This is a genomic window from Mitsuokella sp. AF33-22 (assembly GCF_003475755.1).
Lineage (GTDB): Bacteria > Bacillota > Negativicutes > Selenomonadales > Selenomonadaceae > Mitsuokella.
Genome location: NZ_QRQA01000016.1, coordinates 369 through 58,039, shown reverse-complemented (window position 1 = coordinate 58,039; position 57,671 = coordinate 369). Strand labels below are relative to the sequence as shown.

General features: G+C 57.9%; 53 protein-coding genes and 1 pseudogene (1 of these 54 only partly in view). 29 read left to right on the top strand and 25 right to left on the bottom strand.

The genetic code is table 11. The features are described 5' to 3' along the window. The 7 genes from DWZ54_RS10390 to DWZ54_RS10360 all read left to right on the top strand — a co-directional run. Positions 1 to 36: the 3' portion of an L-lactate permease gene (locus tag DWZ54_RS10390; RefSeq protein WP_118476132.1), read on the top strand. Its footprint begins 1,497 nt before the window's first position; the window shows 36 of its 1,533 coding nt (coding positions 1,498–1,533); the start codon falls outside the window, past its left edge; the stop codon is at positions 34 to 36. A gap of 113 nt (positions 37 to 149) precedes the next feature. Further along, positions 150 to 1,091, top strand: coding sequence for an N-acetylmuramic acid 6-phosphate etherase (murQ, locus tag DWZ54_RS10385; protein WP_118476130.1), 942 nt, complete (start codon positions 150 to 152; stop codon positions 1,089 to 1,091). A 3-nt stretch (positions 1,092 to 1,094) separates the two neighbouring features. Next, positions 1,095 to 2,525 (top strand): PTS transporter subunit EIIC, encoded by a 1,431-nt coding sequence (locus DWZ54_RS10380; protein ID WP_118476128.1) that lies wholly within the window; start codon positions 1,095 to 1,097, stop codon positions 2,523 to 2,525. A gap of 13 nt (positions 2,526 to 2,538) precedes the next feature. Further along, positions 2,539 to 3,639 (top strand): DUF871 domain-containing protein, encoded by a 1,101-nt coding sequence (locus DWZ54_RS10375; RefSeq protein ID WP_118476126.1) that lies wholly within the window; start codon positions 2,539 to 2,541, stop codon positions 3,637 to 3,639. Positions 3,640 to 3,669: 30 nt separating this feature from the next. After that, on the top strand, positions 3,670 to 4,032 hold the full coding sequence (locus DWZ54_RS10370) for a metalloregulator ArsR/SmtB family transcription factor (RefSeq protein ID WP_118015372.1): 363 nt from the start codon (positions 3,670 to 3,672) through the stop codon (positions 4,030 to 4,032). 47 nt (positions 4,033 to 4,079) lie between these two features. Continuing rightward, positions 4,080 to 4,847, top strand: a complete 768-nt coding sequence (locus DWZ54_RS10365; protein WP_199663350.1) for an NlpC/P60 family protein — start codon at positions 4,080 to 4,082, stop codon at positions 4,845 to 4,847. 74 nt (positions 4,848 to 4,921) lie between these two features. Then, positions 4,922 to 5,800 (top strand): aldose 1-epimerase family protein, encoded by an 879-nt coding sequence (locus tag DWZ54_RS10360; protein WP_118476124.1) that lies wholly within the window; start codon positions 4,922 to 4,924, stop codon positions 5,798 to 5,800. Positions 5,801 to 5,894: 94 nt separating this feature from the next. On the opposite strand, the gene nagA is transcribed toward DWZ54_RS10360, so the two are convergent. Then, positions 5,895 to 7,040: an N-acetylglucosamine-6-phosphate deacetylase gene (nagA, locus tag DWZ54_RS10355; RefSeq protein WP_118476122.1), complete on the bottom strand. Its 1,146-nt coding sequence runs from the start codon at positions 7,038 to 7,040 to the stop codon at positions 5,895 to 5,897. Between the two features lie 239 nt (positions 7,041 to 7,279). Between nagA and DWZ54_RS10350 the strand changes: the two genes are divergently transcribed. The 7 genes from DWZ54_RS10350 to nagB all read left to right on the top strand — a co-directional run bounded on the left by DWZ54_RS10350 (position 7,280) and on the right by nagB (position 13,509). Beyond that, positions 7,280 to 7,945, top strand: coding sequence for an N-acetylmannosamine-6-phosphate 2-epimerase (locus tag DWZ54_RS10350; protein WP_118476120.1), 666 nt, complete (start codon positions 7,280 to 7,282; stop codon positions 7,943 to 7,945). Between the two features lie 16 nt (positions 7,946 to 7,961). Further along, the gene (locus DWZ54_RS10345; protein ID WP_118476118.1) at positions 7,962 to 8,843 is read left to right on the top strand and encodes an N-acetylneuraminate lyase; all 882 of its coding nucleotides are present in this window, start codon (positions 7,962 to 7,964) and stop codon (positions 8,841 to 8,843) included. A gap of 97 nt (positions 8,844 to 8,940) precedes the next feature. Beyond that, positions 8,941 to 10,425 carry a sodium:solute symporter gene (locus DWZ54_RS10340; RefSeq protein WP_118476116.1) on the top strand — a complete coding sequence of 495 codons (1,485 nt, stop codon included), beginning with the start codon at positions 8,941 to 8,943 and terminating at the stop codon, positions 10,423 to 10,425. 37 nt (positions 10,426 to 10,462) lie between these two features. After that, positions 10,463 to 10,912, top strand: a complete 450-nt coding sequence (locus DWZ54_RS10335; protein ID WP_118476114.1) for a YhcH/YjgK/YiaL family protein — start codon at positions 10,463 to 10,465, stop codon at positions 10,910 to 10,912. Between the two features lie 25 nt (positions 10,913 to 10,937). Then, positions 10,938 to 11,873 carry an ROK family protein gene (locus DWZ54_RS10330; RefSeq protein WP_233541686.1) on the top strand — a complete coding sequence of 312 codons (936 nt, stop codon included), beginning with the start codon at positions 10,938 to 10,940 and terminating at the stop codon, positions 11,871 to 11,873. A gap of 17 nt (positions 11,874 to 11,890) precedes the next feature. Next, positions 11,891 to 12,745: a MurR/RpiR family transcriptional regulator gene (locus DWZ54_RS10325; RefSeq protein WP_118476110.1), complete on the top strand. Its 855-nt coding sequence runs from the start codon at positions 11,891 to 11,893 to the stop codon at positions 12,743 to 12,745. Between the two features lie 20 nt (positions 12,746 to 12,765). After that, positions 12,766 to 13,509, top strand: a complete 744-nt coding sequence (nagB, locus tag DWZ54_RS10320; protein WP_118476108.1) for a glucosamine-6-phosphate deaminase — start codon at positions 12,766 to 12,768, stop codon at positions 13,507 to 13,509. Between the two features lie 92 nt (positions 13,510 to 13,601). Here nagB and hemL read toward each other — a convergent pair whose 3' ends face one another. From hemL to DWZ54_RS10290, 6 genes are all read right to left on the bottom strand, one after another. Beyond that, the gene (gene hemL, locus DWZ54_RS10315) at positions 13,602 to 14,921 is read right to left on the bottom strand and encodes a glutamate-1-semialdehyde 2,1-aminomutase (RefSeq protein WP_118476106.1); all 1,320 of its coding nucleotides are present in this window, start codon (positions 14,919 to 14,921) and stop codon (positions 13,602 to 13,604) included. A gap of 3 nt (positions 14,922 to 14,924) precedes the next feature. Then, entirely contained in the window at positions 14,925 to 15,905 is a 981-nt protein-coding gene (gene hemB / locus DWZ54_RS10310) for a porphobilinogen synthase (RefSeq protein WP_118476104.1), read from the bottom strand. A 95-nt stretch (positions 15,906 to 16,000) separates the two neighbouring features. Beyond that, complete coding sequence (gene cobA, locus DWZ54_RS10305; RefSeq protein ID WP_118476102.1) at positions 16,001 to 17,524, bottom strand: uroporphyrinogen-III C-methyltransferase; 1,524 nt, start codon at positions 17,522 to 17,524, stop codon at positions 16,001 to 16,003. A 79-nt stretch (positions 17,525 to 17,603) separates the two neighbouring features. Then, positions 17,604 to 18,548, bottom strand: coding sequence for a hydroxymethylbilane synthase (hemC, locus tag DWZ54_RS10300; protein WP_118476100.1), 945 nt, complete (start codon positions 18,546 to 18,548; stop codon positions 17,604 to 17,606). Then, a complete protein-coding gene (hemA, locus tag DWZ54_RS10295) occupies positions 18,508 to 19,827 on the bottom strand; it encodes a glutamyl-tRNA reductase (RefSeq protein WP_118015356.1) in 1,320 nt (439 codons plus the stop codon). Before hemA ends, hemC begins: the two co-directional genes overlap by 41 nt. Continuing rightward, positions 19,796 to 20,425: a bifunctional precorrin-2 dehydrogenase/sirohydrochlorin ferrochelatase gene (locus tag DWZ54_RS10290; RefSeq protein ID WP_255418148.1), complete on the bottom strand. Its 630-nt coding sequence runs from the start codon at positions 20,423 to 20,425 to the stop codon at positions 19,796 to 19,798. Before DWZ54_RS10290 ends, hemA begins: the two co-directional genes overlap by 32 nt. 302 nt (positions 20,426 to 20,727) lie before the next feature. On the opposite strand from DWZ54_RS10290, the gene DWZ54_RS10285 reads away from it, so the two are divergent. Continuing rightward, the gene (locus DWZ54_RS10285) at positions 20,728 to 21,453 is read left to right on the top strand and encodes a LytTR family DNA-binding domain-containing protein (protein ID WP_118476096.1); all 726 of its coding nucleotides are present in this window, start codon (positions 20,728 to 20,730) and stop codon (positions 21,451 to 21,453) included. 46 nt (positions 21,454 to 21,499) lie between these two features. Here DWZ54_RS10285 and DWZ54_RS10280 read toward each other — a convergent pair whose 3' ends face one another. From DWZ54_RS10280 to DWZ54_RS10240, 9 genes are all read right to left on the bottom strand, one after another. Further along, positions 21,500 to 22,849 carry a sensor histidine kinase gene (locus DWZ54_RS10280; RefSeq protein WP_118476094.1) on the bottom strand — a complete coding sequence of 450 codons (1,350 nt, stop codon included), beginning with the start codon at positions 22,847 to 22,849 and terminating at the stop codon, positions 21,500 to 21,502. Further along, complete coding sequence (locus DWZ54_RS10275; protein WP_158573652.1) at positions 22,846 to 23,784, bottom strand: hypothetical protein; 939 nt, start codon at positions 23,782 to 23,784, stop codon at positions 22,846 to 22,848. The genes DWZ54_RS10280 and DWZ54_RS10275 overlap by 4 nt, the downstream gene beginning before the upstream one ends. A 99-nt stretch (positions 23,785 to 23,883) precedes the next feature. Beyond that, positions 23,884 to 25,218: a type II secretion system protein GspD gene (locus tag DWZ54_RS10270; RefSeq protein ID WP_118476091.1), complete on the bottom strand. Its 1,335-nt coding sequence runs from the start codon at positions 25,216 to 25,218 to the stop codon at positions 23,884 to 23,886. 31 nt (positions 25,219 to 25,249) lie between these two features. Then, positions 25,250 to 25,852 (bottom strand): hypothetical protein, encoded by a 603-nt coding sequence (locus DWZ54_RS10265; RefSeq protein WP_118476089.1) that lies wholly within the window; start codon positions 25,850 to 25,852, stop codon positions 25,250 to 25,252. Between the two features lie 102 nt (positions 25,853 to 25,954). Further along, on the bottom strand, positions 25,955 to 27,415 hold the full coding sequence (locus tag DWZ54_RS10260) for a glucose-6-phosphate isomerase (protein WP_118476087.1): 1,461 nt from the start codon (positions 27,413 to 27,415) through the stop codon (positions 25,955 to 25,957). A gap of 105 nt (positions 27,416 to 27,520) precedes the next feature. Continuing rightward, a complete protein-coding gene (locus DWZ54_RS10255) occupies positions 27,521 to 28,390 on the bottom strand; it encodes a hypothetical protein (RefSeq protein WP_118476085.1) in 870 nt (289 codons plus the stop codon). 30 nt (positions 28,391 to 28,420) lie between these two features. Further along, the gene (locus tag DWZ54_RS10250) at positions 28,421 to 30,103 is read right to left on the bottom strand and encodes a phospho-sugar mutase (RefSeq protein WP_118476083.1); all 1,683 of its coding nucleotides are present in this window, start codon (positions 30,101 to 30,103) and stop codon (positions 28,421 to 28,423) included. A 137-nt stretch (positions 30,104 to 30,240) separates the two neighbouring features. Next, the gene (locus DWZ54_RS10245; RefSeq protein WP_118476081.1) at positions 30,241 to 31,593 is read right to left on the bottom strand and encodes an MATE family efflux transporter; all 1,353 of its coding nucleotides are present in this window, start codon (positions 31,591 to 31,593) and stop codon (positions 30,241 to 30,243) included. Beyond that, positions 31,590 to 32,348 (bottom strand): YdcF family protein, encoded by a 759-nt coding sequence (locus DWZ54_RS10240; protein WP_118476079.1) that lies wholly within the window; start codon positions 32,346 to 32,348, stop codon positions 31,590 to 31,592. Before DWZ54_RS10240 ends, DWZ54_RS10245 begins: the two co-directional genes overlap by 4 nt. A gap of 144 nt (positions 32,349 to 32,492) precedes the next feature. On the opposite strand from DWZ54_RS10240, the gene DWZ54_RS10235 reads away from it, so the two are divergent. Further along, complete coding sequence (locus DWZ54_RS10235) at positions 32,493 to 32,828, top strand: cupin domain-containing protein (RefSeq protein ID WP_118476077.1); 336 nt, start codon at positions 32,493 to 32,495, stop codon at positions 32,826 to 32,828. Between the two features lie 254 nt (positions 32,829 to 33,082). On the opposite strand, the gene sstT is transcribed toward DWZ54_RS10235, so the two are convergent. From sstT to dcuC, 8 genes are all read right to left on the bottom strand, one after another. After that, the gene (gene sstT, locus DWZ54_RS10230; protein ID WP_118476075.1) at positions 33,083 to 34,333 is read right to left on the bottom strand and encodes a serine/threonine transporter SstT; all 1,251 of its coding nucleotides are present in this window, start codon (positions 34,331 to 34,333) and stop codon (positions 33,083 to 33,085) included. A 186-nt stretch (positions 34,334 to 34,519) separates the two neighbouring features. Next, positions 34,520 to 35,377, bottom strand: coding sequence for a dTDP-4-dehydrorhamnose reductase (gene rfbD, locus DWZ54_RS10225; RefSeq protein ID WP_118476073.1), 858 nt, complete (start codon positions 35,375 to 35,377; stop codon positions 34,520 to 34,522). A gap of 99 nt (positions 35,378 to 35,476) precedes the next feature. Next, on the bottom strand, positions 35,477 to 36,841 hold the full coding sequence (gene purB / locus DWZ54_RS10220) for an adenylosuccinate lyase (protein WP_158573651.1): 1,365 nt from the start codon (positions 36,839 to 36,841) through the stop codon (positions 35,477 to 35,479). A gap of 5 nt (positions 36,842 to 36,846) precedes the next feature. Beyond that, on the bottom strand, positions 36,847 to 38,151 hold the full coding sequence (locus DWZ54_RS10215) for an amidohydrolase (protein WP_199663348.1): 1,305 nt from the start codon (positions 38,149 to 38,151) through the stop codon (positions 36,847 to 36,849). Between the two features lie 24 nt (positions 38,152 to 38,175). Then, on the bottom strand, positions 38,176 to 39,396 hold the full coding sequence (locus DWZ54_RS10210; protein ID WP_158573650.1) for a M20/M25/M40 family metallo-hydrolase: 1,221 nt from the start codon (positions 39,394 to 39,396) through the stop codon (positions 38,176 to 38,178). 58 nt (positions 39,397 to 39,454) lie between these two features. Beyond that, entirely contained in the window at positions 39,455 to 40,900 is a 1,446-nt protein-coding gene (locus DWZ54_RS10205) for a M20 family metallopeptidase (RefSeq protein ID WP_118476065.1), read from the bottom strand. A gap of 39 nt (positions 40,901 to 40,939) precedes the next feature. Continuing rightward, positions 40,940 to 42,121 (bottom strand): MFS transporter, encoded by a 1,182-nt coding sequence (locus tag DWZ54_RS10200; RefSeq protein WP_158573649.1) that lies wholly within the window; start codon positions 42,119 to 42,121, stop codon positions 40,940 to 40,942. 19 nt (positions 42,122 to 42,140) lie between these two features. Beyond that, entirely contained in the window at positions 42,141 to 43,406 is a 1,266-nt protein-coding gene (dcuC, locus tag DWZ54_RS10195) for a C4-dicarboxylate transporter DcuC (protein ID WP_118476061.1), read from the bottom strand. Positions 43,407 to 43,736: 330 nt separating this feature from the next. Here dcuC and DWZ54_RS10190 point away from each other — a divergent pair, with 330 nt between their 5' ends. From DWZ54_RS10190 to DWZ54_RS10130, 13 genes and pseudogenes are all read left to right on the top strand, one after another. After that, positions 43,737 to 45,074: a hypothetical protein gene (locus tag DWZ54_RS10190; RefSeq protein WP_118476060.1), complete on the top strand. Its 1,338-nt coding sequence runs from the start codon at positions 43,737 to 43,739 to the stop codon at positions 45,072 to 45,074. A gap of 161 nt (positions 45,075 to 45,235) precedes the next feature. Further along, positions 45,236 to 46,489 (top strand): S-layer homology domain-containing protein, encoded by a 1,254-nt coding sequence (locus DWZ54_RS10185; RefSeq protein WP_233541684.1) that lies wholly within the window; start codon positions 45,236 to 45,238, stop codon positions 46,487 to 46,489. A 405-nt stretch (positions 46,490 to 46,894) separates the two neighbouring features. Then, positions 46,895 to 47,248, top strand: coding sequence for an NADH-quinone oxidoreductase subunit A (locus tag DWZ54_RS10180; RefSeq protein WP_118476150.1), 354 nt, complete (start codon positions 46,895 to 46,897; stop codon positions 47,246 to 47,248). Beyond that, entirely contained in the window at positions 47,239 to 47,766 is a 528-nt protein-coding gene (locus DWZ54_RS10175; RefSeq protein ID WP_118476056.1) for an NADH-quinone oxidoreductase subunit B, read from the top strand. Before DWZ54_RS10180 ends, DWZ54_RS10175 begins: the two co-directional genes overlap by 10 nt. Positions 47,767 to 47,771: 5 nt before the next feature. Beyond that, entirely contained in the window at positions 47,772 to 48,272 is a 501-nt protein-coding gene (locus DWZ54_RS10170) for an NADH-quinone oxidoreductase subunit C (RefSeq protein WP_118476054.1), read from the top strand. Beyond that, on the top strand, positions 48,269 to 49,366 hold the full coding sequence (locus DWZ54_RS10165) for an NADH-quinone oxidoreductase subunit D (protein ID WP_118476052.1): 1,098 nt from the start codon (positions 48,269 to 48,271) through the stop codon (positions 49,364 to 49,366). Before DWZ54_RS10170 ends, DWZ54_RS10165 begins: the two co-directional genes overlap by 4 nt. Positions 49,367 to 49,376: 10 nt before the next feature. Continuing rightward, the gene (gene nuoH, locus DWZ54_RS10160) at positions 49,377 to 50,420 is read left to right on the top strand and encodes an NADH-quinone oxidoreductase subunit NuoH (RefSeq protein ID WP_118476050.1); all 1,044 of its coding nucleotides are present in this window, start codon (positions 49,377 to 49,379) and stop codon (positions 50,418 to 50,420) included. 13 nt (positions 50,421 to 50,433) lie between these two features. Beyond that, positions 50,434 to 50,931: pseudogene (locus DWZ54_RS10155) on the top strand (4Fe-4S binding protein); the annotation flags it as partial. 2 nt (positions 50,932 to 50,933) lie between these two features. Next, complete coding sequence (locus tag DWZ54_RS10150; RefSeq protein ID WP_118476046.1) at positions 50,934 to 51,431, top strand: NADH-quinone oxidoreductase subunit J; 498 nt, start codon at positions 50,934 to 50,936, stop codon at positions 51,429 to 51,431. Beyond that, the gene (gene nuoK / locus DWZ54_RS10145) at positions 51,428 to 51,769 is read left to right on the top strand and encodes an NADH-quinone oxidoreductase subunit NuoK (protein WP_118476044.1); all 342 of its coding nucleotides are present in this window, start codon (positions 51,428 to 51,430) and stop codon (positions 51,767 to 51,769) included. The genes DWZ54_RS10150 and nuoK overlap by 4 nt, the downstream gene beginning before the upstream one ends. Positions 51,770 to 51,784: 15 nt before the next feature. Continuing rightward, positions 51,785 to 53,686 carry an NADH-quinone oxidoreductase subunit L gene (gene nuoL, locus DWZ54_RS10140; protein ID WP_118476042.1) on the top strand — a complete coding sequence of 634 codons (1,902 nt, stop codon included), beginning with the start codon at positions 51,785 to 51,787 and terminating at the stop codon, positions 53,684 to 53,686. Then, positions 53,686 to 55,242 (top strand): NuoM family protein, encoded by a 1,557-nt coding sequence (locus DWZ54_RS10135; RefSeq protein ID WP_118476040.1) that lies wholly within the window; start codon positions 53,686 to 53,688, stop codon positions 55,240 to 55,242. Before nuoL ends, DWZ54_RS10135 begins: the two co-directional genes overlap by 1 nt. Further along, positions 55,239 to 56,687, top strand: coding sequence for an NADH-quinone oxidoreductase subunit N (locus tag DWZ54_RS10130; protein ID WP_118476038.1), 1,449 nt, complete (start codon positions 55,239 to 55,241; stop codon positions 56,685 to 56,687). The genes DWZ54_RS10135 and DWZ54_RS10130 overlap by 4 nt, the downstream gene beginning before the upstream one ends. A gap of 178 nt (positions 56,688 to 56,865) precedes the next feature. On the opposite strand, the gene DWZ54_RS10125 is transcribed toward DWZ54_RS10130, so the two are convergent. Continuing rightward, a partial coding sequence (locus DWZ54_RS10125) for a transposase (RefSeq protein ID WP_199663346.1) occupies positions 56,866 to 57,671 on the bottom strand: 806 nt, incomplete at its 5' end.

Sequence of the window (57,671 nt, the reverse complement as noted above, 5' to 3'; positions counted from 1 at the left end):
TGCATCGTCTATTTCGGCCAGCACATCGTCGGCTGACCATCCCAACGCTCTCCTCACGCCTTTCTGCCCCACCGGCAGGAAGGCTTTTTTTATCCCGTTTTTTATTATGTGTTATACTAAAATAAATAGGAAAATAAGGAGTTCAAAATATGATCGATTTAGGAAAACTGACGACCGAACAGCGCAATCCTGCGACGACGCGGATTGACTGCTGCCCGACAGAAGAAATGGTCACCATCATGCAGGCGGAGGATGCCAAAGTTTCTGCAGCCATCCGGAAAATCCTGCCGGAGATTGCCCGGGCGATTGACGCCACGGCCGCGCGCCTGGCAGATGGCGGCCGCCTGTTCTACATCGGTGCCGGTACCTCAGGGCGGCTCGGCGTCCTCGATGCGTCCGAATGCCCACCGACTTATGGCACGGACCCGGAACTCGTACAGGGCATCATCGCCGGCGGCGAAGCCGCCATGTTCCGCGCGCAGGAAGGCGCCGAAGACGACCTGACACTTGCTGAGAAAGACCTTGCCGCGCGCCATTTCACGAAGGATGATGTGCTCGTCGGCATCGCCGCCTCGGGCCGCACCCCCTACGTCATCGGCGGGCTCCGCTATGCAAAGGAGCTTGGCGCTCTGACCATCGCGCTTTCCTGCAGCGAGGGCTCTGAGATCGCGAAGCTTGCCGACATCGCCCTGACGCCCGTCACCGGCCCCGAGATCGTCACGGGCTCCACGCGCATGAAGGCCGGCACGGCGCAGAAGCTCGTGCTCAACATGCTCTCGACGGGCACGATGATCCGTCTCGGCAAGGTCTACGGCAACCTCATGGTCGATGTCAAAGCCAGCAACCACAAGCTCGAGGAGCGCGCCCGCCGCATCGTCATGCAGGGCAGCGGCTGTTCGCGCGAAGAAGCCGAAGCCGCCCTGAGGAAAGCCGACGGCCGGGCAAAACTCGCCATCCTGCTCGTCGTGACGGGCTGCACGGCAGAAGAAGGCCGCAAGGCCCTGCAGGAAAGCCGCGGTCACCTGCGCAAGGCCATCCACTCGTTCACAACAGACTGCCCCAAAAGTGCAGACTGCCAGAAGGAGGGTTGAATCATGGACCACGAAGCACTCGCCTGGCAGATCTTCCTGCTGACGGGGCCGGCGGAAAACATCGTTTCCGTCACACATTGCATGACGCGCCTGCGCCTTGTTCTCCGGCAGAAGGATGCCGCGATGGTTGCCTCGCTCGGCAAACTGCCGGGCGTACTCGGCGTCCACGATGCCGGAGAGGAGCTCCAGATCATCCTGGGCCCCGGCCGCGTCGATAAGGTAACCGCCGCCTACGAAGCCCTCACCATGGGGGATAAGGCAGCTGTTCCCCCTCAGGCACAGGCCGCCAAGCCGCAAAGGGAGGATGCCTCATCATCGCCCGAGGCGGCTGCCATCGGCGACGGAAAGGCCCTGCACGCCAGGATACGGGCACGCAACGCCACGCCCCTCAAGCTGCTGTTCAAGCGCATCGCGAGCATCTTCATCCCGCTGATCCCGGCCTTCATTGCCTGCGGACTCATCAGCGGCCTCCTTAACGTAGCGGGCAAGGCCGATCCGGCCTTCACTCAGACCACGCTCTACCAGCTGCTCGCCATTGCCGGCAGCACCGTATTCTGGGGCATGAACCTTTTCGTCGGCTACAATGCCGCGAAGGAATTCGGCGGTACCCCGATCATCGGCGGCATTCTCGGCGCACTCATAAGCCATCCGTCGCTCGCCTCGGTCGAGCTCGGCGGCGAAGCCCTCGTGCCGGGACGCGGCGGCGTCATTGCCGTGCTGCTCGTCGCAGCTCTGCAGGCCCTCATCGAGCGCGGCCTGCGGCGTGTCATCCCCGATATGTTCAGCCTGTTCCTGACGCCGCTCTTCACCTTCCTGCTGGCCGGCACAGCCGCCATCTGCGTCCTGCAGCCTCTGGGCGGGCTGATTTCCGATACCATCGGCAGTGCCGCCACGAGCGCCATCGGTTCGGGCGGCGCCATCACTGGCTTCCTGCTTGGCGGCGCCTGGCTACCGATGGTCATGCTCGGCGTGCATCAGACATTCACGCCCATCCACGCCGAACTCCTCTCCCGCTACGGCGTCACCATCCTGCTGCCCGTGCTCGCCATGGCTGGCGGCGGACAGGTCGGCGCGAGCATTGCCGTCTACTGCAGAACGCGTAACCACTTCCTCAAGAAAACCATCGCTTCCGCCCTGCCCGTCGGCATCATGGGCGTCGGGGAGCCTCTGATCTACGGCGTCACGCTGCCGCTTGGCAAGCCCTTCCTCGGCGCCTGCATTGGCGGTGCCTTCGGCGGAGCCGTGCAGGCCTCGTTCATGGTCGGCGCGGCGACGCTCGGCATCTCGGGCCTGCCGCTGGCCGCCGCCACCGACCAGATCCCCATTTATCTCCTGGGACTCCTGACCGCCTACGTCAGCGGCTTTGCCGCAACCTGGCTGCTCGGCTTCGACGATCCCCCGGAGGATGGTACACCAGACACAACGAACCAGTAAAAGGAGGATTTTCATGGAAAATGGTATCTCGATCTACCCGGGACTCGACAATACACTGGAAGAAAACCTCCAGCTGATTGAAATAGCGGCAGGCTACGGGATTCACCGGATCTTTACCTCCCTTCATATCCCGGAAACCGATACGACGGCTCTCAAGCGCGAATTCGGCCTGCTCCTGCAGGCGGCACACCGCCATGATATGGAAATCATTTCCGATGTTTCTCCCGCCATGCTGCCGCTGCTCGGTCTCAAGGAATTCAATCCCTCGGCCCTGCGCATGCTCGGCATCACGACCCTGCGGCTCGACGACGGCTTTTCCTGGCAGGAAATCGCCGGCCTGACGCGGCGCTATCCGGAGCTGCGCATCCAGCTCAACGCCTCGACCACCACGAGTTCCGTGCTGCAGCATCTGCGCGATGCCAATGCCGATTTCTCGCGCATCGAGGCCCTGCACAATTTCTACCCGCGCCGCGGCACGGGCATCAGCGAAGAAGCGCTCGTCCATGCCAATATCCGGCTGCACCGCTTCGGCGTGCGCGTCAGCGCCTTTGTCCCAAGCCGTGACGGCCGACGTCGTTCGCCGCTCGGCGACGGGCTGCCCACACTTGAGGACCATCGCGACGTCTCGACAAGCTTCGCGGCCCGTCACCTCGTCGCACTGGGCTGCGACGCCGTCTTCCTCGCCGACGCCCTGCCCACGGAAGACGAGATTGCTGCCCTCGCCGCCCTCAAGAACGACCGCGTGACCCTCAAGGCCCGTCTGCTCACCTCCGACGCGGCCGAGCGCCAATTGCTCACCCATCCCTTCACGGCACGCCTCGACGAAGCGCGCGATGCCATCCGTGCCCAGGAGAGCCGCCCGCTGCTGAAACAGGCGGGATCTGCCATCCATCCGGACCATACCGGCGAACGCCCGATCGGTGCCGTCACCATCGACAATGAGAAATACGGACGCTATATGGGAGAGCTCCAGATCATCCGCCACGCGCAGCCTGCCGATCCGCGCACCAACGTGGCTGCGCAGCTCCTGCCCGAAGACCTGCAGCTCATGCCCTACATCACGCCCGGAAGAAAATTTTCATTCCAGTTCCTGGAACAAACTGATATAATATAAATAATAAACAAGGAAGGAATTTGGTAAGACATGAACCAGAACGAAGATCTCTGCGAAATCCATCACCCCCATCCCGATAAAGTCCAGGATGCGCTCCTGCACCGCCTCGACGATGAGACGAGCCTGAGGCTCGCGGAGCTTTTTAAGATTCTCGGCGACCGGACGCGCATCAAGCTCCTGTCGCTGCTCGCAGCCGAAGAGGAGATGTGCGTCTGCGACATCGCCCAATCCCTGCAGATGGGTCAGTCTGCCATCTCTCACCAGCTCCGCGTCCTGCGTGCGGCCCGCCTCGTCAAGTTCCGCAAGGAGGGCAAAGAGGCCTGGTATTCGCTCGACGACGACCACGTCGTCAAGCTCATCAATCAGGGACTCGAGCATGTTCGGGAATCCTGAGGTTTGTTCCGTTTTGTTTTGTGCGTCTCACAAAGGAAGGACTCATTATGCACAAACTGCGTTTCTTGCGGGCCGGCGTCTGCGCCGTGCTCTTCCCATTCTTACTGAATACGACCGCCCTGGCCGCCCCTGTCCTCAAGCTCAATTCGTCGGGCCGCGACGTCATGCTGCTGCAGCAGAAACTCCAGAACGTCGGCTACACGATCAAGGACATTGACGGCATTTTTGGCGAGGAAACGCGGCGCGTCGTCACCCAGTTCCAGAAGGACAACAACCTCCGGGCCACGGGCATCGTCAACAATGCGACCTGGCGCGCCCTCAAGGACACGAAGTCCATCCACCACGGCTCCATCAAGGACAAGGAAGCCCTGCTCGAGCGCCTCAAGAAAACGGCGCCGGATTACGGCCCGACCGTCCCCAACAATAAGCCGATCCTCGAGCGCAGCAAAGTCAGCAGCATCATCTCAACGGCCAAATCGTACATCGGCGTCCCCTACAGCTTCGGCGGCGCGACGCCCAAGGCCTTTGACTGCTCCGGCTACCTGCAGTACGTCTTCGGCAAGAACGGCATCAGCATCCCGCGCCTCGCCGACGACCAGTACCGCCTCGGCCTGCGCACGACGAGCAAGAGCCAGCTCGAGCCCGGCGACCTCGTCTTCTTCACGACTTACGAGCCAGGCCCGTCACACTGCGGCATCTACCTCGGCGACGACCAGTTCATCCACGCCTCATCCAGCAAGGGCGTCCGCATCGACAGCCTCTCCAACAGCTACTGGCAGCCCCGCTACATCGGCGGCAAGCATATCGTCAAATGAAATCCTAAAAATATCAGACAAACCGCATCATTGATCCCGCCAGCACAGGGAGCAACGAAGGAGGAAAAACAAACATGCTTTACACGATTCAAAATGACGAACTCTGCGTACAGGTCCGCGACCATGGCGCAGAACTGCGTTCCATCAAGGAACGCGCCGATGAAACAGAATACCTCTGGAATGGCGACCCCTCCTGGTGGAAATACAGCTCGCCGGTACTCTTCCCGATTGTCGGCAAGCTCAAGGACAACAAATACCGCGTAAGCGGACAGGAATACGAGCTGCCGAGCCACGGCCTCGGACGTATCTCGGACTTCCGGCTCGTCGAGGAAAAGAGGGACCGCATCGCCTTCTCGCTGCTCTGGACCGAAGAATCCCTCAAGAAATACCCCTGGAAATTCGAGCTCGTCGTGGCCTATGAACTGCACGGCAGGCAGGTAAAAGTCATCTGGACCGTCCGCAATCACGATGACCACGAGATGATCTATTCCATCGGCGCACACGGCGCTTACCGCTGCCCGATCGTCCATGGCGAAACGTTCGCCGACTGCTATCTGGAATTCAACCAGGATGAAGATGCGCCGAACATGCCGCTTAATGCCCAGGGCCAGTTCCTGCGCACAGCGGGTGACAAGCCGCTCAAGGGCACGAAGCTGCCGCTCAATTTCGAGGAATTCAAGGACGATGTACTCGCCTACCACAACCTCCGCTCCGATAAAGTCACGATCCGTTCGACCCAGAGCGAAAAATCCCTCTCCGTCATCGCGAAGGATTTCCCGTTCTGGGGCTTCTGGACACCATCGCAGGGCGGTGCACCGTTCCTCTGCCTTGAGCCGTGGCACGGCCACGCCGACTACGAGGATTTCGACGGCGATTTCGCCGAGCGCGAGGGCAGCGAACGCCTCGCAGCCGGTGGAGAGCAGAGCTTCACCTATACGATTGAGATTGGCTGAACAGGCAAAGAAAACAAACAAAAAGACCGGCAAATGATGCCGGCACAAAAAAATCCCGGAAATCCAGCAAACCTGGACTTCCGGGATTTCTTTTTTATGCCGTATAGACGACTTCGCCGCCAATCAGGGTCTTTTTTACGCGGAAATCATCGGGCGAGATGATCACGATATCGGCCAGCTTGCCTTTTGCGAGCGAACCGAGGCGGTCGTAGACGCCGAGATCCCGGGCCGGATTGACCGTAGCCATGGCCACCACTTCATGCAGCGGGGCCTTGCTGTTCACGAGGAAGTGATGGACGACCTCATGCATCGGCGCGATGCTGCCCGCCAGCGTGCCGTCTGCCAGACGCGCCTCTCCGTTACGGACGAATACCTTCTGTCCGCCGAGTTCCGACTCGCCGTCGGCGAGCAGGCAGGCCCGGAGCGAATCGGTGATCAGGATGATGCCGTCCTGCCCCTTCATATGGTAAACGAGTTCCTGCGCGGCCGGATGTACATGGAGATTGTCGCAGATGAGCTCGCAATGCGCATGCGGGTCCAGGAGCGCCGCGCCCACGATGCCCGGCTTCCGGTGATGAAGCGGCGTCATCGCATTGAAGAGATGCGTGATGTGGTAAAACGGGCAGTCCGCCATGATTGACCGCACTTCCTCATACGTGGCTGCGCTGTGGCCGACCGAGACGATGATATCGTGCTTGGCACACGCTTCAAGGAAAGCCTTTCCCTGTAATGTTTCCGGCGCCAGCGTGATGATCTTGACGACATCGTCATACGGCTCCAGCCAGGAAAAGTCTGCTACTGAGATATTTGATTCTTTCTGTGCGCCCTTATACGTCTTGCTGATGAACGGGCCTTCCATATGTGCGCCGAGGATGCGTGCACCCGGATTTCCCTTGGCCTGCCGGATCCTCTGGAGCGCCGCTTCGATGCGCGGCCGGTCGTACGTCATCGTCGTCGGCAAAAACGACGTGACGCCCGTCGCCGGCAGCACCTGCTGCATCTTCGGCAGGGCCTCCGCATCTTCATCCATTGTATCCACGCCGGCACAGCCATGGATGTGTTCGTTGATGAAGCCCGGCATGACGAAGGCACCCTCTGCCTCGATGACCATTTCGCAGGTGTCCAGGTTCACCGCATCCTGCGAGACGATGTCCGCAATGGCATCTCCTTCATATAAGAGAACGTGATGATCCAGGGTCGTATCCGGCAGGACAATTCTGCCATTTATGATTGCTTTCATATGTTCCTCCTGTATGCTGCAGCTGCTGTATAGCAGCATCATTCTTTGTCCCCATTATACCACATACCTTCAATTTAGAAAATAAATTTCACACATAAGATATTTTTTATTTTTATTATGAAATTTTATTGCATTTTCGAGAAGTCAGTGCTATACTTGTCTATGTAATCCGATAGGCCAGCGATTCAGCCGGCCGGCAGATGGCAGTATCTGCTGTATGAGCACGCAAGGAGGCAAATATGCTGGAACAATTCAAAGGCAAACTGATTATTTCCTGTCAGGCCCTGCCGGATGAACCCCTGCACAGTTCATTCATCATGGGACGCATGGCCCTGGCAGCCAAGCAGGCCGGTGCCGTCGGCATCCGCGCACAGAGCACCGGCGATATCCTCGAGATCAAGAAGGTGACCGGTCTTCCAATCATCGGACTCATCAAGCATCCCTACGAGGACTCGGAAATCTACATTACGCCGACTCATGAAGAAGTCGAGGCCCTGATTGAGACGGGCTGCGAGATCATCGCACTCGATGCCACTCTGCGCCGGCGTCCCGGTGATGAAAAGCTGAAGGATCTCCTGGATATGATCCACGCAGCCGACCGCCTGGCCCTGGCGGATATCTCCAACGATGACGAGGGACGCAATGCCGAAGCGATCGGCTTTGACTGCGTATCGACGACGATGTCCGGTTACACGCCGTACACGCCGCAGTTCGAGGGTCCGGACTTCGGCCTCATCGCCCGCATGGCCGGCGAGCTCTCCATCCCCGTATTCGCAGAAGGACGCATCAATACGCCTGAAGACCTGAAGCTTGCCTATCAGTGCGGCGCCTACGGTGCCATCGTCGGTTCGGCGATCACCCGCCCGCAGTTAATTGCCAAAAAATTTGTCGATATCTTAAAATAATTGGGAGGATTTCATCATGTCACAGAGAGATTTAAAGGGATTGTTTTCTGCACTGCTCGTTTCCTTTGACGAAGACGGCAATGTCAACGAGAAAGGCCTGCGCCAGATCATCCGCTACAATATCGATGTCAATCACATGGACGGCCTTTACGTCGGCGGCAGCACGGGTGAGAACTTCATGCTTTCCACGGACGAGAAGAAACGCATCTTCGAGATTGCCAAGGATGAAGCCAAGGATGACCTCACGCTCATCGCACAGGTCGGCTCGGTCAATCTGAAGGAATCCGTCGAACTCGCGCATTTCGTCACGGATCTCGGCTACGATGCCATCAGCGCCGTCACGCCGTTCTACTACAAATTCACGTTTGATGAAATCAAGCATTACTACGATACGATCATCAACGGCGTGGACAACCGCATGATCATTTATTCGATCCCGTTCCTCACGGGCGTCGACATGAGCCTGAGCCAGTTCGGCGAACTCTTCAAGAATCCGAAGATCGTCGGCGTCAAGTTCACGCAGGCGGACTTCTACCTCCTCGAGCGCATCCGCAAGACTTTCCCGGACAAGCTGATCTATGCCGGCTTTGACGAGATGCTCCTGCCGGCCACGGTCCTCGGCGTCGACGGTGCCATCGGCTCGACGTACAACATCAACGGAAAACGCGCCCGCCAGATCTTTGAGCTGGCCAAGGCCGAGAAGATCACGGAAGCACTTGAGATCCAGCATGTCACGAACGACCTGATCACGGATATCCTCGACAACGGCCTCTACGGCACCATCAAGCTGCTGCTCCAGGAAGCCGGCGTCGATGCGGGCTTCTGCCGTGAGCCGATGAAGAAGTACACGCCGGAAATGAAAGCACGCGCCAAGGAAATCTACAAAAAGTATTTCTGAGGCATCCCCTGATTCCCCTTCCCTGAAATGAGAGAGCGCCCTGATTTCCTGGCGCTCTTTCTCTTGGCAAAAAATGCTCGTAATGGAGGATACGACTATGCATGAAGGTTTCACTTGGCTTGATACGACCGTCCTGGTCCTTTATCTCTTGGGTGTCCTGCTGGCCGGACTTTACTTTTCCAAAAAGGAAATGAAAGGCAAAGAATTCTTCAAAGGCGACGGCACCATCCCCTGGTGGGTTACCTGTGTTTCGATTTTCGCCACGCTCCTGAGCCCGATTTCCTTCCTTTCACTGCCGGGCAATTCTTATCACGGTTCGTGGATTCTCTGGTGGGCTCAACTCGGCATGCTGATTGCCATCCCCCTGACCATCAAGTACTTCCTGCCCATCTACAGCCGCCTGGAAATCGATACGGCCTACCATTATCTGGAGAAGCGCTTTCAGAGCAAGAATCTCCGCATTCTCGGCGCCACGATGTTCATCATCTACCAGCTCGGCCGCATGTCCATCATCATGTACCTGCCGTCGATTGCCCTGGCGGAACTGACCGGCATTGACGTGAATATCCTGATCATTGTCATGGGCGTCATCGCCATCATCTATTCGTACTCCGGCGGCCTCAAGGCCGTACTCTACACGGATTTCATCCAGGGCACGGTGCTCATCATCGGCATCGCCATGACCCTCGTGATCATGATTGGCGACATCCACGGCGGCTTCGGCACGATCATGGACACGCTGACGACCGGCCACAAATTCATGCTGCAGAACGAAGTCTGGCTGAGCCCGGACATCCTCTCGACCAGCGTCTTCATCGTCTTCATCGGCGGCGGCCTCGCCACCTTTGCTTCCTACGTCTCGAGCCAGGATATCGTCCAGCGCTTCACGACGACGACCGATATCAAGCAGCTCAAGAAGATGACACTCGGCAACGGCGTACTTTCCATCTTCGCCGCCACGGTCTTCTACCTCGTCGGCACGAGCCTTTACGTCTTCTACCAGCAGAACCCGGATCTCCTCATGACAACCCGCCAGGACCTCGTCTTCGCCTCCTACATCACGTATGAGCTGCCAGCCGGCGTCACCGGCATCCTGCTCGCCGCCATCTACGCGGCTTCGCAGTCCACGCTTTCCACCGGCATCAATTCCGTTGCGACCAGCTGGGTTCTCGACATCCAGTCGGTGCTGCATCCCGATATGGACAGCAAAAAGCAGACCCGCATCGCCAAGCTCGTTTCACTCGGCATCGGCATCCTCTCGATCCTCGTCGCAATGGTCATGGCCGTCAGCGATATCCACTCGGCCTATGAATGGTTCAACAGCTTCATCGGCCTCGCACTCGGCGCACTGGCCGGCATGTTCGTGCTCGGCGCCTTCTGCAGGCACGCAACGGCAAAAGGCGCGCTGGCCGGCTTCATCTGCTCCACGGCTGTCGTCATGTACCTCAAGTACTTCGTGCCCTCCGTTTCGTTCTGGTCCTACACAGCCATCACGATCCTCATCTCCCTCGTTGTCGGCAACGTCGTGAGCCGCCTGACGGACAAGGCCTACACGGCACCGGAACGGGCAACGGTCGACTGATTCCCGTTTCCCCATCTCATAAAGGAGTATCTGCATCATGATCTATGGAAATATCCATCAAAAAGAAACATATGCATTCCTGCCCGCGGCCATCCAGCGTTGTCTGGCCTTTGCCCGCACGCCGGAATTTGCCACACTCGCGACAGGCAGCCATCCCATCGAAGGCAGGGACTGCTTCGTCAACATCGCCGCTTACACGACGAAACCCGAAGAGGAATGCAGCTGGGAGGCCCACAAGGACTATCTCGACATCCACATCCTCTCGGAGGGCAGCGAGTACATCGATGTCGCCTTCCTCGAGAATATGAAACTCGGGGCTTATCATAAAGACAGCGATTACCAGGAAGTCACGGGCAAGGCCCAGGCGCGTGTCCTGCTGCAGCCGGGCGATTTCCTCATCTGCTACCCGGAAGACGGACACGAACCCGGCATCGCGGTCACGGCTCCTGCACCGCTCAAGAAGGGCATTTTCAAGGTACGCATCTGATTTGACATTACTGAGGAGAAATCGTATGATGAAAAAAAGTACCATATCGTCTGTTCAAGGAGCGCCCATGTACATCTGCATTGACATCGGCGGCACCGCCATCAAGCACGGCCTGGCTTCGGCCAGCGGCACACTGCTCCAGCAGGGCAGCACGCCGACGCATGCTCATGAGGGAGGCGGCCCCGGCATCATCCGCACGGTCCGCCGGCTGATCCGGCAATACATAGAAACGAAGCAGGAAAATGACCAGATTGCCGGCATTGCCCTTTCGACAGCCGGCATGGTCGATCCCGTAAAAGGTTCGATTTTCTACGCACTGCCCGCTTCAATCCCCGATTACACGGGAACCGAATGGAAGAAGATGCTCGAAGCAGAATTTCATCTGCCGTGCGCCGTCGAAAACGATGTCAACTGTGCCGCGCTCGGTGAACTCTGGCGCGGTGCCGGACGCGGCTGCTCCTCGGCCTTCATGATGACGATTGGCACGAGCATCGGCGGCTGCGCCGTGTACGACGGCCACATCATCCACGGTTCCGGCTGCAGTGCCGGCGAAATCGCCTACATGCGCGTGCCCGGCGGACGCCTGCATGAGCTCGCCTCGGCGACGCGGCTCGTCCACGACGTCGCTGCAGCCAAGAGCGTCGAACCGAAAACACTCAACGGCTACAAGGTATTCGCACTGGCAGCCGCAGGCGATACGGACGCCCGCCAGGCGATTGCCACCTTGTCCGGCCACATCGCCGATGCCATCGGCAACGTCATCACCGTCATGCAGCCGGAAGTCGTCATCCTTGGCGGCGGCATCATGGCACAGGAATCGGTCTTCCGCCCCCTCATCGAACAAAACGTATCCCGTCAGCTGCCGCCTGCCATGTACGAGCACACGCGCATCGCGTTTGCTACGCTCGGCAATGACGCCGGCATGATTGGTGCGCTTTGCCATCTTCTCCAGACGCAATGAATTAGGAGCGACTGTCTATGAACATCCTGGAACAATTGGAACATCCTGACTTCAAACCGTCCAAGTCGGACGGCGTCCTCATGGACTACATCCGCCAGCACGGAGATGTTTTCTGCACCTCGCCCATTGCCCAGCTGGCGCAGCTCAGCGGCATCAGCGAGGCGACGATCACGCGCTTTGTCCGCAAGATGGGATTTCCCAATCTCCAGCATTTCAAAGTCAGTCTGGCCGAAGAACTCTCCGGCCGCAATCAGCAGCAGACCATCATCAACCACAACATCACGACGGATGAATCCATTCTGACAACGGCCAAAAAGCTGATGTCCATCAGTGTCGAGGCCCTGCGCCAGACCGTGCGTCACCTTGACGAGGACATCATCGCCCGCACCGTGAAGCTCCTGACCAACGGCCACCGCATCTACTTCATCGGCCTCGGCAATTCCGGCTTCGTCGCCGACGATTCCGCCTACAAATTCCAGCGCATCGGACTCGATGCCATCGGACTCGACAACAGCCATCTGATCATGCTGCACATGTCGCTGATCCATCCGAAGGATACCGTCATCGCCATCAGTCATTCCGGTGAATCATCGGAAATCCTGCAGGCAGCGAGGCTGGCCAAGAAGAACGGCGCACATCTCGCCGTGATCACGTCGAATCCCCATACCGTTCTGCGTCAATACGCCGATCTCTGCATTTTCTACAAGACCAAGGAAACCATGCTGGAAACCGGCTCCATCGTCACGAAGTTGACCCAGATCTTTATCATTGATTTGATTTACACCCAGGTTGTCAAAGAACGGCCTGAGCAGTCTGTAAAGAGCAAGCAAGATACCGCTGACGCCATCAATATCCTGCGCCTCAGCGAGTGAGCTGCAGATAGGAGAATATCATGCGTGTAATTGTTACGAATTCATATGATGAAATGAGTAAAGAAGCAGCTAAGATTGTCGCAGGCCAGATTTATCTCAAACCTGACAGCGTCCTCGGACTGGCCACGGGCAGCACGCCTCTGCAGATGTACAAGAAACTCATCGCCGTTCACGAGATGGTCGGCCTCGATTTCTCCCAGGTCACGTCGTTCAACCTCGACGAGTACATCGGCATGTCCCCGGACAATCCGCAGAGCTATCACTACTTCATGAAGCACAACTTCTTTGATTTCATCAACATCAAGCCGGAAAACATCTTCATCCCCGACGGCATGGCCAAGGATATCGACGCCGAAGGCAGGCGCTACGATGCGCTCATCGAGGAAAAAGGCGGCATCGACCTGCAGATTCTCGGCATCGGCCGGAACGCCCACATCGGCTTCAATGAGCCGGACATCAAATTCGAGGCGACGACGCACAAGGTCAAACTCGACGATGAAACCATCGAGGCCAATTCCCGCTTCTTCGAGAATGAATCGGAAGTCCCCCGCTACGCCATCAGCATGGGCATCAAGACGATCATGCTGGCCAAGAAGGTCGTCCTGCTGGCCAGCGGCAGCAACAAGGCCGAGGCCGTCTACAATGCGGTTTACGGCAGCATCAGCCCGAGCGCACCGGCCAGCATCCTGCAGCTGCACCGCGATGTAACGGTCATCGTCGACAAGGAAGCCGGCGCCCTGCTGCAGAAGCACGCGCAGCAGTAAGGTCCTGTAAACAGCACGAACGTCAAAAAGGGAACCAGGTGATTTTTCACTTGGTTCCCCTTTTTTTCGGGCGGATGCAATTATATGTGAGGTCAGCGGCGGCTGGCGGCCACGTCGGCAAAGGCCTTGCCGGCAGCCTCGATCGTGCGGTCGATATCCTCGTCGCTGTGCGCGCCCGACATGAAGAGCGTCTCAAACTGTGACGGTGCCAGATAGATGCCCTGCTCGAGCATGCTCTTGAACCAGACCTTGAAGGCCTCCTGGTCCGATGCACAGGAATCCTCGTAATCGTAAACTTCATGCTCGTTGAAGAAGATGCCGAACATGGAACCGGCCTGATGCGCCTGGATCGTGACACCGGCTTCCTTGGCCTTTTCGAGCCAGCCGAGCAGCAGCTTCTTCGTCTTGAGCGTCAGCCTGCGGCTGTAGTCGGCCTCGCCGGGTTCCGGCTCAGCCGTGATGAGCTTGAGCGTTTCAATGCCGGCCGTCATTGCCAGCGGATTGCCCGAGAGCGTGCCCGCCTGATAAACAGGGCCGGCCGGCGAAACCTTCATCATGATGTCGCGGCGTCCGCCATAAGCGGCGACTGGCAGGCCGCCGCCGATGATCTTGCCGAGGCACGTGAGGTCTGGCGTAATGCCGTAGGCTGCCTGTGCACCGCCGAGCGAGGCGCGGAAGCCGCACATGACCTCGTCGAAGATCAGAAGCGTGCCGTGCTCTTCCGTCAGGCGGCGCAGCGTGCGCAGGTAGCCCTGTTTCGGCGGCACACAGCCCATGTTGCCGGCCACCGGCTCGACGATGACGGCGGCAATCTCATCGCCCATCTCATCCATGACCTTCGTGATGGCTGCGGCATCGTTGTACGGCACGGAAATCGTATCGGCAGCCGTCCCCTTCGTGACGCCCGGCGAACTCGGCACGCCGAATGTCGCCATGCCGGAACCGGCGTTGACGAGCAGGCTGTCACTGTGGCCATGGTAGCAGCCGATGAACTTAACGATCTTGTCGCGTCCCGTGTAGCCGCGTGCCAGGCGCAGAGCGCTCATCGTCGCCTCCGTGCCCGAGTTGACCATGCGGATGATCTCAATGGATGGATAGACCTTCATGACGAGCTTCGCAAGCTCCGACTCCAGGAGCGTCGGCGCGCCATAGCTTGTGCCGCGCTCGGCGGCCTCCTGCAGCGCCTTGACGACGTTGGGATGTGCATGACCGACGACCATCGGGCCCCAGGAACCGACGTAGTCGATGTACTCATTGCCATCGATGTCGAAGATGCGGTCGCCCTTCGCCTTCGCGATGAACGGCGGGTTGCAGTCGACGTTGGCATACGAGCGCACCGGGCTGTTGACGCCGCCCGGCATCAGATTCTTGGCCTCTTCAAAGGCCGCTTTCGATTTTTCCAGATTCAGCATCGCTTACTCCTCTTCCTGCAGCCATCTTGCGGCATCCATGGCATGATACGTGATGATGATGTCGGCACCGGCGCGCTTCATGCTCGTCAGCGTCTCGAGCACGATGCGCTTCTCATCGATCCAGCCGTTCTGCGCCGCAGCCTTGACCATCGCGTACTCACCGCTGACGTTGTACGTGGCAATCGGATGATGGATGTGGTCGCGGACCTGACGCACGATATCGAGATAGGCAAGCGCCGGCTTGACCATGATGATATCCGCACCTTCCATGACGTCGAGATCGACTTCCTTGAGGGCCTCGCGCGCATTGGCCGGGTCCATCTGATACTGGCGGCGGTCACCGAACTGCGGCGCGCTGTCTGCCGCATCGCGGAACGGACCGTAATAGCCCGATGCGTATTTGACCGCATAGCTCATGATGGAAACATTGATGAAGCCATGTGCATCGAGGGCTTCGCGGATGGCAGCCACGCGGCCGTCCATCATGTCGGACGGTGCGATGATGTCGGCACCGGCTTCAGCCTGCGAGACGGCGACTTTCTGCAGGAGCTTGAGCGTCTTGTCGTTATCGACGTAATGACCTTCGAGATGGCCGCAGTGACCGTGCGTCGTGTACTGGCAGAGGCAGACATCGCCGACAATCATGAGCTGCGGCACGGCAGCCTTGATGGCCTTGATGGCGCGCTGTACCGGGCTCGTCGGATCCCAGGCCGAGGAACCATCCGCATCCTTGTACGCCGGCAGGCCGAATACCTCAACGGCCGGAATGCCGAGTGCAGCGATTTCCCTGGCCAGCTCGACCGCATTATCCACCGAGAGATGGTAGCAGTTCGGCATGCTCGGAATCTCTTCCTTCACATGCTCGCCCGGTACGACGAAGATTGGATAGACAAAATCCTTGGCCGAAAGATTCGTTTCGCGGACCATGGCACGCATGGCCGGCGTGATGCGCATGCGGCGCGGACGAAGTTTCTGATTGTACATAACAACATCTCCTAAAGTTCAAAAAGGAAGCCGCCCCCACTGGCACGGTATTCCATGAAAATACAGGTTCAGGAAGAGCTCTTGCGGACAGGCCCTCACAACGAGGCCCGCATGGCCTCCACCAGGCCTTCAATCGTGTACGTCTTCGCCACGACGGAAGGCTCGATGCCCTGCGCGCGGGCGGTCGCTGCCGTCACCGGGCCGATGCAGGCCGTGCGGACATGCTGCAAGGCTTCCGTACCGCCGAGAATCTTGATGAGATTCAATACCGTCGAAGAGCTCGTAAACGTCACGAAATCGATTTCCCCGTTCGCGAGCGACTCACGCAGGGCTTCCGCCTCCTCCGCAGAAACCTCGGCCGCCACCGTCCGGTAAACCGGCACGACATCGACCGTCGCTCCCTGCTCGCGGAGCTTCTCCGGCAGGATCTCACGCGCCTCCGCCGCACGCGGCAGCAGAATCTTGGCATGCGGCGGCAGCTTGCCCTTGAGCGCCTCGATGACGCCTTCCGCGCGGAACTCCTGCGGCACGACATCGGCGCGGATGCCGTAAGAGAAAAGCTTTTTCGCCGTTGTCTGGCCGATGGCCGCAATCTTCGCATAGCCGAGGGCTCGCACGTCCCTGCCTGCCTTGTCAAGGCGCGCGAAGAAGCGTTCCACACCATTCGTGCTCGTGAAAATCAGCCACTGGTAATCGGTGATATGCCCGATGGCCTCATCGACGGCACGGTAATCATCAGCAGGAGCTGCGATGGAAATCGCCGGTTTCTCGATGACGCGGGCACCGAGATTTTCCAGCAGAGCCGTGAGCTTCGAGGCCTGGCTGCGCGCCCGCGTTACAAGTATCGTCTTGCCAAAGAGCGGCCGCTGAGAAAGCTTGTCAAACCACTGCAGCTTGTCCCGGAGCTTCACGACCTCGCCGACAATGAAGATGGCCGGCGGTTTCAGGCCCGTGCGCTTCACATCCTCGGCAGCCTTGCCCACCGTCGTGATGAGGACCTTCTGCTCCGGCTTCGTGCCCCAGCGAATCACGGCAGCCGGCGTATCGGCCGGGCGGCCGTTGTTGATGAGTTCCTGCGTGATGTGCGGCAGGTTGGCCACGCCCATCAGGAACACGAGCGTATCGACGCCCGTCGCGAGCTTGTCCCAGCGCATGTTGCTCTGGCCCTTCGTCGGGTCCTCATGACCCGTGATGACAGCGAAGGACGTCGCGACAGCACGGTGCGTCACAGGGATGCCCGCATAAGCCGGCACGGAAATCGCCGACGTGATGCCCGGCACGATCTCAAACGGAATGCCGTTCTCCTCGAGCAGAATGCCCTCCTCGCCGCCGCGGCCAAAAACGAAGGGATCGCCGCCCTTGAGGCGCACGACCGTCTTGCCTTCCTTTGCCTTATCCACGAGCAGCTGATTGATGTCGCCCTGCTTCATCGTGTGATGGCTCGAGGCCTTGCCGACGTAAATGTATTCGGCTTCCTCAGGCGCCCACTTCAGGATGCGGTCGTCCGCCAGCCGGTCGTAAACGACCACATCGGCCTTCTTGAGGCAGTCCACTGCCTTGATGCTGACGAGGCGATAATCGCCCGGACCTGCGCCCACCAAATATACCATACCAGCCATGTATTGATCTCTCCCTTTTCAAGCATTCTATTGCCAGCAGCGGCTGCCATCCTCTTTTTTCAGCAGCCCTGCTGAAAAATCACGAGCGGTCGAGCAAGAGCCCGAGCTCATGCAGGATGGCAAGGCCGCCCGCCGCAAGCAGCCGGTCGGCAAGCTCACGGCCGAGGACGGCAGCTCCTGCCGCACTGCCGCTGAGTTCATCGCGGTACAGGCGGGCGCCATCCAAGGAGGCAATCACCGCCTGCACGCGCAGCCGGTCTTCATCGAGCGGCGTCGCATAAACACCGACCGGCACCTGGCAGCCGCCCTCGACGCGCGCGAGGAAGGCCCGCTCTGCCTCTGCACAGCGCACCGTCTTCGCATCGTTGAGGAATGCGATGAGCTCACGCACTTCTTTATCCTCGCGACGCGTCTCGATGGCCAGCGCCCCCTGCCCCACGGCAGGCAGCACGAGTTCCTGCGGCAGGACCTCTGTGATGCGGTCGCCAAAGCCCAGGCGCTTGAGGCCCGCCACGGCCAGGATGATTGCATCGAAATGATCTTCCTCGAGCTTGCGCAGGCGCGTATTGACGTTGCCGCGCAAATCCTCGATATGAAGATCGGGGCGTACATGCAGGAGTTGCGCCTTGCGGCGCAGACTCGACGTGCCGACTTTGGCGCCCTGCGGCAAAGCCCGCAGGGTCTTGTAATGCGGGCTCACCACGGCATCGCCCGGATCAAAGCGCTTCGTGATGGCTGAGATGACGAGGCCCTCCGGGACCTCCGTCGGCATATCCTTGAGGCTGTGCACGGCAATGTCGATGCCGCCAGACAGCATATCCTGCTCCAGCTCCTTCGTGAAAAGCCCCTTGCCGCCGATCTTGGCAAGCGGCGCATCGAGGATCTTGTCACCCTTGGTCGTCATGAGTTTCTTCTCGACCCGCAGCGACGGATAGCGTTTTTTCAGGCAGTCCGCCACGTAATCCGCCTGCCAGAGGGCCAGCTTACTGCTCCGCGTACCGATAATGATTGTGTCGTTTTTCACTGGTTCCCGTCTCCCCTATCGTATCAAGTTTGAATAAGGCGCGCATGGCGTCGATGTAGAACTGTTCATTCGGCGTGCCGGCGGAAGCATTGAGCTTCATCATCGGCATGCGCAGGATTTTGCGCACGATCATGCGCGTCATGTGCTCAATCTGCCGACGCTCCGATTTCGTCAGATCCGGCAGCTTCGAGGAAGCCCGGTGGATTTCCCGCAGACGGATGCGCTCGCAGCGCTCCGAGAGCAGGGCCATCAGCGGCCGGAACGACAGATACTGGAACTTGTCCTCGATGGACTGCACCTCTTCTTCGACGATGCGTTCAGCGCCCCTGGCCTCGGCCTGGCGTTCCTGAACATGCTCATCGACGACAGCCTCGAGCGCATCGATGTTGTAGAGGATGACCCCCTTTATGTTGCTGACCTCCGGATCGACATCGCGCGGCACGGCGATGTCGATGAAGAAAATCGGGCGTCCCTTGCGCTTCGTCATGAGCTGGCGCGTCTCCCAGGGCTTGACCACATAATGCGGCGCACCGGTGGACGTGACGACCACATCGATATCGGCCGCATGCTTCAGCGCACCCTCAAAGGGCACGGCCTCGCCGTGGAAGCGGGCGGCCAGATCCTGTGCCTTCTCGAAATGGCGGTTGGCCACGTAGATTTTCTTGATGCCGTGCGACACAAGGTGCTCGGCCGTGAGCTCCGCCATCTTGCCGGCGCCGAAGATCAGAGCACTCGACTGCTCGAGCGGGCCGAGCTTCTCGCGCGCCAGCTCGACAGCCGCATAACTGACCGAAACGGAATTGTACGCAATGCGGGTCTCCGTGCGCACGCGCTTGCCCGTCGCAATGGCGCGGTGGAACAGCGTGTTGAGCACGGTGCTCGTCGTGCCCGCCTCGCGGGCAATCGCGTAGGCATCCTTGACCTGCGACAGGATCTGGCCTTCGCCGAGCACCAGGGAATCCAGACTCGACGCGACGCGGAACAAATGACGGATGCATTCTTCATCGACAAAGGAGTAGAGATAGGCGTCGATATCCTCCTCATTGCCCGTCAGGTCAAACAGGAACTGCTTGAGCGTGGCAAGGTCCTCCTGTGCATCATCGACCACGGCATACATCTCGCTGCGGTTGCAGGTCGAGAGGATGACGGCTTCGGAAATCCCCTCGTATTCATTGAGGTTTTCAAGGCCATCGCGCACGGCTTGCTTGGAAATGGCAAAGCGCTCCCGCACATCAACAGGTGCCGTCTTATGATTCAGACCCAAACTCAGTAATTGCATGTTGAATTTCAACCTCCGCCTGGTCAAGATGACCAGCTTCCACTAAAGATAATACACGTTTATCGAGCGCCCGCCGCCAGAATGCCTGGCGCGCCTCACTCGTCGAGAGCTCCTGTTTCATCCGGCTCCGCAGGGCACTCAAATGCTCCAGCCACAGCCCGAGCAACGCGGGGAACTCCGCTTCGAGCTGCTGCCGCAACTGGCGGGAAAGCGCAGGACTCCTGCCATTTGTCGAAACCGTAAAGAGCACATCCCCGCGCCGCACGCTGGCCGGTACCGTAAAATCAGAAAGCTCCGGCTGCTCAGCCGCATTGACGAGCGCACCGAGGGATTTCGCCTCCGCAGCCGCCTGCCGGTTGACGGCGGAATCATCCGTCGTGCAGAAAACCAGGAAGGGCTGCAGCGCAGAGAGACAGCCGCGCTCATACGGCTTTGGCAGCCATCGCAGCTTCTCTTTCGCCGCCATAGCAGCGAGCCGTTCCGTCAGCTGCGGCGCGATAACCGTCACATCTGCCTCGGCAAAAAGCAGGGTGGCCGTCTTCCGCTGTGCCACACGACCGCCTCCGACCACGACACACGACCGGCCACCCAATTCCATATTCAGGGGATACTGCATCGTCATCCCTCCGCACCCCAGCTCATTTCCAACTGTTATGAATCCGCATCAATTACGAATCTCATTCATAAATCAATTTCCTATCTTATTATAACCTAAATGCATCAAAAAAAAAAGAAGGGATGACAAGAATCCGTACGGTATCATTTTCGTCAGACGGGCCTGAAAACCATCCGTTCATGTCAAAAAATCGCCACTTCAGGACACCTTTCCTGCCGAGTCCCGCTAAACTTGGTATAATATAAAATATGAATACGGCCTGCGGGCATGAGGGAGGAGATACGATGTTACGGATTGCAATTTGTGATGACCAGGCGGAACAAGTCCAGCTCATCCGAAAAGCAGCGGAAAACTACTTTAAGACCAAGCGGGAATTCGTCTCTTATGAAGACTTCGATAGCGCCTTTGCCTTCATCGATGCCATTGAACATGGCGCTGTGTTCGACATTGTCCTGCTCGATGTCTGCATGCCGGGTCTTTCGGGCATGGACGCGGCACAGGAGCTCCGGAACCGGCACAGCAGGGCCGAGATCATCTTCCTGACCACGAGCGATGAATTTGCCGTCGATGCCTTTGCCGTAAAGGCGACGGACTATCTCCTGAAGCCCTTTACGCAAAATCAGTTCAACAAGGCTATGGACCGGGCCTTCTCCTACATCCGCCAGCGAAACAGCGCCAAGATGATCTTCCGGCTCGTGGGCGGCGGCATCCGAGTCGAGGAAATCGCCCGCATCCTGTACATGGAAAGCCACGGCCACATCATCCAGGTTCATCTCAACGACGACACCATGCTGGAAACGAGAAAATCCATCCAGGAAATGAAAGAAGAACTCGACAAGATTGCGCCGGGACAGTTCGCTTCGCCCAACAAGGGCTACCTCGTGAACCTCAATGCCATTCATCTGATCAAGACAGAATACGTGGAGATTCATGGCCATCACATCCCGCTCGGCAAGCGCAAGTACCGGGAATTCCAGGAACTCTACTTCCAATTCATGTTCGCCACCTGAAGGCAAACAGAAAACGGGAGCTGCACGTGCAGCTCCCGTTGTTTGTTTAATCCAGGGATTCAACCGGCGCCATCGATACCTGCAGGTACGTGATGAACCAGCCATCCTTCTGCTGGCACAGGACACCAGCTTCGTATTTATCACGGAAACGGGCCAGGGATTTCATGCCGAGGCCGTGCCCCGTGACATGCGTCACGGGCAAACCGTCGCCATCGAACGGCACGAAGCCGGCAAACAGATTCTTCACGAGGATATTCAGCATGCCGCCCTGCCGCCGGGCCACCACCGTGATATTCCGGCAGTCCGGCGGCTGTCTGCGGCTGGCCAGCAGGGCATTCTCGAGCAGGTTGGACAGCACGATGGACAGATCCCCGCTGAACGGTATCTCCTCCGGCAGATCGACGGCCGCCGTAACGGGGATGCCCTCTTCCTTCGCCCGCGAAAGGTAAACCGTCAGAGCCGCATTGATGAGGACGTTCTGACAGTACCGCGGCAGTTTCGTGCGGTCAAACTCCATGCCGAGCGACTCGATGTATGCCAGCACGCCATCCCGGTCCCTGCACTGCACGAGAGCCAGGAGCTTCGTCAGATGTTCCCGCCGCTCCTGGTAAATGGCCGCCATACGCCGCTTCGAGTCCCGGGACATCTCCACATAATTCGCCGCTGACACGAGCTGCTGATGCAGCGTGTGATTCTTCTCATACGTATCGAGCTCCTCATACACCTCCACCTGGCCGCTGCGCACACTGGCCATGAGCAGGACGATCACGGCGAGCAGGAAAAAGCGCGCGCCGAGCAGGCTGAAATACTGCTCCTGCGAATCATAAAGGCTGATGTAGAGCGTATCGATGGCCAGCAGCATCGGGATGATCGTGATGGAACGCCAGTAACGCCGCGTGGACGCTTCCTGGAAGTGGCTGAACACATTGGTGAAAAAGCGCAGCAGGAAGGGAAAGGAAATCAGGCACAGCCCTCCGTAAAAGAGGATTTCCTCCAGACAAAGGTCCTCAAAGGGCGTATCGGGGAAGGCAGCCAGGAAGAAATGGCGCATGAAGGTATAGAAACAACTGGTGAGCAGGATGCGGAATGACAGAATGAACAAATGGCCGATCCAGAATGGTTTCGTGAACCAGAGACTCAGCAGGAAGGGCGGCAGCCAGCCCACATATCCCATCGCCCAGTAGGCAGCAGCATGCGAAGGAAAGATATCCTGCCCGATCAGGAACTGGAAGCCGATGATTTCCAACAGGACCATGATGGCCCAGCAGGCAGCCAGCTGCCGCTTCTGCTTCTGTTCCAGGAAATTCCGGAACGGCAGGATCTGCAGGGAATAAAAAATCTGCAGGACCAGCGTGTAGATTGTCGTGATGCCAAGCGATACGAAGAATGCCTTCATTTCTTCACCATCTCTTCCTGGAGTCGCAGCAGCAGCTGCTCCGCCTCCCGATAATGGCCGTTTTCCACGAGTTCCGCCAGCATCCGCAGCTGATGACGGCTGTCATGGCGCAGAATGGCCAGCTCCTTCTGTTCCTGGCGCAGGGAAACGGCATAATCGTTGAGCTGCGTCAACTGCTCCTGCAGCTGCAGATTCCGCTCCTTTAGGGAAAACATCTTCTGCACCTGCAGGATACCGTCGCGTATCGACACCACCAGGAACAGGCCGACGAGCAGCAGCACGCCTCTCGTGACCACGGTGTAAAGCTGGATGGAAGGCAGGAAGAGAAGCGAGGGATCCAGCGTCATATACCCGGCGTTGCCGTGGTAGTAGCATAAGAGCAGCGGCACCGGGCCCAGGTACAACCAGAACGACGGACGCTTCCCGAGGAGCTGACGGGACGTGAAAAGCTGCCGCAGGATGCGCATCATCAGCGGCATCCCGAGCAGGAACAGCGCGAGGTAGATGACAAAGTACAAGTGGAAGCGGTTGAACATCCAGGCCTGCGGCAAAAGCATCTTGAACACCTCGAGCGCCAGCGTATGAATCGAAATCATGTAGATGGCCTGCAGTCCGAGGACAAAGAGATGGCGGAACCAATAGGGCCGTATCGTGAAAATCAGCAGCAGGAAATGCGGCATATAACAGAAATAATACAGTTTCTGGAAGATGCCGTCATCAAACGTCAGGATTTCCCGGTAAAACAACAGGGACAGCAGGATTAACTCCAGCAGGAAGATAATGAGATGGCCGCCAATCAGGAAACGGCGCGTCGTTGAACCGGCGATGGAACGGAACGGATAGTAGCGCAGATAGGCCGGCGGCAGCAGTGAAACACAAAACAGGAACACGGTAAGGCAGATATAGCCCAAGGCATCAATCCCTCCTCTCGACATGATCAGGCAGCAGCCTCCCGCAGTGGAGGCATGCTCTCTCTGAAAATCATTATTGCTGACTTTCCGTCTTTTGTCAAACCATGCGCCCATCCCATGCGCTTACATGCTGTTGGACGTTCCTGCGCTGCCATCCGGCAGAGCATGTGCCGTCAAGAAGATCATGACCTCGGATTCTGAATGGCTCTTCTTGAGACTGCGGAAAAAATTACCCAGTATGGGCAGGTCGCCAAGGAAGGGGATCTTGCTCATGGTGCGCGATTCCTCGCTGCCGATCAGGCCGCCGATGACCATCGTTTCCCCATCCCGCAGGGATACGGTCGTATCGGCCCGGCGGTTCTGGAAGCGATACGCCTTGATATCGGCGACATAAAGCGGTGAGCTGACCTCGGTATGGACCTCAGCCGTGATACGGCCATCGTCATGCAGGCGCGGGCGGCAGCGCAGGATGATGCCGGCCTGCCGGTAAGAAAAAGTCGTCGTCGTCGATGTCTCATTGACCGTCTGCGTCGGCACGGGAACCTCACCGCCGATGTTGATGACGGCTTCCCTGCCCTGCAGTGTTGTGATATTCGGACGCGCGAGGATCCTGGCCTTGCCGTCTGATACGAGTGCATGGAGTTTGGCACCATAGTAAAACTCAAACGGGATGCCTTCAGGGCCGCGCCCGAACTGGATGATGCCGGGCACGCCCTCGCCGCCCGTCGAGCGGTGAATCTCATACTCCTTCTCCTCGCGGTTCGTGCCCTTGTGGCGATACGTCTCACTGTGTTCCGGATAGCGCGGCAGACTCGACCACTGCCATTCCACGCCGAGCTGCTTCGCCGCATCCTTGGAAATCGCCACGACCTTCGCCTCGAGCGACACCTGCCGCGGCTCCACATCGAGCTCCCGCAGCAGGGACATCGTGTGTTGCGCTTCTGCCGCATCGCCGTAAAGCAAGAGGCTGTTCGTCGCGCTGTCGACCAGGATGCGTCTTTTCGCCTCCTCCGCCGCAGGCGTCTCTTTTTCCTTCCCATCATGTGCCGGATGCTCTGCCATGAGGCTGAGACTGGCAGCCCGGGCCAGTTCATACGGGTCGGCATGGCGCACAGGATAGACGTGAACGCGCTTCAGGGCGGCGGCTTTCGACGGCAGCGTCACAAGATACGCGTTCTCCTCCTGCACGAGCACCAGTCCCTTCAGTGCCGCCACTTGACGCAGCAGCTGCTCCGGCTCTGCTGATGCGGAAATCGTCACCTGGCCGCTGATGTCCTCATCAAAGATCAGGCTCATGCCCTTCATGCGCGCCAGCGACATCATGACATCCCGCACTTCGCCGCCCTCGACCTGCACCTGGACGGGCGAAGCCGAAGCGGACGGACTCACGAGAGAACTGCCCAAAGCGATGACAGCCGCCAGACTGCCCAGGAAAAAAGACTGCCTTCTGATACCCATGCCTTATACCTTCCTTTCCAGTTCTTTCACCTTAATCGGAATGACGAGCGGAATGAAGCAAACGGAGATACTGTTCCCCCTGAGGCCCGAGCAGCAGCACACCCTGCCGCTCGATTTTCTGCACCTGCCAGCCGGCAAACGACTCCCCCTCCGTAAGGGACGCACTTTTCGAGCCGGCCGCAAGGATTGCGAACCGCCCGGCTTCCCCGTAGAGTATCCCGCGCAGGTGAACAGCAGATGACACTTCTGCCGGTGTTCTCTGCTGCGGGGCAGCTGCTTCTCCCTCCGGCCTCGAGGCTGCGCCCCCGCCTGTGCCTTGCGACACGGATGCTCTCTCCGGTGAAGCATCTGGCCGTACAGATGGTTTGCCGGGAACAGACTGGCTCTCCGCGCGTTTCTCATGGTGCAGGGAAAAGGGATTGCGCAGCTCAGACAGCGGGATCTCCGCCAGAGCTGCTGGTTCCTGCTGTACGAGCTTCGGCTTCGCCACGCTTTCCTGACTTCCGGCCTCGGCTGCCACGGGCTGCATCTCCAGCTGCTCCTCATCCTCCGGCCAGCACCAGAGGACCAGAACGGCAAGGCCTGCCAGCAGCCCGGCCCCGCATTTTTGATGTTTTGTCAATGAGATCGTCAAGCGCCCACCTCCTGAATAGGTAAGAAAAAGAAAAAAGCCCTGCCGATACAAGACCGGCAGAGCTTTTGGTTCTTCCTTCAAAGGATCAGACGAGCTGAACCATTATTTATTGTTTTGTGCCTTGAGAGCCGCGAGTTTCGGTCCCATGATGCGCTTGTAGGACTCAACGCCCGGCTGGTTGAAGGCATCGACATCTGCGAGTTCGCCTTCATAGGCAACGCTCATAGCCAGCATGTACAGAAGTTCGCCGAGGTGGTACGGAGTGAGCTCCGGCAGCGTGAAGCAAGCATTGTAGCGCTTGTTGGAAGCCAGGGCATCGGCATTCGACTGACGAGCGACTTCAAGAGCCTGGCTCATCGTGACGCCAGAGATGTCCGCAAGCTTCTTGGCTTCCGGGAAGACATTCGGGATCGTGAGGTCATTTGCCCATTTGTCAATCTTGACAAACTGGACGACCTTGTTGAGCTTGCCTTCCTGATGCTGCTGGGTCTGGGAGTGCATATCCGTCGTGCCGACTGCGACGAGCGGCGTGCGGCCATAGCAGACTTCCTTGCCCTCTTTGTTGAACTGCTTGCCGAGGGATTCAGCGAGCAGCTGGATGTACCACTCGGAAACGGATTTGAGGTAATCGCCATACGGCATCATGACTTCGATATCGCGGCCATGCTTCTCGGAAGCGGCAAACTTCAGGAAAGCATTGAGCATAGCCGGGTTCTGCCAGATATCATCGTTCTGGCAGGCCTTATCCATGTCTTTCGCACCGTCGAGGAACGACTGGATGTCAAAGCCGATGCAGGCAGCCAGCGTCAGGCCGACTTCGCAGAAAATCGTGAAGCGTCCGCCGACACCATCCGGTACAGCGTACTGCGGCCAGCCCTTCTCGATGGCCAGCTTCTTGAGGAGCGTCGGGTTCTCGGTGTTCGGGTCCGTGACAGCGACGACTTCGACATCGATGCCCGGGAACTTCTGCAGAGCATCGTAGACGACCATGAAGTTCGACATCGTATCGAGCGTGCCGCCGGATTTCGAGATGACGAGCAGCAGGACCTTGAGGTTGCGTTTCTCATGATACTGCAGGATCTTGGACTCGTTCTCAAGATGATGGATGAGGTCACCCGTGCTGCGCGGGTCAATGTTGTTGCCGCTGAAGTAGACCTGCGGGAAGCCGTTGCGCTCTTCCTTCGAAAGTTCATTCCAGAACGAACCGCAGTGAACGTCGAACAGGACCTTGTTGCCGAGGTAGGAACCGCCGATACCCATCGAAACGACGACATCGACATTGTCCTTGACGTGGTCCGTGAGTTCCTGCAGATGCTTGAGAGAGCTCGGGCTGTTCAGATGGCCTTCCTCAACGTACGGCAGCTGCGAGAACAGAACCTTCTCCGGCTCGCCATCTTTGGAAAGGTGGGCGCGGATAAAGCCCGTCTCACGCATGACCTTCATGGCCTCGTGAGCCTTCTTGAGATCTTTCTCATAAAACTTCAGATCGTCTTCCGTGACTTTGCCTTCGCCATACAGGTTGTCATAGTCAAACGTAAAGCCGGATTTCAGTTTTAAACTCATCTTTGTAACACTCCTCTTTCTTTTTCCCGTTACAACCGCATGAAGAAGCCGGGTGCTTCCAAACGGCCATATGAGTCATGTATATTACCATACGGCCCTATTATATCATGCATTTGTCTCACTGTGAACTCCGAACTGCGAACATCGTTCCATCACGCGCAGCCAGGCAAGCATGCTGCTGCCGCCGTCTTCGCCGCTGCCGCTTTCAAGGCAGTTCCCGCGTTCATCAAACAGAATGCAGCGGCTGAAATCACAGTTCCAGGCGGCACCGAGGTCTGCCTCGTTTTCGAGGATGGCTTTGGCCGTGGCCTCGCGATTTCCCGGCAGCAGCGGGTCGGGCTCGCCATTCGGGAAATTGCCGTCAGGAATGTTGTTGACCTTGACGATGTCAAAGGGCAGCTTCTTCTCGATGGCATTGATGACAGGCCCCGCCGCCCCGTTGCCGGTATTGGCGACGACCCGGAACGGCTTGAGCCTGTCGAGATCGATATGGGAGAGAATATCGGCGATGTAATCCTCGGTGATATCCTCCTTCTCCACCTGGCCTGCCCTCACGGCAGCCGGTGCAGATTCCGCGGCCAGGACAAGCGCTTCGAGGTCCTTGAGGCCCGTATCTCCCGTAAGCAGGCACGCATCCCGGCGCATGAGCGTCATGCCGTTATACGCCTTCGCATCGCTGCCAGCCGTGAGCATGATGCCGCCGTCCAGCTGATACGCCCTGACGGCAAACGCAATCATCTCCGTACCGCAGAGATCGATATCCAGTACATCGCAATCTGCCTCAGTCAGTCCCCTGACGAGTGCTGCCTGCAGGGACGGGCCTGAGAGGCGGATATCGTGACCGACCGCGACCTTCCGGGCTCCTGCTAGCCCTGGAAACGCGCGGCCGACACGATAGGCCAGCTCCTCATTGACAACATCCGGATAGAGTCCCCGGATGCCACAAACACCAAATCCCTTTGCCGATACATTCATCCCATACACTTCAGTCTTGCTTTTGTTTCGTTAAGCCAGCAGCGGCTTTACGGCTTCCGCCAGCTTGTCTTTCTCAGCCTTGGCCTCTGCGAGGTCCTTGCCGAGCGTCGTGAAATACGTCTTGATTTTCGGCTCCGTGCCGGACGGGCGCACGACAACCGTCGAGCCATCGTCGAGACGATACGTCAGGACATTGGCTTTCGGCAGGCCCGTCTTCTCCGGCTCGGCATAGTCGATGACCTCCGTCACTTTCTTGCCGGCGAACTCCGTCGGCGGCTGCTGACGCAGGTGCTCCATGATGCCCTTCATCTTGTCCATGCCCGAAAGGCCCGGGAACGAGAAGGAATCCACTTTGTTGTAATAACGTCCGTACTGCTGATAGATCTCCTCGAGACGCTGCTTGATGGAAGAGCCGATGGAACGGTAATATGCCGCCATCTCACAGATCAACATCGAGGAAACGACAGCATCCTTGTCGCGGACGTACGGGCCGGCGAGGTAGCCGTAGCTTTCCTCGAAGCCGAAGATAAAGCGTTCCGTCTGGCCGGCAGCCTCAAGGCCTGCGATCTGATCGCCAATCCACTTGAAGCCCGTCAGCACATGGCGCAGTTCCACGCCGTAATGCTCCGCCACCTTATCGGCCAGCGGCGTCGAGACGATGGACATGACGGCCACCGGATCCTTCGGCATCGTGTCCTTCTCAATGCGGCCCTGGCAGATGTAGTCGAGCAGCAGCACGCCCATCTCATTGCCCGAAACGAGCTCATAGGAGCCGTCGGCGCACTTCATCGCGATGCCCACGCGGTCAGCATCGGGGTCCGTTGCCAGCATGAGATCTGCGCCCTCTTTCTTCGCAAGTTCGAGGCCCTTGGCCAGCGCATCGAAGATCTCCGGGTTCGGATAGCTGCAAGTCGTGAAATAGCCGTTCGGATACTCCTGCTCCGGCACAATCGTGATGTCCGTGATGCCGATATCCTTGAGCACGCGTGTAACCGGCACGAGGCCCGTGCCGTTGAGCGGGGAATACACGAGCTTGAGGCCGGCCGATTTTGCCAGGCCCGGGCGGACCTGACGTGCTTCGATGGCTGCATAGAATGCATCCTTGCAGTCCTCACCGACAAACTGGATGAGGCCCTTCTCGACGCCTTCCGCAAAGCTTATGTGCTTGGCTCCCGTCAGTACATCCGTCTTCTGGATGGACGCGTAGACCACGGCAGCTGCATCGTCCGTCATCTGGCAGCCGTCCGGGCCGTATGCCTTGTAGCCATTGTACTGTGCGGGGTTGTGTGATGCCGTGATCATGATGCCCGCGTTGCAGTGATAGTAGCGCGTGGCAAAACTCAGCGCCGGAACCGGCATGAGCTCCTCGTACAGGCGCACATGGATGCCATTGGCAGCGAGAACGCCCGCGGCCTCGCGCGCAAAATTCCAGCCCTTGAGGCGGCTGTCGTAGCTGATGGCCACCGTCTGCGTGCCGCCCTGCGTCTTGACCCAGTCAGCAACACCCTGCGTCGCCTGACGGACGACCCAGATGTTCATGCGGTTCGTGCCGGCGCCCAGCACACCGCGCAGTCCGGCCGTACCGAACTCAAGTGCTACAGCGAAGCGGTCCTTGATGGCCTCGTCGTCCCCTGCGATGTCGCGCAGCTCCTTGTTCAGATCAAAATCCTGGAGGTCCGCAGCAGCCCAGCGTTTATACTCGTCTTGATACATCGATGATCCACCCCTTCATAAAATATCATGCCCTGATGTCGCTCGATACACCGGCATCATCGGCATGGATTCCCAGTGATTGGTTCGTTGTATCCTGTTTTCGACAACAAAGCCCCCGAATCCTGCCGGGGGCTTTGTTATTCTAAGGAATCTGCTGTATATTTTTCCCGAAGGCTGCGCCGCGTCCAGAAAAACGCGATGGCCAGGGGAACACATGAGCCAATCCAGGCCATGGGATTGGCCAGGCAGGCGCCGAGATAACCGAGCCAGCCGCAGAGGAAGAGTGCTGCGGCTGTGCGCATCAGGAGCTCCATGATGCCCGCAATCGTCGGCACGATGCTCTGACCAAGTCCCTGCAGCGTATAGCGGAAGATGAAGAGAAACGAGAGAATCCAGTAACAGGAACCGTTGACGATGAGATACTGCTCGCCGTAGGTGACGACCTCTTCCTGACCGCTTCCCACGAAGAGATGCATGATGTCCGTGCCGAAATAAATCAGGGAGATGCCGGCGATGATGCTGAACGTCACGGACATCGCCGAGCATTTCCAGACCCCCTCCTCGATGCGATGGAACTTCCGCGCGCCGTAGTTCTGTGCCGTATAGGCCGCCATGGCCAGACCGAACGACATCATCGGCATCATCGCGATGGACTCGACCTTCTGCGCGGCCGCATAAGCGGCGACGGCCAGAGGACCGAGACCGTTGAGCGCCACCTGCAGGATGACCGCACCGATAGCGATGATGGAAGACTGGAAGCCCATGGGCAGGGCAATGCGCAAATGCTCCCAGAAAATCGCGCGCGAGAGGTGCCAGTCCTCACGGCGGATGTGCAGCGCCGGCACCTTCTTCCAGATGTAGAGCAGGCAGAGCAGATTGCCGCAGACCTGTGAGGCCAGCGTCGCCAGCGCCGCGCCGGGGATGCCCCAGCCCAGCACGAGGATGGCCAGCGGCTCAAAGATGATGTTGAGCGTCAGCCCCGCAGCCAGGAGAATCGTCGGCGTCGTGCTGTCGCCGAGTGCCCGGATGAGATTCGTCTGCGTCTGAAACAGCACAAAGAACAGGATGCCGCCATAGATGATGCTGATGAAGGAATACGCCCCCGCCAGGATCTCCGCCGGCGTCTGCATCCAGACGAGCAGCTGGTGGCAGAGAAGCGAGCCCACAATCGTCAGGATGACCGACATCAGCAGGGCCAGGATGGCACAGGCCGCCGCACTCTGGCGCACGCCCGCTTCATCCCGGGCGCCGAAGCGCTGCCCCGTATAGATGCTGAGGCCCGTCGTGAAGCCGATGACAAAGCCCAGCATCAAAAACATCAGCGAGCCCGTACAGCCGACGGCGGCCAGCGCATTGACACCGAGGAAGCGGCCGACGATCAGCGTATCAATGAAGGCATAGAGCTGCTGGAAGATATTGCCGGCGATGAGCGGCATCGTGAAGAAAAAAATCAGCTTCGCAGGGCCTCCCTGCGTGAGATTCTTGGTCATTCGATATACCTCGTCACAAAGGTCCGCAAGGTTTCCTGCAGGACCGTCACATTATCGAGCAGGGACTCCGTCTGCGGCCTCAGTTTCGTATAGTGGAAAACGGGATGGTGCGAAACCATGTAATCCGTCGGGAACGGTTCTACCTCGATGCCCTGCTTGGCAAAGTTCAGCACCGAGCGCTTCATATGGAAGGCACTCGTCACAAGAATCGGGTGCGAAAGCCCCTGCTCCCGCAGAATCTCCGCCGAGAAACGGGCATTCTGGCTCGTATTGATGCTCTTCGTCTCCGTGAGAATCTTATCCTCCGGTACGCCGAGGCTCATGAGCACGCGCTTGGCAATCTTCGCCTCCGCCCCCGTATCCTCATAGACCTGCCCGCCGGAAAGCAGGATCGGCACATCGAGGCGGCGCTGCAGGCGCACGGCCGTCAGCAGGCGGCTTGCGGGACTCGCGCAGAGCGTGCCCGTACCGTCGACATCCGGCGTATCGTCATAGGCGCCGCCGCCGAGCATGATGATGACATCGCCCTGCGGATCAGCCGGCGGCTCATAGGCAGATTCCAGCCACCCCATCGTGCGCTCCGCCACCATTCCCGTGCAGAGCAGGTAAAACGCAAACGTCAGGCCCAGCAGGATACCCGCTGCTTTCTTTTCGCCACGCTCCTTGAACAGCCACCAGGACAAGGCAAAAAGCGACAGGATGAAGATTCCCGGCGGCAGGATCCAGCTGGCGCCGAACTTCAAGAGATAGACCATGTGCATATCCTCCAAAAAAATAAAGCGCAAATTCCATCTTTTTAGAGGAATCCCCGCATTTTTCTCGAAACTAATGATTGTATATTTATTGTAGCAAACTTGCCCTCCTGCGGCAAGGCATCTATCTCAAAAGGAGCGTTTATCATGGCATTTATTGAACCAGTTCCAGGCCAGGCACAGAAAGGCCTCGGCACCATCACGATCGTCAAGCTGCTGACGCCGGCTGAACTCGACGGCAAATGCGATATGTATGCAAAAGTCATCGTACCGCCGCTCTGCGGCATCGCCGTCCACAAGCACGAGGGCAACACCGAAACGTATCACATCCTCTCGGGTAAAGCCCTCTACAACGACAACGGCCAGGAATCCGTCATCGAAGCCGGCATGACGACGTTCTGCCCCAACGGCGAAACGCACGGCATCCAGAATATCTCCAAAACCGAGGATCTCGTCTTCATGGCTCTGATCATTCGCAAATAAGCCTTTCCAATGATGGCCTCCGGGCCATCTTTTTGTGTCTGAAACATCGATGGAAATAGGCACGCAACACGGTACGAGGATGCGAACGAACCAGAGCGGAGGGGTGTATGGCGCCCGCAGGAGCGCAGCGCTTTCCCTTCATAATGTAAGCATTCATCACGAAATAACCATAATAAACCCCGCCGCAGCCAAGTGACTCTCACCTGACTGCGGCGGGGTTCGTTCATCTTATATGCTCTTGTAAATCAAGAATCTCAGTTGCTGTGCGGAACCATATCCTCATCATGCAGTGTGCCTTCCTTCGCGCGCTGGGCAAACTCAGCCGTAGCCGTGAACAGCACATCCGTCGAGCTGTTGAGTGCCGTCTCGCAGGCATCCTGGATGACGCCGATGATGAAGCCGACGCCGACAACCTGCATGGCGATATCGTTGCCGATACCAAACGAAGCGCAGGCAACCGGGATCAGCAGCAGCGAACCACCGGCCACGCCCGATGCGCCGCAGGCGCCAATCGTCGAGACAATGCAGAGCAGGAGTGCCGTCGGCAGATCAACCGCAATGCCGAGTGTATGCGCAGCAGCCAGAGACAGGACGGCAATCGTGATGGCCGCACCGCTCATGTTGATCGTTGCGCCCAGCGGGATTGAGATGGAATACGTATCTTCATCGAGTCCCAGGCGCTCGCAGAGCGAAAGATTGACCGGGATATTGGCAGCCGAGCTGCGCGTGAAGAACGCATAAAGGCCGCTTTCCTTCAACGTCGTCCAGACCAGCGGATACGGATTGCGATGGATATGCAGATAAACAATCAGCGGATTCATGATGAGGGCCACGGAGAAGAACGCAGCGAGCAGCACACCGAGGATCTGAATGTAGCCGACCAGCGCGCCGAGGCCGCTCGTGCCGATGGCATTGGCCACGAGGCCCATGATGCCGAACGGAGCAAAGCGGATGACCCACTGGACAATCTTCGTGACCGTCTTGGCAAAATCATTGAGCATGGCTTTCGTCGAATCACCGGCCGAATGCAGCGCGATGCCGGCGAGGCAGGCCCAACCGAGGATACCGATGTAGTTGGCCGTAGCAAGAGCATGAATCGGATTATCCACGACCGACAGGATGAGGTTGTGCAGGACCTCGATGATGCCGGACGGCGGAGCCAGCTGCGCATCCGTCACCTGCAGGTGCAGCGTCGTCGGGAAGGCAAACGAATAGGCAACGGCGACGAGCGAAGCACAGAATGTCGCCACGATGTAAAGCCTTACGATTGGCTTCATGGACGCACTTGCATCCGAATTCTTCTGTGCCAGCGCATTCATGACCAGCACGAAGACGAGCACCGGCGCGATGCCCTTGAGGGCACGGACAAAGAGATCGCCGAGCACGGCGACAGCCGGCACAGCCGCCGGTGCGGCTATGGCAATGATGATACCGAGCACGAGGCCCAGCGCGATGAGCTTGATGAGCGCCGTCTCGCGGTATTTCTTTCCGATTCTATGAAACATATGAATCCCCCTAGAAAAATAAAATCGTTTCTCTCAAGAATACATATGTTAGTATATACTAAACATTACGGGGATGCAAGACCTTTTTATCTTTTTGTATCCATCAGATGTACTATGTACATGCAGAAAAGAAAACAGCGCGTACATTTGCTTGTTTGTACGCGCTGAATGGGCATTGTCGATATATCATGGTTTTTTTATGGTATCAAGCTCGATGAGATAACGCCCGACTGCATCCTGCCAGCGGGGCAGCCGCAGGAATCCTGCTTCATCAAGCGAACGCTTGCTCAGACGGGAATTTTTTGGCCGCACGGCCTTCGTCGGATAAGCCGAGGAAGACACCGGCTTGACACTCGTCCCGCACCCTGCCTGGCGGAAGATCTCGGCCGCAAACTCCGCCCACGAACAAAATCCTTCATTGGTTGCATGATAAACGCCATACGCATCCGTCTGGATCATATCCGCCAGCAGCACCGCCAGATCGCGCGTGTATGTCGGCGAACCGATCTGATCATCGACGACTGTAAGCACATCATGCGTTTCGCTGAGCTGCAGCATCGTGCGGATGAAATTCCTGCCATTGAGGCCAAAGACCCACGAGATGCGCACGATGAAATACGCATCGAGCAGTTCCTGCACGGCCTGTTCGCCGGCCAGCTTGGACCGGCCGTACACATTCTGCGGTCCCTTCTCATCATTGACTTCATAAGGCTTCTCCCCATCGCCCGGAAAAACGTAATCGGTGCTGATGTAGAGCAGCTTTGCCCCAAGCTCTCGGCAGCTCTCGGCCAGCGCACGCGTGCCGCCGGCATTGACCGCCATGCAGCGTGCTTCTTCCTCTTCTGCGCGGTCGACAGCCGTATAGGCGGCGCAGTGGATGACGGCATCCGGCCGATATGACAGCATGAAGCGGCGAACCGCGTCCGGCTCCGTTAAAGGAAAGTCCCTGCTCGAAACGCCGCGCACCTCGATGCCGCGGTCCTCCAGTTCCTTGACACAGTCATGTCCCAGCTGCCCTGTGACGCCTGTGACCAAAATCTTCATCCTCATTTCCCCTTCCCTCGAATATTCTCTTTCTATGATATTCGTTTCAAACGGCCATCTTCCTGCCGCCAGGGGAAATTTCCGTCATACATGCGGGGATCAGCGAGACTTCGAAGAGGAAAAATACGCATCCTTCTGCTGCTTCAGCCGCTCGGCAAAGAGAGGAGCCAGCCCGATATAACGCTCGGGCTTCATGATTGCATCAATGTCATCAGCCGAGAGATACGGCTGAACGCGCGGGTCCTGCTTCAGGAGATCTCCCAGATTGCTCTCTTCCTGAAAAGCCTTCATGGAGAGTTCATGGACAATCGCATGAGCCGTCTGACGTCCCACACTCCTGCCGAGATGCATCATGATGGCTTCCGAGAAGATCAAGCCATGCAGGCAGCCGAGGTTGCGCTGCATATGTGCGGGGTAAACCGTCAGATGTTCCACAAGGCCAATTGCCCGCTCGACAGAAGCGTGAACGAGAGAACAGATCTGCGTGAAGAGCGGGATTTCCGCCGAGGCCCCGCGCGGGTCACGTTCATGCTCAAGCTCCAGGCAGTCCATCAGCGTGGCTGCGCAGCCGCGGGCCAGCCGTGCATTCGTGGAGAGCTCCATGGCGCGGAAGGGATTGCGTTTGTGCGGCATCGTGGAAGAACCGACACTGCCTTTTCCCTGCGCTTCCTCCACCTCGCCGATCTCCGATTTCTGCAGGGCATAGATTTCCGTACCCATCTTGCCCATGGTCGCTGCCATGAGGGCCAGATCATTCATGAGCTCCGCATAATGGTGGCGGGAAACCGACCAGGCGATGGGCGGTACGGACAGGCCGAGTTTCTGCAGGAAGCGTTCCTGTACCGCAAGGCCCTGGGTGCCAAAGGAAGCCATCGTCCCGACAGCACCGGCCAGCTGGCCGCGGAAGGCGCGCCGGCTGCACTCATGGAGCCGGTCGATATTCTCGCGGATCTCAAAGCCCCAGACGGCTATTTTATAACCAAAGGTAATGGGCAGTGCCTGCTGACCGTTCGTGCGGCCAACCATGACAAGATCCTTGTAACGATAGGCAGCATCAGCCGTCACTTCATAGAGGCGCTCAAAGCGCTTCATCAGGAGTGTAAAGGCTTCTTTAAGCTGCAGCGTCGTCCCCGTATCGAGGATATCCTGCGTCGTGGCGCCCCAGTGCACGTATTCGCCGGCCTGATCCTGACAGATTTTCTTGTATGCATGGACGACAGGTACAAACGGATGGCCCGTGCGCACGAAATCCGCCTGGAGTGCCTCAAAGTCGATCAAATCCACGTTGGAGCAGCGCATGATCTCATCAGCCATCGCCCGCGGGATGATGCCAAGTTCCGCTTCAGCATCAGCCAGCGCCGCCTCGCAGTCCATCTGTTTCTGAATGCGGTTCCGGTCGCCAAAGATGCGCTTCATTTCCGGCGTGGTGAAATACATATCCTGCAGGAGCATGGAGTCTGCCATGTTCATCATCCCTTCACCAGTTCACAGGCCACAGTGGACAGCAGCTGTGCTTCGAGGACCAGAGCCCGTTCGTCAAAATCAAAATAGTTGTTGTGATTGACAGCCGCGAGAGAACCGCCGATGATCAGGTATGCCGCCTGGCCGCCATGCTTCTGCACGCGTTCCATGAAATAGGAGCAATCTTCACTGCCACCAATATCATGGACCTCCTCCAGACGGTTGAAGATACCAAGACGCTCAGCCGTCTTCCTGACATGCGCAGAGAGTTCCGGCGAGTTGTTGCCGCTGGCGGCACCGCCTGTCTGGATGAACTGTACCTTGACATCGTACATCATGGCCGCGCCCTTGAGAATCTCCTCCGCACGCTTCTGGACAAAATCATTGACCTCCGTCGTCGCGCCGCGCGTCTCGACCTCCATATGCGCATGTGCCGGAATGACATTGCGTCCGGTACCGGCATTCAGCACGCCGACATTGATGCGCGTCACGCCCTTGCTGTGGCGCGTGATGCCCTGGATATTGATGGCTGCATTGGCTGCAGCGAGCAAAGCATTCTTGCCGCACTCCGGCATGCCGCCGGCATGTGCCGGCACGCCCGTAAAATCCGCATCGAATTTTGTTGTGGCGAGGAAGCCCCGGACATCGTAGCCGAGGAAACCGACCGGCGGCATCATGAGATGTGCACCGAGCAGGTAATCCGCATCATCGACAACGCCTTTGGCTGCCATGGCCCGTGCGCCGCGCACACCTTCTTCCGCCGGCTGGAAGATGAATTTGACGGTTCCCGTCAGTTCATCCTTTAGGCCTGCAAGGATCTTGGCAACAGCCAGTCCCGCCGTCGTATGACCATCATGGCCGCAGGCATGCATGCAGCCCGGATGCAGGCTGAAAAAACCTTCTCGATAGGGACGATGTTTTTCGTCTTTTGCTTCCTCGACCTCGTTGCAGTCCATGTCAAAGCGCAGCGCGACAGTCTTGCCGGGGCGGCCCGTGCGCAGTATGCCGACGACGCCGGTCCGGCCACCGGCCATGGCAGCCACGAGCTTCTCATCCGCGCCTTCTTTCACAGCCCGTTCCATGCAGGCATCCATCACATCTTTGTCTGGCAGGCCCATCTGCTGGCTGCCATCGATGACCTCCCGGCCGAAATGAACCTCATAGCCAAGAGACTCAAGTTCCTGAATGACCATGCTGGCCGTCCGGAACTCGGTCCAGCCCGCTTCGGGGTGACGGTGCAGATCCCGGCGGCGCTTGACCATTTCCGGATACAAATGCTCCGCCATATCCTTGACTTTCTGATCAATATCCATATATATCCTCTTTTCCTTTTCCTATCATCGCTTTGACAGCTGCGCGGGTGCAACATCCTGCAGGCCTGCCATCAGGAGCAGCATCAAAAGATCTTTCTGCGGTCCGAGCCAGGCCTTCGTCGGATCAAACCATTCTCCTGTCGTATGCACGCCGCCTTCCCTGCCGCCACGGCCCACGCTGAGCGCGGGAATGCCGAGCGAAATGGGGATATTGGCATCGGTGCTCGTCTCATCCCGCAGCTCCGGCTCGATGCCCAGCGCCCGGCAAGCCGTCTGCGCAATGCGCACGATCTGGCAGTCATCGGCCTGCGTACCAGCCGGGCGGGAACCGACCTGCTGGATTTCTGCCGCTACCGCGCCCTGCTGTGTGCCGCGGCGGTTCTCAGCCGCCACAGCCGCCTTGATGGCTGCCTCGGCTTCCCCTTCCAGCCGTGCCAGCTCTTTCGGACTGTCCGAGCGGATATCCAGCAGGAAGCTGCTCTCGGCCGCAATCGTGTTGACCGAGGTCCCGCCCTTTACGACGCCTACATTAAATGTCGTCTTCGGCGCATCGGGCACCTGAAAATCCGCGATGCGCGCAATGGCACGTCCCATGGCATGGATGGCGCTCGGACGGCCGAAATCCGCAAAGCTGTGTCCGCCGGGTCCACGGAACGTCACGCGGTAACGGGAACTGCCCGTTGCGCGATGCACGATGCCGCCCAGCGTCGGCGTATCCAGAGAGACAAAGGCGGCAATGTCATTGGGCTGCCGGAAGATATGCTTGACGCCGCGCAGGTCCCCGAGGCCTTCTTCCCCGACATTGGCGCAGAAGACAATATCCCCTGCAAATACCAGTCCCGAGGCCTTGATGGCGCGAATCATGGTCAGAAGGTCCGCGAGACCATGTGTATCATCGTTGATGCCCGGGGCATACCAGATGCCATCCTTTTTCTGCGGGGCAAGCGGCGTATCGAGCGGAAAGACCGTATCCGTGTGAGCTGCCATCATGATCTTTGGGCCATCGCCCGCTCCCGGCAGCGTGCCGAATACATTGTCCACCTCATCCATATGGACGTCCTGCAGCCCTAACGCCGCAAATTTATCGCGCATGGCTTCCGCCTTTTGACGCTCGTGATTGGAAAACGCCGGGATCTGCACGAGTTCCAGCAGATCCTTCATCATCTGGTCCTGATCTTCCTGCAGATAAACCAGCGCCTTCCGGACGCGCTTGTCCTGCATGATTGCTTTCATGATTTCTTCCATATTCTGCTGCCTCCCATTCCAGCATGACAGAATCATCCTGCCCTGTCTTCGGCTGCCATCAGCGATGCGGTGCCGGCTTGACTTCTGGGGGAATCGGGCAGACATATTCCCTGCCCTGCATGCGTTCCTTGAATTCATCGCGGATGCCCTTGACGAGTTCCGGCTCCTGCATCAGGCGCACGGCTGTAAGCGCCATGGTCTTGCCGGCCAGCAGCAGGCCCTTATGCGCAAGCGGCGATTTACCCTGGGCGACCTGCTGCCAGGAATGATTCGGCGTATTGTTGGCATAGCAGTTGGTCAGGACCTGTACGACCGGCACGTTCCAACTGACATCACCCACATCGGTGCTGGCGGCAATCGGCGTTTCCGTCGGCGTATAGGGATAAACCGTATCCATGATCAGCTTGCCTTCAATGAGCTTGCCAAGCTCTTTGCCCTTGATCGGGCCATAAATCATATCGAGGATATCCTGGCTGTACGTGCGGTCGCTGCCCACAAGCGAATCCTCAATCTTCTGGGCGAAAGCCAGATCCTCTTCGGTGATGGGCTCAGGGCCGTATTCCATCATGCAGTCATGGGCAAGCTTCTCGAGATGGCGGTTCGGGATGATATTGGAGCTGCCGCGGTCAAAGACGACTTCCAGCTGCGTCTCCGTCATGAGCGCCGCGCCCTGAGCGATCTTGACGACGCGCTTGTAGATATCATTGGCCTGAGGCAGCTGCGGCGTGCGAATCTGATAGAGCACGGCAGCTTCCGACTGAACAACATTCGGCGATGAACCGCCGCTGTTGGTGATGGCATAGTGGATACGTGCTTCCTGGATGACATGCTCGCGCAGGAAATTGGCACCGACATTCATGAGCTCGACGGCATCGAGCGCACTGCGGCCGAGGTGCGGGCAGGCACCGGCATGCGCGCTCTTGCCGTGGAACTTGAAGCAGACCTGCAGCGTCGCCAGGAAGTTGTAGCCCGTAATGCTGTTCTCGTAGCTCGGATGACAAGTAAGGGCCACATCGACATCGCGGAACAGCCCGGCCCGAGCCATATACGCCTTGCCGGAACCGCTCTCCTCGCCCGGGCAGCCGTAGTAGCGGACCGTCCCTGGGATGCCATGCGCCTTGAGGTAATCCTTGACGGCAACGGCAGCCGCCAGCGCCGATGCACCGAGGATATTGTGGCCGCAGCCATGGCCTTTGCCGCCCTCTGTCACGGGTTTCGGCTCGGCCACACCAGCCTGCTGACTCAGGCCGTAAAGGGCATCGTATTCACCGAGGATGCCGATGACCGGTTTCCCCTGGCCGTATTCGCCGATAAAAGCCGTCTTCATATCAGCCAGGTCTTTCTTGACGGTAAACCCTTCCTTTTCCAGAGCGGCTTCGATGCATGCCGCCGACTGGAACTCCTCAAAGCGGGTTTCAGCATACCCCCAGATCTTATCACTGACCGCAAAAAACTCGTCTTTCTTCTGTTCGACAAGCTGCTTGATTTCATCGCGTAATTCCATGATATACGCCTGCCTTTCTTATTATAACAATTGCAGATATTATTTTCCTTTTATGGACAGCGCCGTACCAGCGCCCAGGAAGATGATGAGGATCACGAAGCCGAATACGGCATCATAGGAACCATCAAACAGGGAAATCAGATATCCCATGACCACGGGTGCCACCACGCCCGCCAGCTGCTGGCCAAAAATAATCACGCCCGTCGCCGTTCCGACTTCATGCGCCGACATCCACTGCATCGGCATCATGTAGACGGTGGCCGAGGCAATGCTCATGAGCACCGTGACGACCGTCAGGAGCGAGAACCCTGCTACCACGCTGTCGGCTCGCAGCATCGCGTACATGAGGACGGCACCCAAAAGCAGCGATGCAGTCAGCACGGCCTTCTGGCTGTGCTGGAAGCGCGTTTCCAAAAGGTAACTGCTGAAATTCATCAGGACAAAGGACACGAGCCAGGGAACCATCGAGAGCGTCCCCATATGGACCATGTCGAGTCCCTTGACTTCAAGCCAGTAGGATGGCAGCCAGGCATTGAGACCCCAGATGAAGACGCCGAGGCCAAACTGGATAAACGCCAGTTTTAAAATGAACGGATTGCGCAGCATCGTGCCGAGGCCCACCTGTGAAACCCCCTGTTCTCCTGCGGCTGCGGGCTTCGTATGATAGAACGTTGCCAGGAGCACCGTGATGAGGAGGCCCATAAAGCCGAAGAAGAAAAACATGGAACGCCAGCCGAACCAGGCTGTCGATACGGCACAGAACAGAGCACCGAAAGCCACGCCCATGGAGCCTGCCGATACCTGGAAGGTCTTGGCGCGCCCGCGCATTTCCGGTGGAAAGAGTTCTGCGATGGCCACCGACGTGATGGGGCCGAAACCGCCCTGGCTGAAGCCGAGCAGAAAGCGCACGCTGATGAGCATCAGGAAGGAACCAGCCATGCCCGTGAGGCAGGAAAAAATGGCCCAGAGCAGCACGATGCCGATAAGGGACCGGCGCGTGCCGAAATGGCTGGCCAGATAACCGCCCGACAGCGTCATGAGCGAATACATGAAGAAAAAGCTGCTCATGACGGCGCCCATCTGACCCGTGCTCAGAGAAAGTTCCTCGCGCAGAGGCACGGCGGCAATATTGATGGCCTGCTTGTCCACGTAGCCAAAGCCCCAGGCCACAAAGATCAGGACGAGCAGCAGCCAGCTCTTTCGATTTGTTTCTGCTGACAACATCATCCCTCCTGCCCGCTCAGAACAAGACGAGGACCATCATGACGATGCCCGCCACGATGCAGGGAATGGCATTGCGCTTGGTGAGTTCCATCGGATTGACACCGGCCATCTTCGCGCAGATGATACTGACGCCGGCAACCGGCGACATGCAGCGGCCGAGATTGCCTGCGGCCTGAACAACAGCACCCATATCGGAAATCTGCAGGCCAAACGTCGCGGCATGCGGTGTGACTGTACCATTAAAGGCCAATACGGCAGCATTGCCTGAGCCGGAAAGCGCGGCCAGGATGAAAGGGCCGAAGGTAGCCGAGGCTTTGGCAAGAGCAGCTGAGCTGGCCATGGCATCAATGAGCGCCTTTGTCAGCCCCATGACGTTCATGCCCTGGATGAACATGGCCGCCGCGGCAATCAGGCAGACAATGCTCGCAAAGCCGTTGCCCGCACCTTTAAAGAACGAATTGGCAAAATCACGTACATTGGGGCGCGCGACCAGGAAGCAGAGCGCCGTACCGAGGAACATGGCATTCGGGATGGAGATGGCCGGCAATACCTGCACAGCCGGGCTGGCGAGGATGAGGACGATGATCGGCACGAGCGGCACGATGGCGTAATGCGGTTTGATTTTCTCTGTTTTTTCCAGTTCCTCCTCAGCAATCTCCTCAGCAGGTGTCTCTTTCATGATGCCTTCTTTGGTGATCATCGCGATGCCATACAAGACGAGCGCACTGACGATGACACAGATAAAGGCTTTGGGTGCAAAGCCCTGTATGATGGTCATGAGGTCTTCCTGTGCAAGATCTGCCACCTGTACGATAAAGGGATTGCCGGGGCTCACGCTCGATCCCCAGGTGCCGAGCAGGACGGTGCTGGCCGCCATGGCCGGTTTGACGCCGAGCTTGATGAGCGTCGGGATGAGAATGGCACCGACGGCTGCCGCCAGACCCGAAGCACTCAAGAGAGAAATGTTGATGAGCCAGACCAGCACAATAGTCGCCGGGATGATGATGAACTTGACCCGGTGCAGGAGTTTCGTGATGGCCATGATCAGATGCTTGCTGCAGCCCGTCATATCGAGGACCATGCTGAAGCCCATGGTCACACAGATGATTGGCGTCAGGCTTTCATTGATCAGAGCCTTGGAAAACGCATTGAGCGACGACAGCATATTGCCGCCGATAAACGACATGATGAGTCCGGACATCATGAGGACGACACGCGTCTCATAATTCTTGACAATGGCCCAGAAGGTCAGGACCACCAGGATAATGCCTGCAATAATCATAAAAAGTCCTCCCTGAAACAAAGCGTTCGTTTCGATGCATTTATGGACAGACCTTATTAGACTTTATTAAAGACATATTCCTTTATTAGTCTTTATTTTATAAAATGACGTTCCTATTGTCAATGACAATCATAAGATAAAACAATACGAAATTATAATGATATTTACGCTTAAAATAGATATGGTTTATTGTAATACATGATACAAGAGAAAGAAATCCTCCAACCTTGTTGTTTCTCCTGCGTCAATATGATATATCTAATATATAGTAAAAATTGCACGTTCTGTTCCTTTTACACTTATACCAAAAGACGTTATTGAGGTGTCCCCATGAAAACCTTTGGCATTGTCAGCAATTCCCCGGATGTCCTGAAGCAGATCCAGGAAGTTGCTGCATCCGTCTTCAATCCCAAGACGACAATCTACAAGACATACTGCTATCAGGATACGCGCGAAATCCCCGGCATTATCCAGGACGGCTGTGCCGAAATCGAAGGCTGGATTTTCTCTGGTGAAACACCGTATGCACACGCCAAGCCGTATCTCCCCAAGAATATGCCCGCCGTTTCCTGCATCCTGAACGGACTGGAGATTTTTCGCTACCTGCTGCAGAGCCTGGCACTTTCGAAAATGCATGCACTGCGCATCTCCATCGATCTGCCTGAAATTGCCTCCCGTGACTGGATCACGGCCATGCAGGAAGCCGGCATTCCCTTTGATGAGGTCCATATTCATTACTATGATTCTATGCATGTCGATCAAAATATCCACACCGTCGTGGAATTCCACCATGCCTTATGGCAAGCCGGAAAAATCGAACGCGTACTGACTTCTTCCACCAAAGTCCATCAGGCACTCGAACGACTTCATATCCCGGTCATCCAGATGCACGGCAGCACCTTTACCATACGAAATGCCCTGCTAAAACTCAAGGAACGGCGCATGCATCAGCATCTGATTGAAAGTGAAGTCGCGCTGACACGCATCGAGACGGTAAACATGGAAAAGCTGCTGCTCGCCTCCTCCGGCCCCCTGCAATTCCAAATGCAGCTGCTTCACCTCAAGGAAAAAATTCTTGAACTCTGCCAGAACCTTCACGGTTCCTATCTGGCTGAGAAAGACAATGGACGCTTTGAAATTTTCGCTTCCCGCGGCATCATTGAACGCAATGCAGGGAAAATACGGGAAGCCATCGAAGATATCCGCCTCAATCTCAACATCGAAGTCAGTGCTGGCATCGGCTTCGGCTATACGGCCTTCGATGCCCAGCGCAACGCCTGGCGCGCCCTGTCATATGGGCGCCAGCAGGACCCGCGCCAGGATGTCATCGCGATTGACATCAACGGCAATATACAGGAAAACCTGGGAACCGAACACCCCCTGACATTCACCGCCTCTCTCGAAAATCCGGAGATCCTGCGCCGGCTGGAATCCGTCGGCGTCGGCACACGCAATTACATGAGGATCTCAGCCATTGCCAAGAAAATCGGTCATGGCTTCACATCAAGCGAGATTGCCCAGCAGATGGGCGTCACGGACCGCAATGCCCGCCGCATCATCAAGAACCTGCTCACAGCGGGGCTCGTCATCTGCGTCGGCGAAGAATCCCTGAGCACACGCGGCCGTCCGACAAAGAAATATCGCATGAACCCGGATTTCCAACCCTGATAAAGGACAGGAGTACGTCACCATCAGATGTGCTCCTTTTTTACTTGACATATTTGAACATTATGGTATACTGAAACTGCATTTATGGACAAATTCTTTATATGGACTTTATTGAAGACTCTTTTCCTTTAGCCGTGTTTCTTAGGAAAGGAGTCTTTGTTGTGAAGAAAACCATATTTGCTTTAGCCGCAGGCTTTATGTGCGCCGCCGCTTCCCCTGCCATGGCCGCCAATAACCCCTTTCAGGACGTCCCGAAGGATCACTGGTCCTACGACGCCGTGACGCAGCTCGCCGCCGACGGCATCCTGGAAGGCTACGGCGACGGGAACTTCCGCGGAAATCAAGCCCTGACCCGCTACGAGATGGCACAGATGATTGCCCGCGCGATGGCAAAGGAAAATATCCCGGCAGCCGACCAGAATCTTCTCGATAAGCTCGCTGCAGAATACCAGGATGAATTGAAGAATCTCGGCGTACGCGTCGGCAATCTCGAACGCAACGCCGATACGACGAAATTCTCCGGCTACCTGTACCTGCGTGAACAGAATCAGCACATCAAGAACAAGCACACGGGCAAGTCAACGCGCAGCACGGTCAATCGCGCCTGGTTCGACCTCATCTCCCAGTCCCAGGTCAACAAGAATTGGAAGGTTGTCACGGAGACCAACACGATCGTCGACCTCAACAAGGATAAGACCGACGACACGTACGATCTCTACTTTGCCTCGATGTTTGCAGATGGCACGTACGGCAAATTCCATACGCAGCTTGGCCGCATCGATAATTTCAGTCAGGACGGCGGCGTCGTGATGCACAATCCGATCAGCGGCGGCAAATTCACATTCGGCAACAAGCTGCGCACGACACTCACCGCAGCCCGCGTATCCTGCAGCACACTGCCCAGCCTCAACAGCGGCGAATCCTTCGATTTCGGAGCAGCCGAACTCGCCTATCCGGCCAGCAAAGCCACGAATCTTTACGGCGCCTTCTATCAGCTGCATGACGATAAGTTCAAGGCCACGCGCGGCAGCGAAAGTCCCAACATCTATACGCTCGGCTTCCGCAGCACGATTGCAAAGAATCTGGTCCTTACGGGATACTACCTCAAGGCTTCTGACACAACAGCCACTCACACCAAGGATACCGGCTGGTTCGGCGCCCTGGAGTATCGCCGCGTGAAGCTCGACCAGCCCGGCACCTGGAGTCTCTACACGAAATATGCCAATATCCCGGAATTCACCCAGATCAACCTCGATACCGGCCATTTCCGTGATTACAGGGGACTCGAGGTCGGCGGCTTCTACATCCCTGCGAAGAACATCCGCGCGCATCTGCGTTATTACTACGGCAAAAATGATGAAGACACGTCCATCACAAAGAATCTCGTGCGCGGCGAAGTCCGTATCTTCTTCTAAGCGTATTTCTCCCACACATAAATTTCCCCATTTTCTCTCATTTGCAGATTACAGTCCGCTATTGGCATGCAGCCAAAGCGGACTATTTTTTTATTGATTAAGAGCAGAAGCAGTGCAGCCGGATGCGGATAAACTCGTTTATCCGAATGAAGCGCGTTTCGTTGTCATCTGCTCCAACTTGCCGTACCCGAAAGCATACTTTTTTATGAACATATATTATATTTATTATATTGTTGAAAAATCATATATAGTATCTATTGAAATAATTTGCTTAATTTGTATAATAAAAGTATATTCATTCGAATTTGATTTGTTTTTCGAGGAAGTGCCGATGAAATGAGACAAATCCGCATGTTCCTCAGTATCACTCTGCCGCTTCGACGGCAGGGAGCGGGAGGCAGAGTTATGGGAGAGTTTGCTGGTCTTGGAATCTATCTCGTCGTGGCACTTTTCTTCCCCGTGATGGCGCTCGTGCCGGCTTTTTTGCTGCAGCCGAAACAGCCATCGCCTGAGAAGTATATCCCGTATGAATGTGGCGTGGACCCCGTCGGGAGTCCGTACGTCCGTTTTCGTGCGGGATATTTTTTGTACGCGCTGCTCTTCATTCTTTTTGACATTGAGACGGTGTTCCTCTATCCCTGGGCGGTCGCGTTCCACACGGTCGGCGCGTTCGCCTTTGTCGAGATGCTCGTCTTCGTGTTCATCCTGATTCTTGGGCTTGCCTATGCGTGGCGGAAGGGAGATCTTTCATGGAACTAAAGGACCGCGTACCGGAGTCTCTCCGGAATAATGTTGCCATCGTGAAGCTCGACGAGCTTTTCCGCTGGGCGCACGCCAATTCGCTCTGGCCACTTTCATCTGGCCTTGCCTGCTGTGCAATTGAGATGATGAGTACGGCGACGGCGCGCTTCGATCTCGCGCGCTTCGGCTACGAGGTCTTCCGCCCGTGCCCGCGCCAGGCGGATCTGCTCATCGTGGCGGGGACGCTGACGTACAAGATGACGCCGCCGCTCATACGCCTATACGAGGAGATGCCGGAGCCCAAGTACGTCATTGCGATGGGAAGCTGCGCAATTGCAGGCGGCCCGTTCGCGGATTCGTATTCGGTCATCGAAGGCGTCGACCAGGTGCTGCCCGTCGATGTCTACATCCCGGGCTGCCCGCCGCGCCCCGAGGCACTGATTGACGGCATGCTGAAGCTGCGCGAAAAGATCCTGCATCCGGAGCGCGCAGAGGCGGCGTGCGCCGGTCTGGCACAGGAAGCGGAAAGGAAGTGAGCGGCATGAAACAGCGCTGTTTGACGGAGGGAGAACTTTTGCGTTTGCAGAAGAAGTTTCCCACAATCTCAATCGAAGAAAGTACGCGTCCCGTGATCTATGTGAGCTGCGAGGAACTCATCCCGCTCGCGAAGTTTTTGAAAACGGACGCGGATTTCGCCTTCACGCATCTTTCCTGCCTGACGGCCGTGGACCTCAAGAATGCAATCGACGTCGTCTATTATCTCTTCTCGGAGCCGCTCGATGCCTGCGCCGTCATCAAGGTGCGGCTGAACAGGGATACCCCTGAAGTGCCGAGCATCACGGGCGTGTTCCCCGGAGCGAATTTCGAGGAACGCGAGGTCTATGATCTCATGGGCGTGCGCTTCGCGGGCCATCCGGACCTCCGGCGCATCCTGATGCCGGAGAACTTCGAGGGGTATCCTCTGCGCAAGGATTTCGTCTACAAGAAGCCCGTGCCGCCCAAGGCCATACGCACGGGGACGCGAAAGGAGGCAGAAGCGTGAAGCGGACGGAAACGTATCTTCTCAACATGGGGCCGCAGCATCCGTCGACGCACGGCGTCCTTCAGGTGAAGCTCACACTCGACGGCGAGCACATCCAGAAGGCCGAGCCCGTGCTCGGGTATCTGCATCGCGGCATCGAGAAACTCCTGGAGTCGCGCACCTACGTACAGGGGCTGCCCTATACGGACCGGCTCGACTACGTCTCGTCGATGAACAACAATTTCGGTTTCGCGCGCGCAGTTGAAGAGCTCGCGGGGCTTGAGGTTCCGCGCCGCGCGGAATTCATTCGCGTGATCATGGCGGAACTCAACCGCATCAACAGTCACCTGGTCGGCATCGGCTCGCTCGCGAACGACCTCGGCGCGTCCACGGGCATGCTCTGCTGCTTCCGCGACCGCGAGTACATCCTCGATATCTTCAACGAGGTCTGCGGCGCACGGCAGACGTTCCATTACATCCGCATCGGCGGCGTCGCGGGCGAGTTCACGGACAAGGCGCGTGTTCTGACGGAACGCTTCCTTGAGCGCGTGCCGCAGTTCCTCGCGGAGTACGACAAACTCTTGACGGGCAATGAGATCTTCAGGCGCCGCATCGCCGGCATCTCGCCGATGACGCAGGAGGAGGCTCTCGCCCTCAACATGACGGGACCGAACCTCAGGGCAACAGGTGTCGCACGCGATCTGCGGAAGCTCGACGCCTACAGCGTGTACGGCGAGCTCGATTTCGATATCCCGGTCGGCACACACGGCGACAACTGGGACCGGTACATCGTCAAGCTCCGGGAAATCAAAGAGAGCGCGCGGATCATCCGCCAGGCACTCGACAAGATGCCGGAAGGCGAGAGCATGGCCAAGGTGCCTCGCGTCCTGAAACCGCCTGCGGGCGAAGTCTACAGCCGCACGGAAGGCACGCGCGGCGAACTCGGCTTCTATCTTGTCAGCGATGGTACCCCGAAGCCGTACCGCGTGCATATCCGCCGTCCGTCGTTTGTCAATATGCAGGGGCTCGACCTCATGTGCCGCGGCATGCTGATCGGCGACTCGGTCAGCGCCTATTCCTCGATCGACCCAATCATGGGCGAAGTCGACTGCTGAGGAGGGACTCATGGAAACATCATTGCTCTCGGGCCTTGCCCGATGGATTCACGACGGAATCGCCTCTCTGACAGGGGTTCCTCTTCTGGCGAATTTCGTGCTCATCATCATCGGCATCGCGGCGCTGCTCGGCATCATCTCGATGGCGGCCATCGTCTTCACGTATGCCGAGCGGAAGGTCTGCGCCTTCATGCAGATGCGCCTGGGCCCCAACCGCGTTGGCGGCCGCTTCGGTCTCCTGCAGCCCGTCGCCGATATGCTCAAGCTCATGAGCAAGGAGGACATCATGCCCGCAGGCGCCGACAAGGTCCTCTGGGCGCTCTCACCCGCACTCCTCTTCGTGCCGGCAGCACTCGTCTACGCCTTCTTTCCCTTCGATGCGGGCGTGGTTCTCGCCGATGTCAACGTCGGCGTGTTCCTGCTGTTTGCGATTTCCAGCCAGGCCGTCCTGCCCTTCCTGATGGGTGGCTACGCTTCGAACAACAAGTATTCGATGATCGGCGGCTTCCGTATCGTCTCACAGATGATCAGCTACGAAGCGCCGCTGCTCTTCTCGCTGCTCGGCATCCTGATGATCACGGGCTCGATGCGCCTTGAGGACATCGTCCTGGCACAGCAGGGCGGCCGCTGGTTCCTCTTTCTGCAGCCGCTTGCCTTCATCATCTTCCTGATTTCCGCCGTCGCGGAGACGAACCGCACGCCGTTTGACCTCGTCGAGGGCGAGTCGGAAATCATCGCCGGCCCCTTCACGGAGTATTCCGGCATGCGCTGGGCGCTCTTCTTCCTCGCGGAGTACGCCAATCTGCTGACGGCTGCGATCCTCGCGACGACGTTCTTCCTCGGCGGGTACCTGGGACCCTCGTTCCTGCCGGGCTTCGTGTGGTTCGCCATCAAAGCCGTCGCGATGGTCTTTTTGATCATGTGGTTCCGCTGGACGTTCCCGCGCACCCGCGTCGACCAGATGCTTTCATTTGGCTGGAAGGCGCTCTTACCACTCGCAATCCTGAATGTGTTTCTGACGGGCGCCGTCATGTTCGCGCTCGATCTCGTATAAGGAGGTGACAGCATTGTTTGGCAAGGGACTCTTGACGGGCATGGGTGTCACGATCAAGCATTTCTTCGGCAAAAAGGAGACGTTCTGCTATCCTGAGGAGAAGCTCCCCGTGGCTGAAGGCTTCCGCGGGGGCAACCTGGCGATGGACTGGCGCGTCTGCATCGCCTGCCAGCTCTGCGCCATGGCGTGTCCCAACAAGGCACTGGAACTCAAAGTCGTCACGGACGCAAAGGAGAAGCGGCATATGGAACATTACGTCCACAAGACGGGCCGCTGCCTGTTCTGCAATCTCTGCGTTGAGGCCTGCCCGGTCCATACGCTCAAGTGGGACAAGGATTTCGCCTTCTCCTCGTGGAACAAGGCGGCCATGACGCATGATGCTGTTTCCGATGCGGACCGCGCCGATCTCAAGGAGCTGCTCGCCGATATCGCGGCGAAGGCCAAGGCAGAAGCTGAGGCAAAGGTGGCTGCGCAGGCAAAGCAGCAGGCAGATACGAAAGGAGGCGAGGCGTGATGCAGATTTTATTTTTCCTCTTCGCCCTCGTATCGGTCATCGGCGCACTCGGCATGGTGCTCTCACGCAACATCGTGCACAGCGCCCTCTTCCTCGTCCTCTCCTTCATCGGGCTCGCGCTCATCTACTTCGCGCTGCAGGCGCCATTTCTAGGTGCAGTGCAGCTGATGGTTTACAGCGGTGCGGTCGCCATCCTCATCGTCATGGCGATCATGATGGTGGGCCGTGCGGATATGTCCATCTCTGCGCCTGTCCAGAGCCTGAGCAAGCGCTTCGTCGGCGCGGGGATGGCGGCACTCATCTTCGTCCTCCTCGGTCTTGCCGCCACCCTCACGCCGCTGCCGCTAAGCTCTGCTGCAGGCCCTGCAACGGAGGCGGCAGATCTCGCCGTACTGCTCCTCAGCAATTTCGCGCTGCCATTTGAGCTCGCGGCCATCCTTTTGCTCGCCGCGATGATCGGGGCCCTGCTGCTCGCGAGAGGAGGTCATGCTTCATGAATATATGGAACACTCCCATCGGGATGAGCGAAGTGCTGACACTGTCCGCCTTCCTCTTCTCCATCGGACTGTACGGGCTCTTCACGCGTCGCGGCATCATCGCGATTCTCATGTGCATCGAGCTCATGCTCAACGCGGTGAATCTGAACCTCATCGCCTTTGACCGGCTCTATGTCCATGACGGAGCTGGACAGGTCATGGCACTCTTTTCCATCGCCGTCGCGGCGGCGGAGATCGCGGTCGGACTCGCACTGACGATCAACCTCTTCCGCCTGCGCGCCGCAACAAACGCGGACGAGGCGGATAGCCTGCACGAACCAAATGGATTTCGAAACTAAGGAGGGGAAATCTTCATGTTTACCTTTGCGCTTACGAACGCCTATCTGATTCCTCTCTTTCCCGCGCTGGCGTTCCTGCTCATCGGGCCGTTTACACGAAACGACAAGAAACTCTCGGCTACAATCGCGATCTTCATGATGTCGCTGTCGTTCATTTTCTCCATCTTCGTTGCGATGGCGACGCAGATGTACGGCATCACGATGAATCATCCCTTCGTCATACAGGTGATCTGGGCGCACGTCGCCGACCTGCCGCTGACGATGGGAATCTTCGTCGACCCGCTGACGGCCATGATGCTGGTTGTCGTCACGCTCGTCTCGCTGCTCGTCTACATCTATTCGGCCAGCTACATGGCGGATGATCCCGGCATGGGGCGCTTCTTTGCCTTCATCTCGCTCTTTTCCGCGACGATGCTCGGACTCGTCGGCGCCGTAAGCTTCCTGCAGCTCTACGTCTTCTGGGAGGGCGTCGGTCTCTGCTCGTACCTCCTGATCGGCTTCTACTATGAGAAGGTCAAGGCGCGCGAAGCGGCAAAGAAAGCGTTCATCACGACGCGCATCGGCGATTTTGGGATGCTCGTCGGCATCATCATCCTCGCCGTCACTTTCGGCACGACAGACTTCCTGGAACTGCGCGCAATCGTACCATACTATGTGATGGCAACGGGCACGACGCTGATCACCGTCATCGGACTCCTGCTCTTCATGGGCGCAATCGGCAAATCCGGTCAGTTCCCGCTCCACGTCTGGCTGCTCGACGCGATGGAGGGCCCGACGCCGACGTCTGCGCTCATCCATGCCGCAACGATGGTCGCGGCAGGCGTCTTCCTCGTCGCCCGTGCCTACTTCATCTTCAGTGAGTCAGCAATCGCAATGGACTTCATCACGGGCATCGGCACCTTCACGGCAATCTTCGCCGCCTGCATCGCCGTGACGCAGACAAAGTTCAAGAGTGTCCTCGCGTACTCGACCATCAGCCAGCTCGGCTTCATGATGGCGGCCGTCGGACTCGGCGCGTTCTCGGCGAGCATGTTCCACCTCGTGACGCATGCTTTCTTCAAGGCGATGCTCTTCCTCTGCGCAGGCGCCATCATGCACGCGCTTCACGAGGAGACGAACATTTTCCGCATGGGCGGCCTGTACAAGAAGATGCCCCTGACGTTCGTCTGCATGGTCGTCGGCGTGCTCGCGATCTCGGGCATCCCGCCATTCTCCGGCTTCTTCTCGAAGGACGAGATCCTCGCGGCGGCGATGCACGCGGGAGGACCGGTCTACGCCGTCCTGCTCGCGGCCTCGTTCCTCACGTCATTCTACATGATGCGCCTCTTGATCATCGCCTTCCTCGGGGAGAACCACAGCAAGTACGAGGCGCACGAGGTCGATGCCTTCATGCGCTGGCCGATGCTCCTGCTCGCCGTTCTGACACTCGTCACCGGCCTTGCGGGCTATTATGGCGGCTTTTCGCTATGGGTCAACGACGGCACGCCGGTGCATGCGGCGCTTGAACCCGCCGTCGCAATCACGGGCACGGCCGTCTCGCTCGCGGGCTTCATTGCAGCCTATATCGTCTACGGTGTCGCACATATCAGCCGCAAGGTCGCACTGCGCCGCTACGGCTTCATTTACAGCCTCGTCTACAACAAGTTCTACATCGACGAGCTCTACGACTTCTTCCGCCGCCGCTTTGTCTACACGCTTGCCTATGCGCTCGACTGGGTCGACATCCACATCTTCGGCGGCATCATGAACGGACTCGGTGCCTACGCGCTCGGGACGAGCGCCCTGCTCGCCACACCAGCCAACGGACAGGTGCAGCGGTATCTGCTCTTCTTCTACGCGGGCGTTGCCATCCTTCTCATCGCAGCGCTCTATTGGACGGTCCGTATCCTTTCGTATGCAGGAGGTGTTCTCGGCTAATGTCGTTTCCGATCCTTTCCATAATTCTTCTCACGCCGCTCGTGGCGGCAGGCATCATCGCGGTACTGCCGAAGCGCTTTCATGATACGATGCGCCAGCTTTCGGCACTCGCCATGATCATCACGCTGCTCCTCACGCTCTTCCTCTATGTCGACTACGACATGGCTGCAGGTGGGATGCAGTACACGGAATACGTGCCGTGGGTCACCGATCTCGGCATCGCCTATTCGTTCGGCGTCGACGGCATCTCGCTGCCGCTGCTCCTGCTGTCGTCTGCCGTCGGGCTCGCCGCCGTCTTCTCCTCATGGCGCATCGAGCATCGGACGAAGGAATACTTCGTCCTGCTGCTCATCCTCATCGCAGGCGTGTCGGGCGCGTTCCTCGCGCGCGATCTCTTCCTCTTCCTGCTCCTGTGCGAGATGGTAGTCGTGCCGGCCTACATCATGGTGCTGATCTGGGGCTCCTCCGAGCGTATCCCGAAATCTGAAGCAGCGATGAAGATGACCATCTTCCTGCTCGTCGGCTCGGCATTCATGCTCGTCGGCGTCATCCTGCTGTATGTCTACGCCTTCCCTGCAGGGGCGCGCACCTTCGACGTGACGGCGCTCTCCATGGCGTCCGTCTCTGGGAATATCCCATACGGCGTACAGGTCATCGCGTTCCTGCTGCTGCTCGTGGGCTTTGGCTCGCATCTTTCCATGTTTCCCTTCCATATTTGGTCGCCGGACGGCTATTCCGCCGCTCCAACGGCCGTCTCGATGGTCAATGCCGGCGTCCTCAAGAAGGTCGGCGGCTACGCGCTCATCCGCATCGGCTTCTTCATCCTGCCGTTCGGCGCGAAGTTCTGGGCGCCCGTCATCGCCGTCCTTGCGACGATCAACGTCGTCTACGCTTCCTATGTCGCACTCGCGCAGAAGGACATCAAGTACATGATTTCCTACTCGTCGGTTTCGCACATGGGCTACGTCCTCCTCGGTCTCGCCGCGCTGGACGTCGTCAGTGTCACGGGTGCCGTCGCCTACATGGTTGCCCACGGCATCATGATTGCGCTCTTCTTCTCGCAGGTCGGCTACGTCTACGACGTGACGGACGCGCGCTCAACGGACGAGCTCTGGGGACTCGCGCACTACATGCCCTACATCACGACAGGCTTCATGCTCGCAGGGCTCTGCGCCCTCGGTCTGCCAGGACTCGTCGGCTTCATCCCGGAGTTCACGATTTTCGTCGGTGCCTTTCGCGAATTTCCTGCGCTCACCGTCGTCTGCGTCTTCGGCATCATCTTCACGGCGTTCTACGTCCTGCGGATGCTGGCAAAAGTACTGTTCGGCCGGCGCATCGCCGCCTTCGAGGGCATTCAGGATGAACGTCATACGGATATTGTCCCGCTGGTGGTTCTCGGCGTCTTTCTCGTCGGATTCGGCATTTTCCCAAGCCTGCTGATGGATATGGTTGGCAGCGGCGTCGAACCGCTCCGCCCGCTCTTCGATCTCGTCCGTGACGCGCCGATGATTTCCCTCTTGCAAGGGGTACCAATCTGGGGAGGGTTTCCACAATGATGACGGCCATGCATTTTTCCGCAATCTCAATTGAGATTGCCATCGCGATTCTCCTGCTGCTCGTCCTGCTCCTCGACCTCATGAGGAAGCGGGGCACGAGGCAGATGCTGCCGGCTTACGTGACAGCACTCGGCCTCACGGGAATCCTCGCGCTTGCGATCTCACGCTATCCGACGGACGGCACGGTCCGTTTCTTCTTCCAGGGCATCTATGCCGTCGACGCCTACAGCATCTTTTTCAAGATTCTCTTCCTCCTCGGCACGCTCTTCACCGTGCTCTACGGAGCGCGCTACACCGCACGCCAAGTGACGCATACAGGGGAATTTTACGCGCTCCTGCTCTCGGCACTGCTCGGCATGTGCGTCCTCGCATCGGCCAACGACCTCATCACGGTCTTCGTCGGACTCGAGCTCATGACGATCTCCTTCTACGTGCTCGTCGCCATTCGGACGGACAGCGCGCTTTCGACCGAGGCAGGCGTAAAATACCTCATCTACGGCTCAGGCGCGACGGGTGCTCTCCTCTACGGCATCAGCCTGATCTACGGCATGACGGGGAGTCTTTCCTTCGCTGCCATTGCGAAGAGCCCGGGGCTTTTTCTGGGGCTCGGCATCGCGGGCATGGTGCTCGTGCTCGCCGGCTTCTTCTTCAAGCTTTCCATCATCCCGTTCCACCTCTGGGCGCCCGACATCTACGAGGGTGCGCCAGCACCCGTCACGGCTCTGCTCGCCATGTGCTCGAAAGCGGCGGGCATCGCCGTCATGCTGCGTGTGATCTTCACGGCACTGCCGCAGGCTGCGCCAATGTGGACCGAGATTCTCGCAATATTTGCCTGCGTCTCGATGGTCGGCGGCAACATCATGGCGTTCTGCCAGTCGAATATCAAGCGCATGCTCGCCTACTCCTCCATCGCACAGGCAGGCTACATGATGTGCGCGATGGCGGCGGCCAGTGCCAACGGCCTCAAGAGCGTCCTCTTCTACGCGGCCGTCTACCTCTTCGCAAACATCGCGGCATTCGTCACCGTCTCGTACCTTGAAGACCAGCGCGGCACCGACCTCCAAAACGTACGCGGGCTCGCGCACCACTCGCTGCTGCCCGCAGGCTTCCTGATGGTCGCACTCCTCACGATGGCGGGCATCCCGCCGACGGCAGGCTTCATCGGGAAGTTCTACATCTTCACCGCTGCCGTCGACGCCGGACTCTTCTGGCTCGCAGCCGTCGGTTTCGTCGTCTCGATGATGAGCGTCTACTACTACCTCATCGTCATCCGTGAGATGTTCCGCGACCTCGCACCCAGAGAAGAAGCAGACGGGAGAGAGCTGCGCCTGCCCCCTGCCGCGACCCTCGCGGGACTTGCGGCCGTTATCCTCGTCCTCGCCTTCGGCGTCTGGGCGCAGCCGCTCTCCATCTTCACCAACCTGACGATCCTGCAAACCCTCTAACGGAATAGAGGCCGGCATATCACCGGTCAGAACCATGCGCCGCCGGGCGCATCCAACAAGGGGCTGTGACAAAATGTAAAACCATTTTGTCCACAGCCTCTTTTTGCGTGCCGAAGACCTCTTATCCTAAAAAAAGGATATAAGGCCCCTTTCCCCATAAAATAGAATATCATCCATTCTATGCGGCCTGTCTCATCTTTTGCTTTTTGTTGTAGGACTTATACAGGTTGTGACCTATTGAAACCAAGAGAATCTCTGTGCGGACGGCATCGCTGCCTCTCCGTACTATTTTTTGGTACCAGCGGTCTGTCTTCAGAATACCGAATGTTCCCTCTGCTTGGATTGAGCGGTTCATCCGCAACAACGCTCCCTGGATACTGTTCAGGTTATCCACAACCTCTTGGTGCATGGCGGTCAGTTCTCGGTTTATCCGGATGGTCCTGTTCCGGTCTGTCCGCTTGCAGTCAGATGCACAGGGGCAGCCTGTACAGTCCTCGCATTGGTAGACTTCTTCCTGGCGGCCAAAATGGTTCCCTCTCACATTCTGGCGATACAGGAAACGGAAGGCCTGTCCATTGGGGCAGCGCAAGGTGCCGTTCTTATCAATCCTGAAGTTCACAGCGCGGTATGGATTTTTCCGGTACGCTTTATCTGTCAGTTCTTTCTTGTACATGGGGAACTTCATATACTTCTCCATCCCATGCTGCTCGCAATAGATGTAATTATTGAATGAACCGTACCCGGCATCCGCTATGGGATATTTTGGGTAGAAGCTATATTTCTCGTGGAACTTCTCCATCAACGGGATGAAGCAGTCCATATCTGAGCGGTAATGGTTCACATCTGCAACAGCGATATACTCATCGGCAATACCAAATTGGACGTTGTAAGCAGGGAGCAGGCGTCCGTTCCCCATATAGTCCTGCTTGACTCGCATGAATGTGGCCGAATGGTCTGTCTTGGCATAGCTGTTCCGTCCGTCTT

Bases quoted from the DNA above. Each gene is read 5' to 3' on its own strand.
- DWZ54_RS10255 (WP_118476085.1), bottom strand. From the start codon at position 28,390: ATGAATGTATCGGCAAAGGGATTTGGTGTTTGTGGCATCCGGGGACTC.
- hemL (WP_118476106.1), bottom strand. From the start codon at position 14,921: ATGCTGAATCTGGAAAAATCGAAAGCGGCCTTTGAAGAGGCCAAGAAT.
- DWZ54_RS10210 (WP_158573650.1), bottom strand. From the start codon at position 39,396: ATGGAAGAAATCATGAAAGCAATCATGCAGGACAAGCGCGTCCGGAAG.
- nuoH (WP_118476050.1), top strand. From the start codon at position 49,377: ATGGAAACATCATTGCTCTCGGGCCTTGCCCGATGGATTCACGACGGA.
- DWZ54_RS10135 (WP_118476040.1), top strand. From the start codon at position 53,686: ATGTCGTTTCCGATCCTTTCCATAATTCTTCTCACGCCGCTCGTGGCG.
- DWZ54_RS10335 (WP_118476114.1), top strand. From the start codon at position 10,463: ATGATCTATGGAAATATCCATCAAAAAGAAACATATGCATTCCTGCCC.
- DWZ54_RS10275 (WP_158573652.1), bottom strand. From the start codon at position 23,784: ATGTCGAGAGGAGGGATTGATGCCTTGGGCTATATCTGCCTTACCGTG.
- DWZ54_RS10180 (WP_118476150.1), top strand. From the start codon at position 46,895: ATGGGAGAGTTTGCTGGTCTTGGAATCTATCTCGTCGTGGCACTTTTC.
- nagB (WP_118476108.1), top strand. From the start codon at position 12,766: ATGCGTGTAATTGTTACGAATTCATATGATGAAATGAGTAAAGAAGCA.
- DWZ54_RS10150 (WP_118476046.1), top strand. From the start codon at position 50,934: ATGCAGATTTTATTTTTCCTCTTCGCCCTCGTATCGGTCATCGGCGCA.
- DWZ54_RS10375 (WP_118476126.1), top strand. From the start codon at position 2,539: ATGGAAAATGGTATCTCGATCTACCCGGGACTCGACAATACACTGGAA.
- DWZ54_RS10260 (WP_118476087.1), bottom strand. From the start codon at position 27,415: ATGAGTTTAAAACTGAAATCCGGCTTTACGTTTGACTATGACAACCTG.
- DWZ54_RS10370 (WP_118015372.1), top strand. From the start codon at position 3,670: ATGAACCAGAACGAAGATCTCTGCGAAATCCATCACCCCCATCCCGAT.
- DWZ54_RS10215 (WP_199663348.1), bottom strand. From the start codon at position 38,151: ATGGATATTGATCAGAAAGTCAAGGATATGGCGGAGCATTTGTATCCG.
- DWZ54_RS10245 (WP_118476081.1), bottom strand. From the start codon at position 31,593: ATGACCAAGAATCTCACGCAGGGAGGCCCTGCGAAGCTGATTTTTTTC.
- DWZ54_RS10365 (WP_199663350.1), top strand. From the start codon at position 4,080: ATGCACAAACTGCGTTTCTTGCGGGCCGGCGTCTGCGCCGTGCTCTTC.
- DWZ54_RS10345 (WP_118476118.1), top strand. From the start codon at position 7,962: ATGTCACAGAGAGATTTAAAGGGATTGTTTTCTGCACTGCTCGTTTCC.
- dcuC (WP_118476061.1), bottom strand. From the start codon at position 43,406: ATGATTATTGCAGGCATTATCCTGGTGGTCCTGACCTTCTGGGCCATT.
- DWZ54_RS10290 (WP_255418148.1), bottom strand. From the start codon at position 20,425: ATGGAATTGGGTGGCCGGTCGTGTGTCGTGGTCGGAGGCGGTCGTGTG.
- DWZ54_RS10235 (WP_118476077.1), top strand. From the start codon at position 32,493: ATGGCATTTATTGAACCAGTTCCAGGCCAGGCACAGAAAGGCCTCGGC.
- rfbD (WP_118476073.1), bottom strand. From the start codon at position 35,377: ATGAAGATTTTGGTCACAGGCGTCACAGGGCAGCTGGGACATGACTGT.
- DWZ54_RS10170 (WP_118476054.1), top strand. From the start codon at position 47,772: ATGAAACAGCGCTGTTTGACGGAGGGAGAACTTTTGCGTTTGCAGAAG.
- DWZ54_RS10340 (WP_118476116.1), top strand. From the start codon at position 8,941: ATGCATGAAGGTTTCACTTGGCTTGATACGACCGTCCTGGTCCTTTAT.
- cobA (WP_118476102.1), bottom strand. From the start codon at position 17,524: ATGGCTGGTATGGTATATTTGGTGGGCGCAGGTCCGGGCGATTATCGC.
- sstT (WP_118476075.1), bottom strand. From the start codon at position 34,333: ATGTTTCATAGAATCGGAAAGAAATACCGCGAGACGGCGCTCATCAAG.
- DWZ54_RS10350 (WP_118476120.1), top strand. From the start codon at position 7,280: ATGCTGGAACAATTCAAAGGCAAACTGATTATTTCCTGTCAGGCCCTG.
- DWZ54_RS10360 (WP_118476124.1), top strand. From the start codon at position 4,922: ATGCTTTACACGATTCAAAATGACGAACTCTGCGTACAGGTCCGCGAC.
- DWZ54_RS10190 (WP_118476060.1), top strand. From the start codon at position 43,737: ATGAAAACCTTTGGCATTGTCAGCAATTCCCCGGATGTCCTGAAGCAG.
- DWZ54_RS10285 (WP_118476096.1), top strand. From the start codon at position 20,728: ATGTTACGGATTGCAATTTGTGATGACCAGGCGGAACAAGTCCAGCTC.
- purB (WP_158573651.1), bottom strand. From the start codon at position 36,841: ATGGCAGACTCCATGCTCCTGCAGGATATGTATTTCACCACGCCGGAA.
- DWZ54_RS10250 (WP_118476083.1), bottom strand. From the start codon at position 30,103: ATGTATCAAGACGAGTATAAACGCTGGGCTGCTGCGGACCTCCAGGAT.
- nuoL (WP_118476042.1), top strand. From the start codon at position 51,785: ATGTTTACCTTTGCGCTTACGAACGCCTATCTGATTCCTCTCTTTCCC.
- hemB (WP_118476104.1), bottom strand. From the start codon at position 15,905: ATGTACAATCAGAAACTTCGTCCGCGCCGCATGCGCATCACGCCGGCC.
- DWZ54_RS10380 (WP_118476128.1), top strand. From the start codon at position 1,095: ATGGACCACGAAGCACTCGCCTGGCAGATCTTCCTGCTGACGGGGCCG.
- murQ (WP_118476130.1), top strand. From the start codon at position 150: ATGATCGATTTAGGAAAACTGACGACCGAACAGCGCAATCCTGCGACG.
- DWZ54_RS10280 (WP_118476094.1), bottom strand. From the start codon at position 22,849: ATGAAGGCATTCTTCGTATCGCTTGGCATCACGACAATCTACACGCTG.
- hemA (WP_118015356.1), bottom strand. From the start codon at position 19,827: ATGCAATTACTGAGTTTGGGTCTGAATCATAAGACGGCACCTGTTGAT.
- DWZ54_RS10130 (WP_118476038.1), top strand. From the start codon at position 55,239: ATGATGACGGCCATGCATTTTTCCGCAATCTCAATTGAGATTGCCATC.
- nuoK (WP_118476044.1), top strand. From the start codon at position 51,428: ATGAATATATGGAACACTCCCATCGGGATGAGCGAAGTGCTGACACTG.
- nagA (WP_118476122.1), bottom strand. From the start codon at position 7,040: ATGAAAGCAATCATAAATGGCAGAATTGTCCTGCCGGATACGACCCTG.
- DWZ54_RS10270 (WP_118476091.1), bottom strand. From the start codon at position 25,218: ATGGGTATCAGAAGGCAGTCTTTTTTCCTGGGCAGTCTGGCGGCTGTC.
- DWZ54_RS10205 (WP_118476065.1), bottom strand. From the start codon at position 40,900: ATGGAATTACGCGATGAAATCAAGCAGCTTGTCGAACAGAAGAAAGAC.
- DWZ54_RS10325 (WP_118476110.1), top strand. From the start codon at position 11,891: ATGAACATCCTGGAACAATTGGAACATCCTGACTTCAAACCGTCCAAG.
- DWZ54_RS10175 (WP_118476056.1), top strand. From the start codon at position 47,239: ATGGAACTAAAGGACCGCGTACCGGAGTCTCTCCGGAATAATGTTGCC.
- DWZ54_RS10330 (WP_233541686.1), top strand. From the start codon at position 10,938: ATGATGAAAAAAAGTACCATATCGTCTGTTCAAGGAGCGCCCATGTAC.
- DWZ54_RS10240 (WP_118476079.1), bottom strand. From the start codon at position 32,348: ATGGTCTATCTCTTGAAGTTCGGCGCCAGCTGGATCCTGCCGCCGGGA.